The following is a 54740-nucleotide window of genomic DNA, read 5'->3' on the forward strand; positions in this document are numbered from 1 at the left end:
TAAATTTGCAGCCAAATTTAGATGAGATAAAAGCAAATTTCCAAAGCCAAATTTACCCTAAAAACACCAAAATCCGCCTAGCTAGAAAAGTTTTGCTAAACTTCAAAACCTCATTTAACTGGAAAAATGGGGACGCAAACAGCTCACAAAAACGCTGCCACGCACTCACTCATCAACTAGCCATTTTGAGCGACGGGACAGTCGTGCCGTGCTGTATCGACTGCTTTGGCGTGATAAATTTAGGTGATATAAAAAGCTCAAATTTAAACGAAATCCTAAACTCAAAACGAGCCTTAGACATAAAAAATGGCTTCCAAAACGGCGTCGCCAACGAGCCACACTGCCACAAATGCACCTATCCAATCGGCGTAAGTTAATATTATAAATTCCGTGCTACAATCAGCTAAATTTTATAAGGATAATCTATGGAAAACAAAAATAACTTTGCGTTTTTAAGCATTTCGATTGTCACTGCTTCTATCATTTTAGCAGTTGGTCTTAGCGGAATAGTGCAAAAAGACAGTAGCATAAGCGTGCGTGGACTAGCGCAACGTGAGGTGCCAGCAGATTTAGCCGTATGGCAAATGAGCTTTTCTTTGGGAGATAATGACCTAAAAATATTGCAAAAAACCATACTAGAAAAAACCAAAATCGCTGAAAATTTCTTGAAAAAATATGGCTTAAATGCTGAGGATTACATCGTCCAAGCCCCATCTATCACAGATAATTCCATAAATCCATATATGGACTCCGAGAGAGTTCGCTACACTTACATAGCCAAGGTAAATTTGCTAGTGCGAACTAATAAAATCCAAGATATCAAAAAAGCTCAGGCAAACTCGCTCGACCTTGCAAGTGATGGTATCGCAATAAGTCAAGAGTATGAAAACAGGATTTCGTATGAGTTTACTGGGCTTAATGATATAAAACCAGCGATGATAGCCGAAGCGACTAAAAATGCAAGAGCAGCAGCCGCTCAGTTTGCAAAGGATTCAGGAAGCCAGGTCGGTAAGATCAAAAAAGCAACCCAAGGGCTATTTAGTATCGAAAACGCAGCCGTCGGACTAGAAGATACAAAAAGCATAAGAGTCGTCACACAAGTCGAATATCTGCTAAAATAAAAGCCAAATAAGCCACTTCGTAAATTTACGCTTGTGGCTGTTTCCGCCTTATATTTTGCTCGTATTACCATTTATTTTTGTGGATTTTGTCTGCTATTTTAATCTCTTTTTGTTTTAAATTTGGTGCTTTGTCTGATTTGTATCCGATAGCTAAAAAACAAGCCAATTCATAATCAGCTGGAGCGCCAACTACTTGTTTGACATGCTCGCTCTCATCCATGATCGGTATATGCAACGCGCAAGCCAAACCCTCTGCAGTAGCCCCAAGCATTATATTTTCTATCGACGCCCAAGCCGACGCGAAATAATTCAAAGAGCTTAGATTTTTTGGTTTTAGCAAAGGACTGCCAATCTGCCTAAAAAACGGCAAAACCAAGCAGTTGCTCTGCATTAGCATACGTTGTTGTTTTGGCATAGCATCGACAAACATCGCATACTCATCTTTATCCATAACTTCAGCTAGATCACTTACATTGCTTTTCGTAAAAGAAGCGATATTACCCTCAATGGGCGCTAAAATTTTGATTATATTTTCATATCCACGCACGACTACAAACTCTAATTGTCTCAAATGGTCATTTGACGGTGCTTTTAAGCCAGCACCAAGTATCTTACTCAAAACCTCATCAGGCACTTCTTTATCGCTAAAATCCCTAACCGTTCTTCTGTTTTCTAAAACCTCATAAAACTCCATAATTTTTTCCTTTTAGTTGATTTTTTCTTCAAGATTTTTTAGTATTCTTTGCAAATTTTGCTCAAATATCTTTATCTCAGGCTCGCTAAATCCAGCGTAAAATATATCGCTCATCTCTTTTGACATTTTTTCATACTCATTTTCTAGCGCCTTTGCCTCATCACTCAAAACGATAAGCACCTTACGCCTATCTTTAGCATCAAAAGTCCTTGAAATAAGTCCTAGCTTTTCCATATTATCTAGCATATTTGTCATCGTTGTTTTGGCAAGTCCAGTTTTTGCAGCTATTTCTTGGATAGGCATATTGTCTTGCTTCCAAAGCACTGAAAGGATCCGTCCTTGAGCACCAGTAAAGGCTGTGATGTTGTTTTTAGCTAAAATTTGAGCGACGATTCTGCCGTTAAGCTGTTTGATTTGTGAAATTAAAAATCCACCTTTGTATTTCATAATATACAACCTAAATTAATTTTGTTTAGTATATTACTATTTAGGACTATTTGTCAAGGGATTTTAGTGGTTTTAAAATTTAAAGTACAAATTTACTGTTTTACTTCCGTCTAGCTAGTATGCCAGATACAATGACTAAAGCAAGAGAGATAAGGTGGGCTTTTAGTATCTCTTCATCAAAAAACAAAACAAGCAAAAACGCCGATAAAACAGGTATCACGAAGATAAACAAAGCTGCAAAAGACGCATCCAATTCGCGCAAAGCTTTTATCCAAAACAGATATGAAATGCCGTTTAAAAATATACCATTTATAAGTATAAATCCCCATTCGCTCGCACTTGGAAGCCTAAACTCACTAAAAAATAAAACGCTAAAAAATGAATAGATAATCGCACTAAAAAAGTAAATAGCAACTGCATTTTGCGGATTTATGGCGACTCTTTTGCTAAGCACTGAAAAAAGCGCAAAGCTAAAAGCCCCCAAACAAACTATCAGCAAAGCACTCACGTTACTAAAGCTAAAGCCAAGCAAATCCCCCTTACTAAGCACCACAAAAGTACCTAAAAATCCAAGCCCTAAGGCAAAAATTTTGCCTGAATTTAGCCTTTCATTTAGCAAGATTACTGACAAAATCACGATAAAAATCGGCCAAGTGTATTGCACGGCTAGGACTTCTAAGCCACCAGCTTTTTGATAGCCAAAGTACAAAAGCAAATAGTAAAAAAAGTCTAAAAATCCAAGAAAAAATAGCAAAGCATAAGTCTTAGGCTTATACCGCGCAAGCCCATTTATATCGCCACTTATCAAAGCAAAGAAAAGCACAGACAAAGAAGAAATAATGCTCGAATAAAAAAGGTATTGATGATGATCCAAGCTCACACCAGCAAATTTAGTAAAAACTGGTATAAACGACCACAAAACAATACATAAAATCAGGTAAAAAACAGCTCTCATGAAATGCTTCTAAATGGTAGTAAATTTGGTGCCAAATTAGCACCAAATTTTTAGATAAAGAGTGAAAATACCACGCCACACACGATTAACGGGATATTGAAAAATATAAAAGTAGGCACACAAGTATCATAAATGTGGTTGTGTTTGCCGTCCGCATTTAGACCAGAAGTAGGCCCAAGAGTGCTATCACTAGCCGGACTTCCAGCGTCCCCCACAGCAGCTGCTATACCCACAAGCAAGATGATAGCTGGCACGCTAAATCCAAGACTCACGCAAAGTGGCACATAAATCGCTGCGATGATAGGAATAGTCCCAAAGCTTGTCCCAATACCCATAGTCACTAAAAGCCCGATCACTAGCATGATGATCGCCCCGCCAAGCTTGCCACCGCTCACTGCACTTGCGAAGCTTATTAGCTCAGCTATGCCGCCAGTTTCGCGGATGACATTACCAAATCCGGCAGCCACAAGCATCACAAAAGCGATAAACGCCATCATAGCTAGACCTCTTTCCATGACTTTATCCATTTTTTTGTACTCAATACCACCGAAAATAATCATAAAAATAAGCCCAGCCAAAGCTCCAAGCGGAAGCGAACTACTCCAAATTTGAATACCAAAAGCAAGCACCGCGCCACCTAGCACAGACCACTCTTTCGCACTCATTTTTAGATCTTTTGTCGCTTCAAAAAGATCTTTTGATTCTTCTTTCGTTTCACCGTAAATTCGTGGTTTTCTGTAGTAAAACACAGCCAAAAGCAAGCCCACAAGCATAGCCGCCCCACCAAGCCACATAACTGAGCCAATATCGCTTATTTCTACGTTTATGCCGTTATTACCAAGCTCTTTTTTGAGTATGTTGTGAAAAAGCAGACCAAAACCCACAGAGATACTCACATACGGAGCTTGAAGCCCAAAAGTAAGAGCGCACGCCACAGCTCTTCTATCAATGCCGATTTTATTCATCAAAGCAAGAAGTGGAGGGATAAGAATAGGTATAAAAGCGATATGCACAGGGATTAAATTTTGTGAAAAACAAGCAAAAAACGCGACACTTAGCACAAACCAAGTTGATTTTTTGCTGATAAACTTACCGACATAGTGTATCAAAATCGGCGTTAGATTACTCATACCAATGGCAGCTGCCAAAGCCCCAAGAAGTATGTAGCTAAGGGCAGTTTCAAGGTTGCCTTGCATACCGCTGATGAGTAAATTTGTAGTCTCTACCAAGCCCTTGCCACTGATCAGCCCAGCACTAATAGCCGAAATCAAAATCGCCAGCAAGACATTAAAACGCATCAAACACAAAACACACATAAGCAAAACGCTTATCAAAACTGGATTTGTTAGAAGCATAAATTTCCTTTTTGTAAGTGATTATAAAGGTCTTATTATACATTGATTTGCTTAAATTTAGAAAATATTTACTATAAAAACTAGCTTAAAAAGTCTGTTTTTTTATTTTTAAACTTAAATTTGCTAAAATGCACCAAATTTAAATTTAAAGGTAACTTATGAGAAGTGATAACATAAAAAAGGGCTACACCAAGACACCTCATCGCTCGCTTTTACGTGCGACAGGACTTCAAGACAGCGATTTTGACAAGCCATTTATCGGCGTTGCAAATAGCTTTATAGAGATTATTCCGGGGCATTTTTTCTTAAATAAATACTCTGAAATTTTAAAAGACGAAATCCGCAAAAACGGCTGCGTGCCTTTTGAGTTTAACACAATCGGCGTGGATGACGGCATCGCTATGGGGCATGAGGGTATGCTCTACTCACTCCCAAGCCGTGAAATCATCGCTAATTCAGTAGAAACTGTGATGAACGCTCACTGCTTAGACGCTCTAGTATGTATGCCAAACTGCGATAAAATCGTGCCTGGAATGCTAATGGGAGCTTTGAGAGTAAATGTGCCAACCATCTTCATAAGTGGTGGACCAATGGCTGCAGGCGTGGGACAAAACGGCGAAGCACTAGATCTAAACTCGGCTTTTGAAGCTGTTGGCGCGTATGAAACTAAGCAGATAGATGACGCAAAGCTTAAATTTATCGAGTGCAATGCTTGTCCAGGTGGGGGAAGCTGCTCTGGAATGTTTACGGCTAATTCTATGAATACACTTTGCGAAGCTATGGGCGTCGCACTTCCTGGAAATGGCACGATTCTAGCTCTAACCCCTGAGCGTGAAGAGCTTATCCGCAAGGCAGCGCGTAGAATCTGTGAAATCGCCCTTGATGATCGCTATAAAATCCGCAATATTGTCAATGAAAAAACTATCAAAAACGCAATGGTAGTCGATATGGCTATGGGCGGTAGCTCAAATACCATTCTCCACATGCTAGCAATTAGCCGTGAAGCTGGAGCCCCACTAGACATAGCTAAGCTAAACGACATAAGTCGCAGCGTCCCACACATCGCCAAGATCGCTCCAAGTCTTCCAAGCGTACATATGCAAGACGTCGCCAGAGCTGGCGGGCTAAGTGCTGTGATAAACGAAATAGCTAAATTTGATGCGAATTTACTAAATCTTGACGCGCTTACTATCAGCGGCGAAAGTCTTGGGGAACGTGTAGGAAATGCCAAGATCTTAGATGAGAACGTGATTCATACAGTAGCAAATGCTTACTCAAAAGTCGGCGGTCTGGCTATTTTGTTTGGTAATCTAGCCGAGCAAGGATGTGTGATCAAGGCTGCTGGAATCATCGGCGAGCGTAAATTTAGCGGTAAGGCAGTTTGCTTTAATTCCCAAGATGAGGCAATCGCTGGAATCTCAAGTGGAAAAGTAGTAAAAGGTGACGTCGTCGTCCTAAGATACGAAGGCCCAAAAGGCGGTCCTGGCATGCAAGAAATGCTAAGCCCAACAAGCCTAATAGTCGGTCGTGGTCTTGGAGCCGACGTAGCGCTCATCACTGATGGCAGATTTAGTGGTGCGACTCGTGGGCTAAGTATCGGTCACGTAAGCCCTGAAGCTGCTGAGGGCGGTATGATAGGACTACTAAAAGACGGCGATATCATCGATATAAACGTAGATGAGTTTAGCATAAATGTGCGTTTGAGTGACGAAGAGATCGCTAAACGCGCTAAAGAGTGGAAATACGCTGGAAAAGTTGTAAATAGCAGGTGGCTAAGACAATACCAAAAACTAGTCACAAACGCAAGCAACGGCGCAATTTTAGAAGCTTAAGATTTAGATGTATAAAAATTTAGGGCAATTTTAGCCCTAAATTTTGTGTTGTATTTTTTATTAAGGAAAGTAGATGAGAGAAGTAAAATTGATAGAGAATGAAATTTTAGATTTAAAAGATTTTTTAAACAAAATTGACAGACTAGAAGATATTTTAAACGAAGATAACTTAAATGAAGGTAATGTAAATTTTATTTTTCAAGACAATAATTATAAAACATCTAAGGTTTTAAAAAAACTAAACTCTCATAAACTAAATAAAAAAATAGATGAAACTACAAAAATTTTAGATATTTTACTTAAATTTAAGGCCAGAAAATCTTAAAAAAGCAAAAGAAAACATAAACAAACAGATAAAACTCTTAAATACTCAAATAGACTTATTAGCCAAAAAAGAAGAAGCTAGTAGCATAAATGATCTAAAAAAGATAGGAAATAGCTTTTTGGAAAATGAGGTTTTTTTATATGAAAAAGGCTATTACTACACAAAAGAAAGTATAGGGTTTCATTTAGGAAAAATATTTAATTACCACTTGACTAAATTTGGGCGTTGTATATTAAAGAATATATTATCATTAACACCTATTTTTATTTTCATTGGATTTGCGAGTGTATTGCCGTATTTTTTAGCTGAAAATTTACCCATTCCTTCCATTGATAACGTTTATTTTGCATATGCTGGAATTTGGGGTGCGCTTATATTTAGCTATACATTTTTACTCTTGATACTTTATATGTATTCAAATTTTTGCATATATAGAATGCGAAACAAATTCATTATTTATGCCAAACTAACATTGTGGATACTAATACTTTGTGTAATGATCTATTTTTTGGCACTGAATTACCACACACATTTTCCAGAATTTTTTCAACAATTTTTAGAAGAAAATGAAAAAAAATTAAATTTATTATTTGAAAATATTATCTATATAATTTACACATATATGGCTGGATATGCAGTCATTGCCATCATATTCTTATTGAAAAAAGAAATTTCATATATGCTTTCCACTTATGCAATTTTTTCATTTGAGCTTATTTGTTTAATGATTTTTCTAAAAAATCCAACTTTTTTAGTATTTTCAAGTATTATGGCTCTCATGTTTTTTAATTATGTTCTTAGCCGAGAGAAAAAATTTGATTATAAAATTTCTGTTGGTTTGACTGTAATATTCATACTTTTATCTTTTATTATTACTGCTCCGAATATTGCACGCATGTCACATATTGCAAATCATTATGGTGATTTTTGGATAGATAACAAAGAAATCAAAGATTTAAACATAACTGACGATAGTTTTATTTGCGATAAAAATAAAGATAAAAACAACACAGAAAATGTCTTAAACACTATAAAATACACTTGTATTTTATATAAAGACCAAAATAGAACCAAATTTTCAAATTTACTTGTTCGCACAGAAAAAAATGGAGAATATTTTTTTAGAGCAACTTTTAAAGGAGATATTATAGACAAAAAAGAGGATTTTAAAGCTCCTATAAAATAACAAGCCTAAATATAAGCAAATATTGGTATAAAGAATTATTGCAAATTATTTATCTATTTTATATTGTCTTTGATTTCATCTGTTTAGATATAAATCCCAAATTCATCATACCATAAAAAAACTTTTGATATAATCCTGAAATTAAAAATTAATAGGATAAAATAATGTCTAAATTTAAAGAAACTAAGTATATTTTTGTCACTGGTGGTGTGCTTTCTAGCCTTGGCAAGGGCATAGCAGCCGCTAGCATCGCAACTTTGCTAAAAAACGTAGGTTTAAAGGTTAGCATACTTAAAGCCGATCCATACATAAACGTAGATCCTGGCACAATGAGTCCGCTTGAGCATGGCGAAGTTTTCGTCACTGATGACGGCGCTGAGACAGACCTTGATTTGGGGCATTATGAGAGATTTTTGGACGAGAGCCTAAGCCAAAGAAACAACTTCACGACAGGTAGAGTCTATAGCTCAGTCATAGAAAAAGAACGCCGTGGCGACTACCTTGGCAAAACAATCCAAGTCATTCCGCACATCGTCGGCGAGATAGTGGGACGCATCAAAAAAGCCGGAGAGGGCAAAGATATCCTTATAGTCGAGATCGGCGGGACAGTCGGAGATATCGAAGGACTTCCATTTTTGGAGGCGATTCGCGCTCTAAGAAGTGAAGTTGGCAAGAAAAACGGTATGTTTATCCACCTAACTCTTGTGCCATATATCAAAGTCGCTGGTGAGCTAAAAACCAAACCAACCCAACACAGTGTCGGCGAGCTAAGACGCATCGGTATTAGCCCAGATATGATAATCTGCCGCTCAGAAATGCCACTAAACCGTGAACTAAAAGACAAAATCGCAGCGAGCTGTGGCGTAGAGAGAAACTGTGTCATCGAAAGCCCAGACCTTCAAAGCATATATCAAGTCCCACTAAGCTTCTTAAAACAAGATATTTTGACCCCAATAGCTGATGCTTTAGAGCTTGGCGAGCTTAAACCAGATATGCAAAACTGGGATAATCTAGTAAAAAGAGTTATCGCTCCAAGCGATAGCGTGACAATCGCATTTGTCGGCAAATACGTCGATCTAAAAGAGAGCTATAAGAGCTTAACTGAAAGCATTATCCACGCAGGGGCAAATTTAGACGCTAGAGTAAATTTAAAATGGTGCGATAGTGAAAAAATCGACGAAAACAACGTCGAAGAAACCCTAAAAGACGTCGATGCCATACTTGTAGCTGGTGGATTTGGAAGTAGAGGCGTCGAGGGCAAAATGCAAGCCATAAAATACGCTAGAATTAATAAAATCCCATACCTTGGTATCTGCCTTGGAATGCAGTTAAGCTTAATTGAATTTGCTAGAAATGTATTAAATTTAGAAGATGCAAATTCAGTTGAGTTCAAAGAAGATTGCAAAAATCCTATAATCTATCTAATCGACAGCTTCATCGATGCAAGCGGCAAAAAACAACTCCGCACCCACAAAAGCCCACTTGGTGGCACAATGCGTCTTGGAAGCTACAAATGCAACATTCTTGATGGCTCACTTCTTAGCAAAGTCTATGGTGGCGCAAAAACCATAAAAGAACGCCACCGCCACAGATATGAAGCCAATCCAGCTTATAGAGAGCAGTTTGAGACAAACGGGCTAATCGTATGTGGCGAGAGCGATGGGCTGATCGAAGCAGTAGAGCTAAAAGGACATCCATTTTTCCTTGGAGTGCAATTCCACCCAGAATTCACATCTCGTCTAACCAAACCAAATCCAGCGATTTTAGGCTTTATAAAAGCTGGAATAGACAACAAAAATGTTAGATAAGAATGAAATAAAGGAAATTCTGAGCCAAAGATTTAGCAATGACTTACATAAAAAACTCTCAGAAATTCCTCTTCCATGCGAATTAAAAGACACTTATAAAGCTGCTAACCGTATAAAAACCGCTATCCAAAACAACGAACTCATAGCGGTCGTAGGCGACTATGACGTCGATGGCGTGGTAAGTACTGCTATTATGGCGGAGTTTTTTACTGATATTAGTGCTGATTTTATCATCCGTATCCCAAACCGCTTTAAAGACGGTTATGGGCTAAATGCAGACATCATAAGTGAGCTTGAAAATGTAAGTCTAATCATAACAGTCGATAATGGCATAAGCGCGAATGACGCAGCTGAAATTTGCCTACAAAAAGGCATCGATCTCATCATCACAGATCACCATATGCCACCACCCGTACTACCAAAAGCCTACGCTATAATCAATCCAAAACAACCAGAATGCACCTTTCCAAATATCGAAATTTGTGGCGCTCAAGTGGCTTGGTATTTAGTAGGAGCCCTAAAAGAAGTTTGCAATCTCAAAAACTACGATATGGGTAAATTTTTAGACCTTTTAGCGCTTGCTATCATAGCCGATATGATGGAATTAAGGGATTTGAACCGTATTTTAGTAAGGCTTGGGATCACAAAGCTAAACTCAAGCAAAAGAGCCTGTTTTGAAGCGATAAAAGATTATTACGCAAAAGATAAATTTGAGTTTGATGATATAAGCTTTCTTATAGCTCCACTTATCAACTCAGCTGGCAGAATGGACGACGCAACTATATCTTATAAATTTTTAAGAAGCAAATCTGTAGATGAGGCAAAAGACTGCCTTGATATGATAACTGGGTTCAACAACTCCAGAAAAGAAGAGGAAAAAGCACTCTTTGAAAGCTCCATAAAAGACGTCAGCGACAACGACGAAATCATAATCGCATGGGGCAATGAGTGGCATGAGGGCGTCATAGGCATAGTAGCAAGTCGCCTTGCCAAACGCTACAAAAAACCAGCCATTGTCTTTAGCATAGATGGTTGCAGAGCCAAAGGAAGCGCTAGAAGCGTGGGTAAATTTGACATTTTAGCTCTTATTGCCAGTCAAGAAAATCTGCTTTGTGGATTTGGCGGACACAAGGGAGCAGCTGGGCTTGTCATAGAAACTAGCAAGCTTGAAGAGTTCAAACACGCCGTCAATAACTCTTGCTTTTTGCAAGATTTATATGATTTTAGCGGCAATGACGAAATACTTGGCGAGATCGATCACAACGCCATAGATTACGAGCTTTTGGAGATTTTGGAGTATTTCGAGCCTTATGGTCAAAAAAACCCAAGACCACTTTTTGAGCTAAAAAACGCCAGAGTGAAAAACCTTAAATTTATAGGCAAAGAAGAGAGCCATTTAAAACTCATACTTCAAAAAGATAATAAATCTTATGAAGCCATATTTTTCAACTACGATCACGCTCCAAAAGTCGGAGATAGCATAGATATGCTCTTATCTGTAGCCAAAAACTCATTTCGTGGGCTTATCACACCGCAACTTTTAGTAAAAGAAATTTATAATTAGATTAGGAGAAACATAGATGCACTTGATTTTGAACTTCGTAAAACACGAATCATTCGCAGGAGTTTTGCTTATCATCGCAACGATTTTAGCACTCATTGCTCAAAATGGCGGTATGAGTAGCTTTTATACAGAGATTTTAAGAGCTGAGTTTACAATCGGCTTTCAAGACGGATATGCTCTGTCAAAACCACTTATTTTGTGGGTAAATGATGGACTTATGGCAATATTTTTCTTTGTCGTTGGACTTGAGCTAAAAAGAGAAATCGTCCAAGGCGAACTATCAAAACCATCTCAAGTCGCACTTCCTATCATCGGCGCTCTTGGTGGAGTTATCGCTCCAGCGGTAATTTTTTGGTTTTTTAATCACGCTGATGACTTTGCCATACGTGGCTGGGCGATCCCGACTGCGACTGATATAGCCTTCGCGCTTGGCGTTTTGCTGCTTCTTGGCAAAAAGGTTCCATCAAGCCTAAAGATATTTTTGCTAACCCTTGCTATCATTGATGACCTTTGTGCTATCGTAATCATCGCGATTTTTTACACCACCCAGCTCTCTATGATCTCTTTTGCGATAGCTGGAGCTTGTATCGCTGTGCTAGCAGTTTTCAACCACTACGGCGTATCTAAAAAATCATTTTACATACTAGTTACCATAATACTTTGGGTAAGCGTGCTAAAAAGCGGCGTCCATGCGACTATTGCTGGGGTCGTGGCGGCGTTTTTCATCCCTATGAAAGACAAAAGCGGCAAAAACCTGCTTGAAGAGCTAGAACACGACTGGCACGGCATCACAAGCTATTTTATACTTCCTGTTTTTGCCTTTGTCAATGCTGGGGTTCCACTTCACGGGGTGTATTTCGAGCAGCTTCTAAACTCAGTCGGACTTGGCATTTTCTTTGGATTATTTATAGGCAAGCAAGTTGGCGTATTTATATTTAGCTATTTGTTTATCAAATTTGGCTTTGCCAAACTACCTGAAGGATCAAGCTGGACGCAGTTTTATGGAGTTTGTATCTTGACTGGCATAGGATTTACCATGAGCTTATTTGTGGATTCTCTAGCCTATCATGATAGCAACGCATTTTATCACGCTGACAAACTAGCTATACTTTTAGCTTCATTTACTGCTGGAGTGCTTGGCTTTATCTATCTTTTTGTCTTTGCTAAAATCAAAAATCGCAAAGAGACACAAATACAAGGATAACCTTGAAAAATAACGAACTTACAGAGTTTATAGATGGTTTTGCAAGCCTAGTAATATCAAGTTTTGATGGCAAAACCACGCATTCTAGCTACGCTCCTTGTCTTAGAAATGAGGAGTGCTTTTATATCTGTGTTTCAAAGCTTGCGAGCCACTACGCAAATTTAACCAACTATCCAAACCAAATTTCAATAATATTTTTAGAAGATGAGTGCAAAGCTAGTAGTGTATTTGATAGAAAAAGAGCTAGTTTTAGCTGCGATTGTGAGCAAATTTTTGATGAAAGAGACGCTATATTTGATAAATTTATAGCCAAATTTAGCTCCGATGAAACTCCTAAAATACTCAAAAATCTCAGTGATTTTTGCATTTTTAAACTCATATTAAAAAACGGTAGATATGTAAAAGGCTTTGGAAGTGCGTATGAAACAAGTGGATTGAATATCGTAAATCACATAATGAAAAAATAATTAAATTTAGCACATAAAACTAAGGTTGCAAATATAGATATAAAAGATTTTAAATCTGGAATTCTCAAACAAGAGTATCAGTATAAAAGTTTTTTACCAGAAAAAATTAATCATACATTTACTTGGAGTGACCCACAAATCAACACTATGTTAGAAAATGCTACTAAAGCATTAGGCGAATTAAATGCCTTTACAATGATAGTACCAAATATTGATATTTTTATACAAATGCATATTACAAAAGAAGCAAACACTTCTAGTAAAATAGAAGGAACTAAAACCGAAATAGATGAAATACTCACACCAAAAGAGCAGATAAATCCCGAAAAAAGAGATGACTGGCAAGAGGTTAGAAACTATATAGAGGCTATGAACCACGCTATTAAAGAGCTAGAAAAACTACCAATCTCGACAAGACTTATCAAAAATATTCACAAAATTCTTCTTAGTAGCGTAAGGGTAGAAGCCAAACAACCAGGCGAGTTTAGACAATCCCAAAACTGGATAGGGGGATCTAGCTTAACTACTGCATATTTTATTCCTCCTCATTATAATGAGGTTAATCCATTGATGAATGATTGGGAAATGTTCTTACATAATGAAGATATTTTTGTTCCACACCTTATAAAAATAGCTATAGCACACTATCAGTTTGAAACAATCCATCCATTTTTAGACGGAAATGGTCGCATAGGAAGACTTCTTATCACATTATATTTAGTAAGCAATGGTTTATTAAAAAAACCTTCTTTGTATCTTTCTAGTTTTATAGAACAAAATAAATCTGTTTACTATGAAGCCCTCACAAAAGTAAGAACAAATAATGATTTAAATCATTGGATTAAGTTTTTTCTAGAAGCAGTCACAATGACAGCAAATAATGGTGTGAAGACCTTTGAAAGTATCTTAAGCTTAAAGCAAGAGATGAATCAACTCACAATAAATTTTGGTAAAAAAAACACAAAACGCCAGCAAACTAATGGAGCTTTTATATCAAAAACCAATTATTTCTATAAATGATATTCTTGAGCCATTGTCGATTAGCAAACCTACTGCCAATTCATTGGTTGGTAATTTTGAAAAGCTTGGTATTTTGAAAGAATTAACCGGATATAATAGAAATAAATTATTCGCATTTGAAAAATATCTAAGCATATATTCTCAAAATTAATATTTAACTATAAAATTCTTTAGTTAAATTTGAACTGCTAAATTCAAACCAATTTAGTCAAAATTTACTTATAAAATCTAGTTATAAGATATTGCTTTTAAGAATTGATTATTTGATTAAATATAGAAGAAATGGTGCCTAGGGGGAGACTCGAACTCCCGACCTCCGGCTTATGAGACCAGCGCTCTAGCCAGCTGAGCTACCGAGGCGCACCAAAATAAAAGCGAATTATATCTCAAAAAACCTTATATATAAATTAATCCTTATTTAAATTTACATTCATTTTATTAGAGTAAAATACGCTAAATTTAACCAAAAGGATTACAATGAAAAGCTTTTTTACAAGTCTTGGGACTGGAATAGCGTTTTTGCTTTTGTTCGTTGCTGGTGCGTTTTTCAACGAATTTATCACAGCTCAAAAGGTATTTGACCAAAACAACGAAATGACCTTTTCAAGGCAATTTGACGCTAGTAGCAAAATGATGCCAAATCTCTTTGTCGCTGAGCCTAAATTTAGTGCTAAAGAGGCTCTAAGCACTCAAATCAATCTCGATACAAAAACCAAGCAAGAAATAGCAAATAGCTTTGCTACAATCACTCAAAAAGCCCAAAATAGTGGCATTTGCACAGGCGGAAGCTACTCAATAGAGCCAAATTATTCTTACGAAAATGGCAAACAAAGCTTAAGCGGTCAAAGACTAGATGCAAAGCTTATTTGTAGCTTCAAAAATGATGAGTTAAAAATCTACGATGAGCTAATCAAAGAGATTGAAAATATAGCAGCAAATAGTGAATTTATTGCGGTTTCTACCGCAGTGATCCGTCCGAGCTTCGCTCCTGAATCACTTCAAAGCTCAAAAGAAAATCTATACGATGAGATTATCAAAAACGCTATAAAATACGAAAAGCACTACTCAGAAGTTAGCCAAAAAATTTGCAAGATAAAAGATATAAATTTCTTCGCTCCAAGCATTTCAAATTTGCTCAAACACAACTTTGCTTATAGCTCTGATAGCGTTGCAAACATAGCTCTTAGCGTCGCTCCAGCACTAAAAGAAGAAGATATACAGTTAAATGCAAATGTGATTTATAGTTGTAGATAAATAAAATATTTGCAAATTTAGATTTTAAATTTAGCTATTGTGTCTCTTGCGGGCCACATTCCCAAATTTGCACCACTAAATGACCATTTAGGTCATTTAGCTATTGTGTCTCTTGTGGGCCACATTCCCAAATTTGCACCACTAAATGACCATTTAGGTCATTTAGCTATTGTGCAAATTTTATTGTTTCAATTGAAGCAATGTATTTAGCATTTGGTCACTTGTGGTTATTGTTTTTGAGTTTGCTTGATAGCCACGTTGGACGATGATGAGCTGAGTAAGCGAGCGTGAGAGATCCACATTACTCATCTCAAGGCTACTTGCACTCACGCTTCCCCTACCAGCAGTTCCAGCTCTTCCGATGACTGGAGCGCCTGAGTTTGCTGTTTGTAAGAAGTGGTTTCCGCCATCACTCTCTAAGCCTTCGTTATTAGTAAATTTCGCCACAGAAACTTGAGCTAGACCAAAGCTTCTACCATTTGAAAACGAGCCTATTATCGTTCCACTTTCATCGACTTTGATACCATTTAGCGTTCCACCAGTGTAGCCATCTTGACTTATATCGCTTGTGGTGCTTGCACTATCGTAGCTTGTAAGTCCGTCGAAATTCGCATTTTTACCGAAGTTAAACTCGATGTTTTGTCCAGCGGTGCTACCGTTATTTGCGGTAAAATTTAGAGTTGAAGGGTTAAAACCTATCAAGCTACCATCAGGTCCAAATCTAATGGTTCCAGTAAGTACGTTTGTCGGCTCACCTTCGGTTGTGTTGATTTTAGCTGGTTCTGGGACTTGTATCACCATAGACCAGTCAGTTCCGTTTTCAGCACTGAAGCCAGTCTTTGCGAAGTCTATTTTAAGCTCGTGTTTTGAGCCAAGACTATCAAAAATCTCGATTGTAGAGCTGTGAGTTGCCATATTTATACCAGCTGAAGTCCTCTCGCCAGTACCAGTGCTAAGCCCACCAGCTAACGCACCAAATGTGCTTGCTAGTTTTGTGTTTTCGTTTATGTTTGCAGCTGCGTCGCTAAATGCCGTAATAGCTAAAGTAATGTTGTAATCATTTGTATATGTATCATTATTTACTGGAGTGTTTGCTACGCCAGCTGCGTTTGTTGTAGCATCTGGGCTATCTACAGCAGAAGTCGTGCCATCTCCTGTTAAATGCTTATCATTTTCTCCATAAGCAGCATCTCCAGCTGGGTTTTTGATGACAAACTGACCTTTGTCATTTACAGATACTTCTACGCCGTCATTTAGATTTCTTTCTTGAATGCTACCATTACCATGCTCTGTGCCAGTAGCTGGAAGTACATTGCCATCAGCACCAAGTATCGCAGCAGTCCAATCAATTGGATCATTTCCTACTACTTCGCCAGTATAGTTTACAAACTCTCTAGCATCTGTTTGCATAGCAGCTCTTAGATCTTCTGTGCTATGTACTACCCTTGCTACGGCATCGTCATAGCTATGGTTTGCTGCACCAGCGACAGCACTATATGTATATTTATAAGCAGTGATTACATTTGTTTCCAAACCATTAATATCATTATCCGCAAGTGCTTCTATCTTGATATTTTTCATACTATCGGTTGTGCCGGTGTTGTTTTGATTGATTAGTTGGACTTGATTGCCATTTATGATACTTGCAGTTACTCCAGTTTTGTCTGATAGTGTATTTATCTTTGCTACCATATCGCTCAAAGTGCTTACTGTAGTAGCTGGTATCTCAATGCCATTTATTGATATGTTTAAAACAGATCCAGCAGCTAGTCCAGCTGGTGTCAAAGTCGCTTTAGCATCGCTATAGCTGACCCACATACCTTGACCCTCTCTTAATCCTATGGCTTCGCCACTATCGTTAAACAAAACCCCAAGATCTACGCCACGCTCATAAAGCTTGTTTTGTTTATTTTTATCTACATAAAATTCATTATCGCCAGTATCGTCTTCATTATGGACTTCATTGTCTTCTTTGATATTATTTCCATTTAGATCTGTCCAGCCAGCGTGAGTATCAAGAGAGTAGATAGGGGATTTTTGCTCTCCTATGTCATCTCCTGAGTTTAGGTTTCCTTTGATATTTACTTCTGTTGTAGCGTTTGCTGGAGTGCTTAGTCCTGGCTCTATTTTGATATTTTTGATAGGTCCAGTAGCGTCTATCAGCCCAGTATTTTCATCTCTCATCCAGCCTTGGACTATATAGCCGTTTTGGTCTACAAAGTTACCTTGTGAATCACGCAAGAAATCGCCGTTTCTTGTATAAGTGTAGGTCTTGCCGCCGTCAGGAGAAACGATAAAAAATCCATCGCCTTGTAAGGCTAAGTCGGTGTTTTTTTCTGTGGTTTGGATAGAACCTTGTTTAAATATTTTTGTTACTGCGTTTATCTCTGTTCCAAGTCCGATTTGCATTGAGTTTGTACCACCAAGATTGCCTTGTGGAGCAGTAGCGACCTTTGATGTTTGACTAAATAGGTCAGCGAAACTCACTCTTGAGTATTTATAACCTATAGTATTTACATTTGCTACGTTATCGCCCTCAACGTCCATTGCGATTTGGTGTGCCTGAAGTCCACTTACTCCAGACCAAAGTGCTCTCATCATGTCTTATCCTTTTTGATAGCTTTAATAGTTTTATTGATTAAAAACTAAATTTGCAAGGATATAAGCAAGTATTATTCCAAATTCGCGTTACTAATCTTCATCAAATTTGGTTAAGTCGTATAGATTTATGGTTTTTTCGAGTTGTTTGACGTAAATTCTACCCATTTGAGAGTATTTTTCCATAGTTTGAGCCGCTTCTAAGCCACCATATTTTAAGCCATTTTTAGCATTTTCTAGCCTTGCATCTCTGAAGCTTGCGTAAGCTGGATGTGAGTTTAGATTTAAGACGTAGGCATCGACTGAGTCTTGCAAGGAGTTAAAAATGCGGATTTTATGCGTTTTGTTCTCATCTCTGTTTAGCGGGACAAGTCCTTTTTGACCCCAAGTCCAGTGACCAAAGATATTGTTGGCTTCTTTGGCAAATCTGCTTTTTCCCCAGCCACTCTCTACTGCCCCTTGAGCGATAGCAAGCGAGATTGGTACGTTTGAGAGCTTTTTGATGTATTCGTTTTCGTCAAACAAATTTACTATCTTATACTCTTTTGCGATTTGTAAAAGTCTGGATAAATTTTGCGAATCTAAATCTCTAAAAGATTGTTTGTATATGAAATTTAGGTAGGTTAGAGCAAACTGCCTTTTTTGGCTTGTGCTTTGGTTTGCATTTTGCGTTAAGCGAGCGATCGTGGTTGCAAACTGTGCTTTTTGCTCTTTTATATCTAGCCTGTAATAACTCTGCGGAAAGCCACCAAATGCAAGGCTTACCACAAATATAAAGCTAATAAATAGTCGTATCAAAACAGTGTTTTACCATTCCTTTAAAATATATAACTTCGTCTTCAAACCTCATCCAAAGCTCTTCGCCACTTTTTGGATTTACCTTTAAATTTGGAGCAAATTTAAGGCTTTTATATCCAGCATAAAATGACGCTGCCATACCTGTGCCACAAGCGTTTGTTTCGTTTTCTACTCCACGCTCGAAGGTTCTGACTTTCAAAATTCCATTTTCAAGTTTAGCAAAATTTACATTTGCGTTATATTTTTTTCTCATTGTAGCTGATGTTTGTAAATCAAATTTAGACAAATCATTTACAAAAGTCACAAGATGAGGCACGCCAGTATCGTAAAAATGCCAGTCAAATCCAAGCTCACTAAACTCATCGCTTAGTTTTTTGGGTGTTGTGAGAGCCACTTCGACAAGGTTTTGCTCTATTTTAGCCTTTATCACTCCAGCTCCCGTGACAAACTCACACTCATCTTTGCACAGTCCGTTTTTAAAAGCATAAAGTGCCGCCGCTCTTGAGCCATTGCCACACATGGCCGCGTGACTTCCGTCGCTGTTGTAAAACTCCCATTTAAAATCACTATTGCTATCTGGCACCAAAACGATAAGTCCATCAGCGCCAACCCCGTTAAATCTATCACATAAGCTCACGGCAAGCTGGCTTCTATCTTCGCTTTTGAAAGTGTGAAATATGACAAAATCATTGCCGCTTGCATTATATTTTGAGAGTTGCATTGTTTTCCTTTATTGTTTTTATGAGACTTTCTATTTGGGTGTTTAGGTTTTTGAGATCGCCGCTATTATCGATGATGAAATCAGCTTTTTGGCGTTTTAGCTCTATATCCATTTGTTTATCTAGCCTTGATTTGGCTGAGTTTAGGCTGAGTTCATCACGCTTCATCACCCGCTCCAAAAGAATATCATTTGGCGCGTAAACTAAAACTACTTTTGTAAGCTCATCATAGCTATTTTTTTCGTAAAAAAGTGGAATATCTATAAAATACGGGAAATTTAGCTCTTCAAATTTAGCTGCTTTTGCCAAAATCTCAGCTTTGATTTGTGGATGAAGCAAGCTTTCAAGCTCTCTTAGCTTGGCAGTGTCGTTAAAAACGAGTTCGCCAAGCCTCTTTCTATCGACTAAACCACCTATGATAAACTCTTTGCCAAATAGATTTTGGATATTTGTGGCGTTTTGGTTTAGGATTTCGTGAGCGATCTTATCAGCGTCAATCACGCTAAAACCGTGAAGCATAAGCAAATTTGATACTGTACTTTTGCCACAGCCGATATTTCCAGTGATTACATAAGCGTTTTTGTAGTTCAAATTTATCCTTATTTGCTAGCTATGACTTCGACTTCGATTTTCACGCCTTTTGGTAGGTCTTTTACCGCTACTGCGCTTCTTGCAGGATATGGCTCTTTGAAATATTCGCCGTAAATCTCATTTACTGCATTAAAATCAGCAATGTCGGCTAAAAATACAGTTGTTTTGACTACATTTTCATAGCTAAGCCCTACTTCTTTTAGAAGTCCGCCGACGTTTTTTAAAGCTTGATGAGCTTGAGCGTTTATGTCTTTTGCGATTTTGCCTGTGTTTGGCTCTAATGGAATTTGACCGCTACAAAATACTAAATTTCCAGCAACTCTATAAGCGCTATATGGTCCGATTGCCTTTGGATAATCCATAGTTTCTCCTTAAATTTAATAATGTATTATATCATCAAATTTGGATTTTATTTAACATAAAAAGACAAAACTAAGCCCAAATTTGGTAAAATCAGCCAAATTTATATCAAGGTAGAAAAATGATAAGTTATAAAGAAGCAGGTGTGGATATAGACGCTGGAAATAGCTTTGTTGAGGGGATTAAGCCGTTTGTCAAATCGACTCTAACTCCCAATGTCATCGGCGGTATTGGCTCATTTAGCGGGGCTTTTCGCTTGCCAAGTGGATACAAAAAGCCAACTCTTCTAGCTGCGACTGATGGCGTGGGAACCAAACTTCGCTTAGCTATTGATGCAAACAAACTTGACAGCGTAGGTCAAGACCTTGTGGCAATGTGCGTCAATGACCTGATTTGTAACTTTGCTACTCCGATGTTTTTCTTGGATTATTACGCTACTGCTAAACTAGATGTGGATAGTGCCAAAAAGGTCGTAAAGGGCATAAGCGATGGCTGTAAAATCGCAAAATGCGCTCTAATAGGCGGCGAAACTGCAGAGATGCCAAGCATGTATGAGGCTGGGGATTTTGATCTAGCTGGATTTGCTGTAGGAATTGGCGAAGAAGATGAGATCGATAGGACTAAATTTGTAAAAGCTGGCGATGTTTTGGTCGCTTTGCCAAGCTCTGGTCTGCACTCAAATGGCTACTCACTAGCTCGCGCTGTCATCAAAAAACAAGGTTTAGACCTTGATAGCGACTTTGGTGGAAAACCTCTCATAGACGTGCTTTTGACCCCGACTAGAATATATGTAGAAGAATTTTTGAAGCTAAAAGGTGAGATTAGCGCACTTGCTCACATCACTGGCGGTGGAATAGTAGAAAACTTGCCAAGAGTATTCCCTGCTGGACTTGGTGCAAAAGTAAAAAGAGGCGCTATCAAAACTCCTGAGATATTTAAACTCATCGCAAAAAGCGTTGAGCAAAGCGAAATGGATAGGACATTTAACTGTGGCGTTGGAATGATACTAGTCGTTCCTGAGCAAAACGTTAGTAGTGTGTTATCAAAATGCGATGGATATGTTATCGGAGAAGTTTGCTCTGGTAGCGGTGTAGAAATGATCTAATGAGATTTGCTAACTAACTTTTTGTTAGTTAGCTTTTTATTTTTGTTATCCATTCATCTAAAGTTTTTTCAAATCCAATCTTCTTACTTTCATAAAATTTCAAATCCTTGCTTATATAATCTTGCTTTACCCAGCCACCAAAATCATGTGGATATAGATAGTTTTTCTTAGCTGGATCTGTGTTTATAAGGTATTTTGGCACGTTTAGTGGAGTTTGGTTTCTCACAAAATCTAAGGCTAAATTTATAGCATTATAGCTTGAGTTTGACTTGGGTGAGCTAGCTAGATATACAGCGCACTGAGCAAGTATAATCCTAGCTTCTGGATAACCTATTTTACTAACAGCTTGCATTGTGTTAGTAGCTAAATTTAGCGCATTTGGGTTAGCATTGCCTATATCTTCACTGGCTAGTATCACCATTCTTCTAGCCAAAAATCCAGGCTCTTCTCCAGCGTCAATAAGCCTTGCTAAATAATACAAACTCGCGTCTATATCGCTTCCTCTTAGGCTTTTTATCATTGCGCTGATTAGCTCATAGTGAGTGTCGCTGCTACTAGCTCCCTCGCTTTGCCTTTGGCTTCTTAGGATTTGGAGCGTTTTTAAGCTAACACTTTTATCAACCGTTAGTGCGAAATCAAGCAAATTTAACATACTTCTAGCATCGCCACTACTGCTGCTTATGAGATAGTTTTTAGCATTTTCATCTATCTCAAATTTAAGCTTCCCACGAACTCTTTGAAGCAAATTTAACAAATCATCATCGCTCAAAGGCATAAACTCAAAAATCATCATTCTTGATCTTATGCCACTGCTAACTACAAATTTAGGATTTTCGGTCGTCGCACCCATGATGATACACTGATTTGTCTCCATTGGGATGAGTAAGATTTCTTGCTGAGTTTTGCTAAGTCTGTGAAACTCATCGATAAAAATAAGCGGTTTATACAAGCTTCCTTCAAATTTGGCTATGATTTTTCTTATATCATCGCTTTTGAGATTTGCGCCATCAAGCTCGTAAAACTCATAATTCATCTCACTAGCAACGACTTTTGCCATGGTCGTTTTACCGCACCCTGCACTCCCAAAAAACAAGCTATGTGGGATTTTTTTGGCCTCTATAAATTTAGCAAAGATCTGCTTTACGTCTTTTTGCCCAGCAATGTCATCAAGGCTTTTTGGTCTAAATTTGGTAGATAAATCCATATTAATCCTTTTTTGATAGCAAAAACACACAAAGCATAATCAGCCCAAAACCAAAATAATCAAAAAACGCAAACTCAGTTCCAAGCCAGAAATAACTAAAAAATCCAGCGCTCGCTGGCTCAATAGCAGCGATAAGACTAGCCCTTGTTGGTCCAATAACGCCAACTCCAGTCATATAAAAGCTAAAAGCCAAAATCGTCCCAAAGACTATTATCCCACCAAGTGCTAGGTAACCACCAAAATCGCTCACGCCCTCCAAACTCCAAACTCTCATATACAAGCTAAGTACCACGCCACCTATCACAAGCCCCCAACCAAGCACGAGAGATATGGGGAATTCTTTGTTTAGTCTTTTTGGTGCGAAGTTATAAACCACAATGCTAAGCGCGCTTATAAGACAAAACAAAAGCGCTGTTTTGGAGATGACAAGAGTACCAAACTCGCCATGCGTCGCTAAGAAAAACACGCCCACAATGGCTAAAAATAGAGCAATTAGTTCTTTGATATATGGAAGTCTCTTTTCGAGCAAACAAGCAACAATGAGTATAAAAACTGGTGCAGTGTATTGAATGACAGTGGCAACTGCAGCGTTTGATAGCTCAATAGAATAAAAATAACTATACTGTGTAAGCATAAGTCCAATCAAAGAATATAAAAGTATAGTTGGCAAATTTCGCGGATTTTTGAGAGGCAAAAACAGTATTTTTGGATTTTTGAAGATATAAACTAAGAGCAGAATTATGCCAGAAAGCAAAAGACGATATGGCACAAGCCAGTCAGCACTAACGCCTTTTTGCGTAAATAGATACTGACCGCACGCACCACTAAATCCCCATAAAATCCCGCCAAGAAGCGTGATAGCCACGCCAAAGATATAATTGCTATTTTTCATCTCGCAATTATATCAGAATTTTATGTTTTATTTAGTTATTTTAATGCATTCCACATCCGCAACCACATCCACCATGACTTTGGACTGCAGCGCTGATAGCATCATAATTTGGCTCAGTTTTGATCTCGCTTACTATCTCTTTATAGATTACGATTCCATCGCCATTTACTATGAAAACAGCTCTTGCAAGCAGGCCCTCTAAAGCGCTATCTTTTAGTAAAACGCCATAAGCTTTACCAAATTTAGCTGCCCTGAAGTCGCTTCCTGTTTGAACGTTTTCTATGCCTTCAGTAGCACAGAATCTTCCCATAGCAAATGGCAAATCCATAGAGATAACGCTAACACTAACGCCATTTTTGCCAGCCATTTTTTCGTTGAATTTCCTTGTTTCAGTAGCACAAACTCCAGTATCTAGTGACGGAACTGTTAGTAAAATTTGAAACTTGCCGTTAGCTCCACCAACCTTGAAAGTAGATAGATCTTTGCCTACTACTTCTACTTCTGGAGCTACTTGACCCACATTTATTTCGTTACCTTCTAAGGTTACTGGATTTCCACCTAAAGTTACATTTGCCATTGCTTATCCTTTAAAAATTTTATTTGATTATAACCTAAATAGGATAAACAAACTCTTAATAATAAATTTTAATTGTTTTAAATTTGGAGCAAGTTATTTAAGTGAGTGATTTTAGTGGATTATTTTTTGGATACGCTTATAGTTCCACTTAGCAGATCGTGCAGGTTTCGCCTGTCTTTGCGAAAAAAGCAGAAAAACGAACCGCCAAAAATAAATGTAGTAATAAAGAAAAAATATCTAAGAAAATATAGCAAAAAACTTGCCTTTTTGCCATTCAAAGTAATGACGTAAATCTCTTGGGAGCGATAGCCTGGACTTTGAGCAAGGCGAGTGAAAAATGCAGTTTGGATAAGTCCGAAAACTATCCAAACGCATAAAATTGCAAGCTGATTATGCAAAAAATCGTCCTTGCCACCCAGTATCAAATATGTAGTCACGTACAAAAGCGGAGCAGCTATCAAAAACATATCAACTATAAAAGCCTTAACCCTTGAGATGATAGATGATGGCACCGCCTTTTGCTTTTGCATTAGTTGCCGCGGCTTCCTGGTTTTATGGCTTTGCTTCCTGTTTTGCAAAGCGGACACTCATCAGGAGTGTAAATCTCAAACTCAAAGTTTCCAAGTGCGAAAAGTGGCTTATCTAGTGGGAGTTTACAGCTATCTTTTCTAGCATTATCAAATCCATAAAGTGAGCAAAATCCACGGTTTGCAAGTGCTGCAAATGCTACAACTTCGCCGCCAAGCTCTTCTATGATTTTTGCGCTCTCTAGTGCTGAGCCGCCAGTTGTAATGATGTCTTCACAAACGATAAATTTCTCGCCTTTACTTACGCTAAATCCACGTCTTAAGCTCATCACTTTTTCAACTCTTTCAGTGAAAATAAAGCGTTTTTTGCCAGCGCGCGCTAGCTCATAACCAGCCAAAATACCGCCAAGTGCAGGAGAGCAAACGCTATCAAACTCTACGCCAGATTTTTGTATCACGCTGTAGAGCTCATCAGCTAGTTTACCCGCTAAAATCGGATCTTCAAGCACTTTTGCACTTTGCAAATAATACTCTGAGTGATTTCCGCTACTAAGTAAAAAATGCCCCTTTAAATACGCTCCAGCGTCTTTGTAAATTTCTTCTAAATTCATATCAAACCTTTAAAAGTTCTGCTTCTTTTTCTTTGACTGCTTGGTCAATTTTAACTATATACGCATCAGTGATTTTTTGGACTTCATCATAGCCCTTTTTGATCTCATCTTCGCTAGCTAGTTTGTCTTTTTCTATCTTTTTAACTTCGTCATTAGCGTCTTTTCTGATGTTTCTGATAGCGACTTTTGCTTTTTCGCCCATTGATTTGGCTTCTTTAGCATTTTTTTGTCTATCTTCAGTTGTCATAGGAGGGAAAAATAGCTTCACACTCTCGCCATCGTTGTTTGGGTTTACACCGATATTTGCAGCTTGGATAGCAGCTGTGATTGTTTTTAGCATCGGTTTTTCCCAAGGAGTGATAGAAATCGTACTCGCGTCAGTTGCAAGCACGGTGGCTACTTGGTTTAGTGGGGTTTGACTTCCATAGTAATCGACATAAATGTGATCTACTATGTTTATATTGACTTTGCCTGTTCTAAGTGTGCCAAAATCACGTTTTAAAGCTTCTAGAGCCTTATCGCCCAAAGCTTTTTGGTTATTATAAATTTCATTTAGCATTTTTGTCCTTTGTGATGATTTGTGTTGCGGTTTTTAACTTATCGTTTATTATTATTCGTACTCTATCTTTTGTTATTTTTTGGTCTATATCTACTTCTATAATGCCGTTTTTTACTTCTACTTCTTTGCTTCCAAGCCCAGATATATACAAGCTTACTTTACTTGAGTTTGTATCAATCCTAGCTATAATTTTAGCCAAATTTCCATCTTTTGGATAGACTTTTGGCTCTATAAACTCAGCTTTTAGATATTTGCTGGCTAAATTTGACTTCAAATTTGTATCACTAAATAGAGCAATTCTATCTAAACTGCTAAGATTGCTATCTTTAGAAACTGCGCCCAAGTTTTGGTTGAAGATAGCTTTGAAGCCGTAACTCTCAGCTATCTTAGCTACATTTTCATCAAATTCCCCATACGGATAGCTGAAATACTTTGGTTTGAAGCCCAAATTTGCCTCAAAGACTTCCAAGCCTAGCGTAAAATCTCTACGCAGCTCCTCACGCTCAAGATGAGTCATATGAGGATGAGAATAGCTATGATATGCGATGTCGCCGTATTCTGCGCTACGTTTTATCTGCTCAAAACTCATAAAGTCGCCATAGCCTTTTTGTGACGCTTCTACATATATAAAAAGCGTAAATGGATAGCCAAATTCTCTAAATATAGGCAAACCATTTTCATAAAAACTCTTATAGCTATCATCTACACTTAAAGCTACCCAGTTATCTGGAACTTCTTCTTTTGCTTCTACTTTTTTGATGATTTCATCAAGCTTTACTACTTTGTATCCATTTTGTTTGAAATAATTAAATTGATTTCTTAAAGCCTGCGATAAGATACTTGTACTTGGGTGCCTCGCATCATCAAATCTATGATAGATGAAGATGTGCGCGTCAGCAAAAACCCAAGTAAAAAATGCACAAAGTAGAAGCAGTGTCCGCATTATTTAGCTGGAGACGCTGGGACAACAGGTGCCGCTGGAGCTTCGCTTGGAGCTGGAGCTACTGACATTTGTTTGAATTCATCTGTATTTACGACAGAGTTTCTTAGGCTTTGGTTATATGTATATCCAAGTGCTAATGTGTTTAGTATGAAAAGTAAGCCTACAATAAATGTAAATTTAGCCAAAAATCCAGCTGGACCTTTCGCACCAAATAGGCTTTCATTGCTTCCGCTATAAGCGCCAAGACCCATTGAAGAGCTTTTTTGAAGTAAGATAGCTATAGTTATGATAACAGCTAAGATAAATTGTAAAACTAAAAAGAGTGAACTCACGAATATCCTTTTTTTATTATTAACTCGTGATTATAGCAGTAAAATTATAAAAATTTAGTTAAATTTAATTTGACGCCAAAAATGACGTCAAATTTAAGCTACTCGTTTTTACTAAAAATTCCAAGTAGTTGAAGAAGTGAAATAAATAGATTTAAGATATCAAGATACAAGGCAACAGCAGCCAAAACTGGACTATCATATCCCCCGCGTAAAATCATTTGAGTATCATAAAGTATATATGCACTAAAAAGTATCGCTCCAACAGCTGCGATAACTGTCGCTAAAAGTGCGCTGTGGAAGAATAAATTTAGCAAGCTAGCTACAACTACCACGATTAAAGTGATAAATAGCATTTTTCCCATTGCTGAGAAGTCTTTTTTGGTGTTAAATGCAAATACAGTCAAGCCGCCAAATGCTACAGTTGTCATCAAAAACGCTTGAGTGATGATGTGTCCCATTCCTGCGCCGATATATGTGTTTAGTACCGGACCAAGAGTAAGTCCACTTACAAAAGTAAATCCAAATAGCATAACAAGCGCTAAACTAGGATTTTTGCGTGAAAACATCAAGCCAAAAAGCAAAGCAAACTCTAAAATAAGCAGCATCCAGCTAAAAGATTTGACATAATCGACGCCGATATAAGCTCCCGCGGTCGCAGCTAGAAGTGACGCGCTTAGTAGTTTGTAAGTTTGTTTGACGAACGAAGCTCTAGCGCCTTGGCTGATTTCTTCACGTTCATAGCTTCTTTCTTGAGCATAATTTCTGTCGTATAAACTCATTGTTTCTCCTTTTAAATTTGTGCGAGTGTATCAAAAAATGATAAATATATGATAAATTTTGTTTTTGCAGAGCAAATGCAAGTCTTAAATTTAAAAAATTTACAGATACCCTTGACATACACCTACTGTTATGCTTTATAATTTTACAAAATCTCAAAGGAGAAAAAATAAATCATCGCAGAAACTTTATGAAAAAAACAGCAGCTTTAGGTGCTTTGATAAGCTTTGGAGGTATAAATTCACTTTTTGCAAATCAAAAGGACGTGTCAATGCAAGACAAAATTTTAATCATCTCAGGCCATACAAATTTACAAAACGATTCAGTAGCAAACAAAAATATCATAGCAAATTTAAAGGAGCTTTTGCCCTCATCTACCGTGCTAGATTTAGGAAGTATGGATTATAAATTTGATGTCAAAAGAGACCAACAACTACTCTTAGATCACGATATTATCGTTATGCAGTTTCCGCTTTTTTGGTATTCGTGGCCATCAAGTATGCAAAAATGGGTAGAAGATGTCTTTACTCATGGTTTTTCTCACGGAAGCAGTGGAAACAAGCTAAAAGGCAAGAAGATTTTGTTTTCTCTCACGACTGGAGCAGGAGAAGAAGCGTATAACAAAAACGGCTTTATGAAACATGAAATAAGCGAGTTTTTGTATCCGATGGACGCCGTGGCAAATCTAGCTCAAATGCAAAATTTAGGCTTTATTTGCACTTATGGAGTTAGTTATTCTATGCGTTCATCTAAAAAAAGTGAGATCCAAAACAAAGCAAAAGAACACGCTAAGCGAGTAGCAGAAGCCTTGCAAGGATCTAAATTTAGACAAAATTCTAGCCAAATTTAACAAGGAAAACATATGCAAAGTCGCAGAAACTTTATCAAACAAACAGCCCTCATCACAGCTGGAAGCATTACTCTTGGCGCAAGCACTTTAAACGCCAATTCAAATTCAGGAGCAAAAATGAAAACAGAACCTATCGCAAATTTAACCCCAAAAGCTAAAGAAAACTTCATGGCATTTTTAAAAACCACAGATCTGCCAGTAGGATACAGCGATCCTGAGTTTATAAGTAATTATATTAATTTCGCCTTTGATGAAAGCCTGGAAAAATCAGGCATAGATCACCAAAGTGCGGTTTTGCTTATCATGGTTAGCTTGGTGGCAAGTGGCGGGGAAAATGAATTTGAGCATATGGTAAATGCTGGGCTAAATTTGCAAATAGATCCTAGCGTTCTCAAAGAGACTTTATACCACACAACTCCTTATGTGGGTGTCGGAAAAATGGCGCAATTTATTAGGGTATTAAACTTGGTCTTTGCTAAAAGAGGCGTGGAGCTAAAGCAAAGTGGGAGTCAAACCACAACTAGGCAAAACCGCCATGAAAAAGGCCTGCAAGCTCAAATAGATATTTTTGGTGAAGGCATGAAAAAGTATAAATCTACATTTGCGCCAGATATGGCACATTTTGCGGATTTTTTGAGTGCGAATTGCTTTGGGGATTATTACACCAGAACTGGGCTAAATTTGAGCTTTAGAGAGCTTCTCACATTTGCTATTTTAGCCAGTCTTGGCGGAGTAGAAAGCCAGCTCAAAGGTCACATAACAGGAAATTTAAATATGCAAAATGACAGAGCCAAACTAATAGCAGTCATCACGCTTTTAGTGCCTTACATCGGCTATCCACGCTCACTAAACGCATTGAATGCGATAAATGAAATCACACCGTACAAGGAAGAAAAATGAAAAAAACAATTTTAGCAGTTTTAGTGGCTGCAACTTTAGGAGAAATAACAATGGCAAAAGAGATCAAAGCTACAAATTTAAATGAGAAAAATGAGTTTGTTCAACCATTTGAGCTTGGCGAACTAAATCCATATGGCAAGTTCTTTACTGGCACGACGTATTTAAACACTTTAGATGACGGCTCAAGTGGCAGAAAAGTAAATATCGCAAATGTGACTTTTGAGCCTTGTAGCCGCACAGATTGGCATACTCACTCAAAAGGACAAGCCCTTGTCATTACCGCTGGAAGTGGGATTTATAAAAGCTGGGGCAAACGCGCAAGGATAATCGAGCCTGGAGATATCGTAAAAATAAATCCAGATGAGAAGCATTTTCACGCTGGTGGGGCGACCACGTGGATGGCACATCTCTCAATCATGGATGCAAATGATAATAAAACTGTATGGCTAGAAAAGGTAAGTGACGAAGAGTTTAAAAATGCCGTAGCTGAAGCGATCAAACAACCAAATAAATAGGAGTAAAAATGATAAGATTAATTTTGGCAATTTTGCTTGCTTGTGGCGTGGCTTTTGGAGTTGAGGCTCCGGTTAAAACGCTAATCATCGCTTCTCATCCGTATAAAGAAACTAGCACGTTTTTTAAAGGATTAAAAGAAGCAGCAAAAACGGTCTCAAACGTGACTATTCGCGACTTAGAAGAAATTTACGGCTTTGACACTAGAGCAATTGACGGCGATAAAGAGTATAAAATCATGCAAGAACACGAACGAGTTGTGTTCTTGTTTCCAACGCATTGGTTTAATATCACGCCAATGATGAAAGCCTATCTTAACGAAACTTGGGGAAGCGTGGGGCCAGGACTGTGGCAAGGAAAGCAGATGCTTGTGGTCTCAACAGCAGCTGGTGGCAGCTCTACTTATGGCAAAAATGGTCGCATAGGAATGGAGCTAGCTGATGTATTTGTGCCGATGAAAGCAAGCGCTTTGCATTGTGGAATGGTGTATTTAGAGCCATTAGTTTTTCAAGGCGTGAGCCGCTCTAAACTACCACAGTATCAAAAGGAATTTATAAATAGACTAAGTAGATAAATGAAAGTAAAAAGGCTTGTGTGGATAAGCGATTTATGGCAAAGCATACTCCACACCGCCAAAAAGATACATAAAATCTTTATACTTCTTAAAAGAGGTACTGTTTTGGGTACTGTTTTTATTTAATTACCGATAACAAATGAAAACTTAATTTTTACTAGATGATGATTTTTAGGGGTTTTTTGAAGTTTAAGAAATGATTGGAATATGGTACTTGGTGGAGTTAAGCGGGATCGAACCGCCGACCTCTTGAATGCCATTCAAGCGCTCTCCCAGCTGAGCTATAACCCCAACAATGATAATTGTATTTGGAATATTACCAGCTTTTTACTTAGATTTTTTTGAAATTTGACTAAATTTAAAAACATTTTAAATAAATCTTTAAGCTTTGTTTTGATATTATTTCATTTCCAAAAAATAACGCGGGAATAGCTCAGGGGTAGAGCACAACCTTGCCAAGGTTGGGGTCGCGAGTTCGAATCTCGTTTCCCGCTCCATTTTTTGCCCAGGTGGTGGAATGGTAGACACAAGGGACTTAAAATCCCTCGGATATTTTTTCCGTGCCGGTTCAAGTCCGGCTCTGGGCACCACCCAATTATTTGTTTGCATGGCGACATGGCCAAGTGGTAAGGCAGAAGCCTGCAAAGCTTTTACCCCCAGTTCGAATCTGGGTGTCGCCTCCAAAAGTTTATAGGAGTTCTTATGCGTTACTTTATTATGGCGCTTATGATTACTGCATTTTTTGGTTGTTCAAATACTTGGCATGGAGTTAAAGAAGACTCAAATAGTGCATATCAATGGTCAAAGAAAAAGGTCAATGACGGCGCTGAATGGGTTGGAGAGAAAACTTCAAACTAACACAAACCGGGAGATGGCTGAGTGGTCGAAAGCGGCGGTCTTGAAAACCGTTGAGGTGAAAGCCTCCAGGGGTTCGAATCCCTTTCTCCCGGCCACTAAATTTAATCAATTTAACTTTATTTTGTTGCCCTACTAATTTAGTAAGACAATTACTTTTAATCAACTTTTTTGAAAATCAAAGATGTATTCACCCCACCAAAAGCAAAGTTATTACTCATTACAAAATCTGTGTTGATAGACGCCAAATCTTTAAGATAATTTAGCTTAGCGCATCTTTCATCGATATCATTTAAATTTATCGTAGGGTAAAATTTGCCCTGTTTCATCATCTCGATACAAAATATAGCCTCCTGTCCCCCGCAAGCCCCAAGAGTATGACCTAAATAACTTTTCGTACTTGAAATAGCTATGTCGCTACCAAAAACTTGATTTGTCGCTATGCTTTCTGCGATATCTCCAAGAACTGTCGCAGTGGCGTGAGCGTTGACGTAGCCTATATCTGCTGGTTTTAAGCTTGCGTCTTTCAAAGCCAGCTCCATAGCCACAGTCATTGTTTGGCTATTTGGCTGGGTTATGTGTGTGCCATCGCTTGTACTACCAAATCCAACTACCTCAGCAATAGGCTTAACGCCTCTTCTCATCACACTTTCTTCACTCTCAAGTATCAGATATCCAGCCCCTTCACCAAGCACCAGCCCATCACGGTTTGCGTCAAAAGGCGACGGAGTAAGTTTTGGAGTCTTATTTTTAGAACTTGTCGCATAAAGCGTATCAAAAACATAAGCCTCACTAGCGCAAAGCTCCTCAGCCCCGCCCGCTATCATCATATCTATTTTGCCAAATTTGATCGATTCGTAAGCATATCCTATGGCGTGACTTGCTGAAGTGCAAGCCGAACTAGTCGGTATGATCCTACCTTTAAGACCATAAAAAAGTGCTATATTTGCAGCTGTAGTGTGTGGCATCATTTTTATATAGGTGTTTGCGTTGCAGTCGCTTTGTCCATCTAACAAAAGCTTAGCCATAGAAGCTATTGCGTCTGTGCTTCCAGTACTTGATCCTGCGACGACGCCCATTGAGCCATTTTTTATACTCTCATCGCCAAGTAAATTTGCCATTTCAAGCGCCCTGCTAGTCGCATCGACGCTAAAGCAACTCACCCTACCCATGCTTCTAGTTTGTTTTCTACTCCAAGAGCTTGGCATACTATATCCATCCACAGGAGCAGCAAGCCTAGTAACCAAATCTTTATATTTTTCCCATTCATCCATATATCGCACTGCATTTTGCTTTTTTTCAAAAGCCACTTTTATGCTTTCCCAAGTATTTCCAAATGAGCTAATTATCCCATATCCGGTTACAAAAACTCTCATATCATGCCTCCATTTACACCTATTACTTGTTTTGTTATATACGCTGCTTCATCTGTGAGTAAGAAATTAACGATACCAGCGACCTCTTTTGCCTCACCAAAACGCTTAGCTGGTATGAGCTTTTTTATCTCATCTAAGGGCAAGTTTTCGTCTATCATATCTGTCATTATGAGCCCTGGAGCGACCACATTTACAGTGATATTTCTACTTGCAAGCTCTATGGCAAGGCTTTTGCTAGCCCCTATTAGCCCAGCTTTGCTAGCTGAGTAGTTGCTCTGACCTCTGTTTCCAGCTATGCCACTTACTGAGCTAATGACGACTATTCTACCAATCTTAGCTCTTATCATAGGCATTATAAGTGGATTTAAAACATTATAAAAGCTATTTAAATTTGTATTAATGACGCCTTTCCAATCATCTTCGCTTATAGCTGGAAATGCAGCGTCTCTAGCTATCCCAGCATTTAAAACCACTGCGTAAAATGGCTCACTAAATTTAGATAAAGCCTCTTTAGCTTCTAAAGTATCGCCGACATCGAAGCAGACAAACTCGCTTCCAAGCTCCTTGCTTAAGCTTAAAAGCCCGTCGCTCTTGCTTCTTCCGTGGATCACCACTTCATAGCCACTTTCTTTTAGCCTTCTAGCTATTGCCTTGCCGATGCCCCTACTTGAACCAGTTACTAATACTTTTTTATTCATTTTTCAACCTTATCATCATTTTATCGCTTGGATTAAGCACGCTAAGCTTTGCACGAGCAACTAGCCCATCGCTTACAAAAGCCTCACAGTCATAAACCCCAAATCCGCTCTCATCTTGAATCGAAATAGAAGCGTTGATATCCACCACGTCGCCTATTTCTAAATTTGGTCTAAATAGTTCGCATTTTCTACTACCAATCAAAAAGGCTAGCTTTTGTGCACTATTTTTGTCCAAAAAGCTCTTATAAAGCCCCAAAGTTTGAGCCATTATCTCTATAAGCACGTAGCTCGGGAATTTGCCATTTTTGATAAACTCGCTATTTTTGATAGTCGTTCTTGTCTTTATGCTCTGGGTATTGACAAAAATAATTTCATCAACCAAAACCATATCGCCACTATGAGGCAGCAAACTCTCAATCATCATCCACTCCTAAAATTATACAAGCGTTATCTCCGCCAAATGCAAACGACAAACTCATGGTGTTTTTCACAAGCTTTTTTTGTAAATTTGTGACTAAATTTATCTTCTGCAAGGCATCATCATAGCCACTTTTTATACTTTGCAAAGGCAAAAAGCTATCACCCAAAACCAAAGCACAAAGCCCACTTTCTATAGCTCCAGCAGCCCCAAGCGTGTGTCCTATGAGCTGCTTTATCCCACTACTTGGTGATTTTATCCCGCTACTAAACACAGCGTTTGACTCCATTAAATCATTTGCTACCGTGCCTGTTGCGTGCAAGCTCAGATAATCCACATCGCTTAAATTCGCCGCGTTCAGGGCTGATTTTATCAAATTTGCTTGATAAAAACCGTCGCTTCTGGGACTCGTCATATGAAATGCGTCGCAGTTTGCCATAGCACTTTTTATGCGTATCTCTCCAACCTCGTTACTTCCAACTATCATAAAAGCAGCGCCTTCGCCTAAATTTGTCCCATCTCTAAGCTTACCAAATGGATCGCATTTATGACGTGAAAGTATCCCAAGAGAATCAAACCCAAACAAAGTAAGAGTATTTAAACTATCCACACCGCCAGCTATCACGGCTTTACAAATCCCACTCTCCACTAAATTTTTTGCCTCACTTATAGCTTTGATCCCAGACGTGCAAGCAGTAGAAATGCTATAAGCAACTCCGCTAAGCCCCAAAAAATCACGAATAAATTTAGCCGGATTTGACAAAGAATGCTTTTGCAGATCAAATTTCGCCATATCAAATTTGCCATTTTCAAAAACCCTGTAGTTTTCTTCCACGCCTGAAGTCGTCGTACCTACGACCACTCCGATATTTTGCCTACCGTATTTTGCTGTAAGCTTTGCGATTTGCTCACAAAGTGGCAAAATAGCGCTCAATGCGATTTGGTTGGTTCTTGTTTGATAAATGCTTTCTTTGATAAATTTAAAGTCCAAAAGCTTATCAGCGACCTTTGCGACCATAAAACTTTTATTTTGAACTTCGGCGATTTGCAACGCACTTTTGCCTAAAAAAGCGTTTTGTAAAAGCTCTTTTTCATCTCCAGCAGATGAGAGAATGCTTGGTTTTGAGATAAAAACTTTCATAGTTCTTTTGCCTTGCAAGTTAGTTTTTTGGCTTTTATCAAAGATATTTTTTCTTCATTTTTTATCATATTTAAAATTCCTATAAATATTTCATCAAATTTAGCATTTGGTGGCAAAAATTTTGTATTTTGAAACGCTCCATTTTCTAGCTTTTTACTCACAACTGGAGTTAAAAACGCGTCTAAAAGGACGAAATTTAGCTCATCAGAGACATAAAGCATATAACGCTCTTTATCGCAAACCAGCTCAAAACTTTTTTGACCAAATTTAGGCGTCGCAGGAGCTTCCCATTTGGTCGCACAACCAGCCAAAATCAAAACTAAAACCCCCGCCAAGCCAGCTTTTAGCACACAATCTCCTTTAGCATAAATCTCTTTTTGCAAACGATAGTTATCAAAAAATCTTTGTAAATTTGATGAGTTTTAAAGATATTTTTATCGCAAAAATTCACATTTTTTAAACTGCCAAAATCCAAATTTTTTAGCTTTATAAGAGCTTCTTTTGTGGTGAATATCTTATAAAACTGGAGCAATTTATCACTGCTATTTTGCCAAATCCTCATCTCATCATCGTCAAAACAAAACTCACAAACGCTGGCAATTTCTCTATCTTTTAGCTTTTCAGCATCTATCCCAAATCTCACATTTCCACTCACTAAAAAGCAAATTCCATCTTTATGCGACAAACAAACTCGCCTTTTTTGGGTGCGATTTTTTAGCACTCTTGAAACCACAAAATCCCTATTTTGAAGTAAATTTGGCGATTTTTTAACTCTATTTTTATCGCTTCTATTTAGGCTTTTATAAGAAAGCTTTAGAGTGCTTTTATCGGCCAAAATATGCAATTTAGCCACTCTCATTTTGCGCTCCTTAAAGTAAGCAAACAAGCACAAAGTGAGGCTAAAAATACGCTCAAAAATACGCTCAAACCAAAGCTAAAAACAGCGCTCGTAGGACTAAGAGCCAAAACGCCAAATGAAAAAATAGACGTCACGCTTGCTGAGATTATACCTAAAATTCGATTTTTAAAATGCATCTTTAAGTCACAAGCAAAAAGCATATAATCAATCCCCACAGCGCTTCCTAAAATCAAACCAAATATCGTAAAAATATTTATCTCAAATCCAAAAATAGCAAAAAAAGATAGACAAAACAAGCTAACCCAAATGACTATAAAATTTATTTTCACACTGGTTTTAAGCCCAAGCAAAGCCCACAAAGCCAAAAAGCAAAACACAAAACCACAAATTTTTAGAATTACAGCATTAAGCTTAATGTCTATAAATGAGCTATTTATATTTTTAACATAATCGCTATAATTAGCACCAAATTTATCTAAAATAGCGTCAAACTCAGCGTTTTGCGTCGCTTTAGCGATATAAATAATCTCTTTATTATCTGCAAAAAAATTATCACATTTAACGCCCAAAAGCTCCAAACAAACCTCTTGTGGACTAAGGCTTTTTTGTGAAATTATTTTGTGAAATTCGCTTTGTAAATCACTTTGCAAAATGCCGATATTTTCGTATTTTTGGACTATTTTTTTATCATTTTGAGCTTTAGCTAGCTCATCTTTTATCTCATTTTGCAACCAAATTTCGTTAAAAAATTTAGATACAAAAAACGGCTTTTCTATCAGATTTCCAAGACTTTCTACTAAATCTTTGCTCTGATTTTGGCTCACTATGATAAATTTGCTTCCCACCAAGTCCATCTCTTTAGCAAAAACCATTGAATGCTCCAGCATCCAAGTGGGGGCTACTGAGTAGTTTTTGATATCATCACTCAAATTTGAAGTGGCGATTTTATAAATCCCAATCATGGTAAAAATAGCCGCAAAAGCAGCGATAAATTTAATATTTTTAAGCACTGTTTTGCAAGCTAAAATCCAAAAATCAAGCAATTTATCAAAGCGTTTGTGACTATAAAAAATTTCATCTTTTATCAAATTTGGAAATAAAAAATAGGTGCCCAGCAAAGCTCCAATCAGTGAAAATAGTGAAAAAATAGCTATTTCGTGTAAAAATCCCATTGGCGAAAATAAAAATATTCCGTACCCAAAAGCAGTCACAAAAAATGCTATAAAAAGAGTTTTTCTCACACATTTTATATCAGAAATTTGGATTTTTTTGCCCGTGTTTGAGCTCAAAAAATGAAGCGGATAATCAAGTATGAGACCTATCAAACTAGTAGAAATCACAAGGGTAAGCACATGCAAACTATCAAGTACTAAAAGCGTGCCAAAAAGCCCACAAACTAGCGAAAACGCCACTATAAAAATCATATAAAAGGCTCTAAAATTGCCAAAAGCAAACCAAATAAATAAAATACTCAAAACCAGCGAAATAGCCCCAAGATACGAGCTTTGCTCTATTGCAGTTTTTTTAGAATATGCTTGAAATAAAAATGGTGAGCTTAGATAAATCTCATCTTTTTGTTTAAGCTCGCTAGCTAAATTTAAGAGTTTTTCATAAGAATAATTTGACTTTACTTGGTAGCTCATCAAATAAAAATTTTCAGTTTTTAAAAGCTTTGTTTTTGGATCAAATTTCGCTCCAAAGCTAAGATCCAAACCCCTAACAAATCCGAAAAAATCGCTACTCAAAGGTAAAATTCTAAAAGGCGAAAATATATTTTTAATACTATCATCAAAAAATAAATTTGGATCGCTCTTAAGTGTATTTATCAAATTTATATCAGCCAAAGCTAAAATATGGCTTGATAAATTTGCTATATTTGGCTCATTCTTGTAAAGCAAATTTGAGTTATCAACTAGATTTTCTATAAAATATTTATCTTTGATATCCTTAAAAAGTATAAAAAAATCATTTTTGGAGTTGAAATTTGCTATGATTTTTTCTTCGCCATTATCAAATTTAAGCTCTAAAAGCGAAAAAATATCCGTATTTATCTTGGCTAAGTTTTGCCAGATAAACAGTGAAAAAATAGCAAAAATAACGCCAAAAATTACTCTCATATATCACCAACTTTGAAGCTATAGATCGTCACGTCACCGCCCGCTTCATCTAGCTTTATTGTTTTTACAAATTTATCGCCACTTATTGTGATTTGCTTAAAAATCTTAGCGATGATATTTTTAGGATTAAGCTCTATTTGCCAGCTAGGTTCATCGCCACTTATGATAAAATCAAAATCGCTTTTTAAGGCGGTCAAATTTACATTTAGCATATTTAGAAATAGCTCTTCATCAAAAATTAGCTCTATTTTACGGTAATTTTCGCCGTCAAACTCAAAAATCCCTTCCTTGCTAACCCTTATGCTAAACTTAGTTGGCTTAGTTGTGTTTTGCTCAAAAGTCCCATTGATTATGCTAAAAGTACCACTAGAAATTATGCTATTTTTAAAACCTTGTATTGTTTTAGTCTGGGTGAAATTACCCTCTACCTGGTCAGTTTTGATTAGGTTTTTGATACCCTTTTCATTAAAGCCAAAAAGGCTACTAACACTAACGCTAACACCAACTAACAAACAAAAAATAAACTTCATATTATCCCTTTTACCAGCTCTTTTAGCTTGTTTGGAGCACTAAATTGTGTTTGTAAATTCGACATTTTTACGCAAGCTTGCGATGTCGTCGCGACGCAAACTTTTTGCCCGTTTTGGTTGTAAATTTCATATTTAAACTTTAAAAAACTCTCCACTTCTATAAGTTTTACCTTTATTTCTATCTCGTCTTTGAAAAATAGCGGAGCGATAAATTTAAAATCCATTTTCGCCACAGGATAGGCGTAGCCGTCGTTTTTCATATCTTCATAATCATACCCAAGCTCGCTTAAAAACGCGCACCTTGCTTGCTCGATAAACTTAACGTAATTGCCATGCCAAACCACGTTCATACTATCCACGTCATAAAACTCGACTTTACTCTTATAGCTTTTCATTTTTACCCCAATAATCAAAAAAATTAAACCACATTTGCGGATAAGATTTGCAATTTTGCGCTAGTAAATCAGCGTAAATTTGGATGTAGGAGCCGATTTTTCGCCTATTTACATCGTTGGCTAAGAAATCAGCTTTTAGATGATATTTGCCTTTGATTTTTATGCACCAAAGCGCCCAAATATCGCATTTTAATATACTAGCTATTGCAAATCCACCTTGTGGGAAATCAGCCATTTTGCCTAAGAATTTTACTTGCGTGGTTTTGTTGCCATTTAGTGGTGTTCTATCGCCCATCACGCAGATAAATCCGCCGCCATCTATGAAATTTGATATTTCAAGCATTGAGCTGATGTCTAGCTCATCGACCTTAAAGGTTTTGATATTTGTTTTGCTAAGTGAGTTTATGATATTTGTGAAATTTGCACTATTTTTATCATAAACCAAAATCGCCATTTTCAAGCCTTTTGCGTGGCTGCTAAGCGCCCTTGCGATCTCGATATTTCCAAAATGACTAACGATGACTACCTTCCCTGACCCACCAGAAAAAAATAGCTTATTTAGCTCTCGCTCGTTGTCTAAAATCAGATCATCGAATTTAATCTTTCCTAGCCAAACGGCGATTTTATCAGTTAAGCTATTTGAGAACTCATAAAAATTCAAAAACCTATTTTTATGTTTTGTTGCAAATTTAGCATTTAAATTCGCGTAAAACTTTTTCAAATTTTGTCGCTCATTTTTAGAAATGATAAAATAGACAAAAGATACAAGAAAAATAATCGGTGTCAAGACAAATTTGGGTAGAAAATATACAAGATAAAAGGTAATTTTCAGCAAAATAAATGAGCCTTTTTCCTTTTGTTCAAACCAATTATTTGCCACTTTTTAGCCTTTTGTAAATGAAAAATGGCAGAGTAAAAAACGCTTTCGCTTGCATTTTTGATATTAGAAAATTATCCCTAAATGACCTAAAATACGAAATCTCACCATATCTTACTGGCACTTCAATCCAACAAATCTCAACTCCATTTTTGTAGTAATTCATAAGTATTTCGATATCAAACTCCATTCTGTTTGAAGTCGTATCTTTGATAGCCTTAAGATCCAAAGGATAGATTCTCATGCCAGTCATCGCGTCTTTAAATTTGCCACCAAAAGTGTTTATATATACCCAAAAATCGGTAATTTTTCTACCATAAAGCCTACTTTTTGGTATGTCTTGCCCGTATTTTCCATATCCACAGATTAAATTCGAAGGATTTGTGGCTGATAATTCAAGCATTTTTGGTATGACTCTTAGGTCGTGTTGCATATCGGCATCTACTTGAAATGCGTGGGTAAATCCATGCTCTAAAGCCCAAGCAAAACCAGTTTTAACCGCAGCCCCTTTGCCAAGATTTTTTTCGTTACTTAGCTTAATAACGTCCAAATCCTTGATAGCTTTTTTGGAGGCTTCATCGCTTCCATCATCTATGATGACTATTGTTTTATCGTAAGCCTTCAAGATTTCGCAGATTTTGACTATGTTTCGCGGGTGGTTAAAATACGGTATCAAAAAGCAAATTTTATACAATTCTTATCCTCCCACTTGCGCTTATTTTTTCATTTGCGTAGACTTTGAAGTTGATCAGATTTGCCTCTTTTGAGATTGTGATTTTGCAGATGTCAAAAGGTCTTAGAAACGCTGTAAATTTCAAGTTTTCCACATTATAAGGCTTATCAATCACGGTGCCAAGCTCACTCAAAGCGTCCATAACAAATCCAACTTGCATAAATCCAGGAACAAGTGGAAAATCCCTAAAATGCCCCTCAAAAAAGAAGCACTCTTCGCTAATATTTGCTTGCATTTCTAAAGGATTTATCAGCTCAAATTTAGGCGTAAGCTTTCTTTGCCAAACTCTTTTAAAATCATCAACGCTAAATTTGCCATAACTATTTTTTTCGATTTTTTCTACAATTTTAAAGTGGCGAATATTTGTCTTAAATTTATCAAACAAATGCCCCTTTAAAGCTTTGATAATCCCGTTTTTACCACTATTTCTAAACTCATCCTTGCCTTCTTTGCTAAGGCAAATCAGAGCCTTTATACGCGTGTCGCCTGCGAGTAAGGCGCATTTAGAATCGCTAATAAATTTATGATTTTTAAGCTCACATTCAGCCTCATCGAGACTAAATCTAAACTCATTTAGCTTTATAATGCGGTCAAATCTACCAAGAAGCTTCAAGCTTTTGCCACTGATCTCAGCCATATCTGAGCTTAGATATTCCTTGCACCATTTTGAGTTTATAATCAGCCTTTCTTGGTCGTTTAGGCTCAAATTTACACCGCCCAAAATCTCAAATCCAGACCCGAAATTTGCTGCTACGATACCTGTTTCTGTGCTGCCATATATCTCCATGATTTTCGCGTCAAATTTATTTCTCAGCTCATTTTCTAGCTTCGATCCAGCCGTAACTATCAAATCAGCCTTATTAATATTTGTTCCTCCGTATTTGCTAATAGCACTCAAAACCACTGGAGAGCTGATAAAAATGGTATTTGTAAAATCATAGCTAAGCACGATTTCAGGATAATCAAGCTTTTTGCTAAGCACTTTTAGTCCCGCAATAAGAGGCAAAAACACCTTAAAAGTAAGTCCAAACATATGTTGGTGAGTGACGCTTGTATAGAGATTTTGAGCGTTCAAGCTTAGAAAATCGCGCAAGAAAATAGCCTCTTCAAACATATCTTTGAGCGACTTTTTTATAGCCTTTGAGCTACCGCTACTTCCTGAAGTGTATAAGAAAAACTCATAGTCCAAATTTAGCTCAAATTCGCTATCCAAATCGCCACTAAAATGTGCGAAATTATCATCATTAATATCGGCAAATTTAGCATCAGAGACGACGTGAGCAAGTGCATTTGCACTCATCGCTCCAAAAAGTGCAACGCAAAAATCAAAAGTAGAGCTCAAATAAATTTTGATCTCTTTTATATTTTTTGACCTCAAATATGAACCAAATTTTAAGCTTTGGTCTGCAAGCTCGCTAAAGCCAGATTTTTCTTCAAGAAAATAGACATTTTCATTTATCATCGCACAAAAATCTTTCTATAAATAATTTCTCCCACTAACAAAACACCAACTAACAAGTAACTAACAAACCCGCAATAAATCATCCAAATATGTTCATTTATAAAGGCTAAAGCAAGGCAAATTCCAGCATTCAAAGCAAAAAATACAATCCAAATTTTAGTTAAATTTCTAGTGTAATTTATAGCTTTTATCGGCAAATCTTTTTGCTTCAATCTTGCAAACTTAGTTATGATAGCTTCGTCTTTTAAGCTATATAAAAATATCCCTAAAAATGCTAAATTTACGGCAACTGGATACAAAAACTTCAAATCATTTAGAAAATAAACCACCACAAAAAATAGGCTAAATAGATAAAAAATCCTGTTTTCCAGCCAAGCTCTCACACCCCACAAAATAGCAAGCAAAAGCAAAACGCCACTCAAAAAGCCTAAATTTAAAACCACAAAAAACGGATAAGCCAGTGTCGCTAAAAAAATTAAAGTTTTAACTAACACTAACATTTGTTAGAATTTTTTAGCAACTGCTTCTACGATATCGCCTAGGGTTCGGACGTTTTTGAAGTCGTTTGGCTCTAGTCTGTGGCCAGTTTGTCTTTTGATATAATCAATCAAATCAATCGCATCAATGCTATCTATGTCTAAATCTTCGTAAATTTTAGCTTCAAGCTTTATCTTTTCTGGCTCCATTTCAAAAAGCTCAACCAAAGCATTTCTTAAAATCTCAAATATCTCATCTTTATTCATAATTATTTCCTATTTTTTTCTACAAAATCAGCTAGCGACTTTACGCTGTGATAAATCTCTTTTAGATTATCGGTTTTAGCGTCTACGGCTATTCCATATTTTTTTTGCATAGAAAGTCCGAGCTCCAAAGCATCCACACTATCAAGTCCAAGCCCATCACCACTGAAAAGCGGGGCGTTTTCATCTATGTCAGATATTTTCATATCTTCTAAATTTAGATCTTTTATGATTAATTCTTTGATCTCATCTATCATTTTTAAACTCCTCATTGTAAATTTCTTTTAAGCAATTATGCAAGGCTCTGGCTCTTATGGGATCAGGCTTTTGCGTGCTAAAATCATCTATTTGAATGCTAGGTAATACTTTAAATTTATAGTTTATAGTATTTGCTGGTGTTTTATACCACGCCTCGCCCTTTTTTAGGCTTCTTGGCTTCATATCAAGATAAATAGGCGTCAGATATTTCGCCGATTTTATAGCGATATAAGCAGCAGCTTTATGAAAAACAATCTCATCTTTTGTCCTGCTGCCCTCAGGGAACATAACCAAAATCTCCCCATTTTTCAAAGCTTCACAAGCTTTGTTTAAAAACTCTTCGTTGTTTGTGTTTGGTATGTAACCACAAGCCTTTATGGCTGCAAACAAAAAAATATTTTTTTCTAGTTCGCCTTTTACTATGCAATTTGCGTTTTTGATTTTTGATAAGAAAAATACAATATCAAGCAAACTTGGGTGATTTGAAATGATTATTTCTCCTGGTCTGCCTACTGTTTTTAAAATAGAAGCATTTGAGTGCTGATAGCCTAAAAACTCTGTAAAAAATATGAAAAATCCCCAAGCATTTCTTACTAAAAATCTAGAAAATCGCCTTACAAATTTATACTTTTGTAATCCTAGCAAAATTATAGGGCAAAAAAGTAGATTGCCAAAAATACAGATAATCCCAAACCAAATGAACAAAAAGCCAGTTATGCAAATTTTGATAAATTTCACTGCCCAAAGCTCCATTTGTAGATCAGTTTATCGCCTGTAAAGCTAAAATTATTTGGATAATTCTTCACAAAAACTTCCGTGCTTTTTGGGTTTTCTTTTTGGATTTGGGCGTTTTTATCAAACTCTTCAAAGCAAAGCTCGCAGCTATCGCCATTTTTAATGATAAAGGCAACACATTGTTTAAACTCGCTTAACGCATCTTCTTCGTAAGCAATAACGCAAATTTGCTGAAACTCATTAAGCTTTGAAATAGCGCAAATCATAGCATCTTCAACTGGCGCGGAACTACTTATAGCGTATATCGGACTATGTATTTGGCGCAAAATCCCAATACTTGCAACCGGAGCATTTAGCACTGAAGCTGAAAAAGAGTTTGGAGAAACCAGCGATGAGCCACTTAGCTCAGATAACAAATCTATACAACGGTTTATCTCGCCGAAATTTGACGCAAATACTATAGGCATATCAAATTGCCCAAAATCCAAGATACTAGAATAGATAAATTTAGCCGTATTGCTTAGTTTTCTGCGATTTAGTGGAGATATTTGGCTCAAATCCACCCCAGCGATATCTCCACAAGCGCCAAATTTAACTATATCAAATTTCATAATGGCAAAATCGCAAACGCAAAACATAGTAAAAAAATATGAATTTATTCACATTTATTCCTTTTAAATATATTATCATAATAATATCATTTTATTTTTTATTCTACATAATATTTGGCAAATAGAATTTAATTTTTGATTATAAATCCAAAATATTTTTATCATTTTAGCTAAATTTACCACTGATATAGTAAAATAATAATTCAACGACGAAATCAAAGGATACAAATGAATACTATTTTACTAATAAACGGCGCAAAAGACTTTGGCAGCTCAAAAGGTATTTTAAACCAAACCCTACAAAACCAAGCAAAGCAAACCCTAAAATCGCTTGGAAAAGATATCTTAGAAACCGTGATAGATGACGGATATGACGTAGCTGGCGAGCTTGAAAAGTGGCAAAAAGCAGACGCTATCATCTGGCAAATGCCTGGCTGGTGGATGGGCGAGCCTTGGATAGTCAAAAAATATATCGATGATGTACTTACCGCTGGATATGGCGTGCTATACCAAAACGACGGCAGAAGTAGGAAAGACGAAAGTGCGAAATACGGCTCAGGAGGACTAGCAAAAGACAAAAAATATATGTTTAGCCTCACTTGGAATGCGCCACTTGAAGCATTTACAAATAAAGAGCATTTTTTTGGTGGAGTTGGCGTAGATGGCGTGTATTTGCACTTGCATAAAGCTCATGAGTTTTTAGGAATGAGTGCTTTAGCCACTTTCATCTGCAATGACGTAGTCAAAAATCCGCAAGTAGAGCAGTATCTCAAAGACTATGATAAACATTTAAAAGAAATTTTCGCTTAAGAGTTTTGAAGCCATTTTTTTATGGCTTCTTTTTCTAAATTTAAAAATGCTTCGTCATTTGCTATCAAATTTGTATTAAATTCAGCTAAATCTCTTTTGGTTTTTTCTTTAAATTTAGCTACAAACGAATAAGCATCAAGTACGTTTGCATCGCAAAGATTTTTTATACTTTTTACCGCCATATCTATGCTCCAACCAGCATTTGATATAAAAGGAATAATAGTTTTATCATTCAAATCACTGTTTACCAAAAAGCTTTTTACAGGAGCGCAAATATCCAAAGACCAAAGTGGCACTCCCAAGAATATAGTATCGAATTGGCTCAAATCAAACTTAGTTTCAAGTTTTGGAAATATAGAATTTTGCTTTTGCAAATAAGCTAATTTAACCATTTCATCATAGTCTTTTGGATAGCTATCTTTAGTTTGTATCCTAAAAAGCTTAGCACCTGTTTGCATAGATATAAAGCTAGCAAATATATGCGTATTTAGCGTTCTAGAATAATACACTATAGCACTCTTACTGGTATTTGCAAATAAATTTGAACCAAATAAAAATATACTAAATTTAATAAAATCTCTACGATTGAGCATACAAAATCCTAATTAAGCTTTTTAATCAAATTTAAAACATCATTTTTACTAGCATAACTACTCATCACGCCGGTACTTTTAAAATTAGCCTTGCAAATTTGAGCTAAGATATTTTGAGTTTGCCCCATACCACTTCCGCCACTTGTAGCAAACAGCACCACGGATTTAGCGCTAAAATCATAACTTTGTAAAAATGTCTGAATGATACGCGGCGCCTCATACCACCATATCGGAAAGCCCACGTAAACAGTATCGTAAGCGTCTAAATTTGGCTTCAAATTTGCTATGGCTGGGCGTGAGTGGGCGTCTTTCATCTCTAGGCTTGAGCGAGAGTTTGAATCGTGCCAGTTTAGATCATTTGGGGTGTAAATTTGAGCTGGAACTATCTCAAAAAGCTCGCCTCCGGCTGCGTCGGCGATTGTTTTTGCTAGTCTTGCAGTTTGCCCGCTTGCTGAAAAATAAGCTACTAATATCTTGTTCATTTTTTCTCCTTATCTAGCGCTAAATGCGCTTCCTGCTGAGTTTTCAAAGTCTGCTGCGCTTCCTGCGTAAGCCTCAGTATTTTTCATATCTTCTTCAAGCCAGGCTATTTTATTTTTAGCAGAGCTAAATGCTGCCGCGCCCAAAAATAGGCTAAAAGGAGGTTCTTTCATTCTTGAAACGTTATATAAAATCTCTGCGAATTTAGCTGGATTGCCAGCTTGTTTGCCACTATAATTTTTCGCATGAGTCTCAAAAGCTTCTCTTTTTAGCTCATAATCACTAATTCTATCTTTTTTACTTAGCTCCATGCTAGTGCCTAAAAACTGCGTTCTAAAGCCAGCTGGCATGATATTTACGCTGTGAATCCCAAAGTCTTTGAGATCTAGCAAAAGCCCTTCACTAAGCGCGCTAAGAGCAAATTTACTCATGCAATACGGCGTTGAATTGTTTGAGGCTCTAAATCCAGCTATCGAGCTAAGATTAAATATCCTTGCTCTGATATTTTGTGCGTTTCCACCCTCTTTAATGGCTTGTGGACGCATAAGCTTTAATGCGTGTTTTGCTACAAGAAATGGCGCGAAAACATTTACTTCAAACTGCGCCCTAAGATCAGCTTCGCTAGTTTCTTCGACAAAGCCAAGAAGCCCATATCCAGCGTTGTTTACCACGTTATCAAGTCTGCCAAATTTAGCCTTGATTGCGGCGATATTTGCCTCTATATTTTGGCTCATTTTCTCATCAAATTTAAGCTCCAAAGGCAAGAAATTATCACTCTCATTTCCGAGCTTGTCTATGATATTAGCAAGATTTCTACTAGTTCCTGCGACCTTGTCTCCTTTGCTTAGAAGGTATTTTGCAAGAGCTAGCCCTAGCCCACCGCTTGCTGCTGTGATATACCAAACTTGAGTATTCATCTTATTTTCCTTATTACTGGTTTTTGCATTTAAAATAGTCGCCCCAGCCAAACTTACAGCGCCTAAAATCATACTATTTTTTATAAATTTACGCCTAGAATCTTTCATTTTGTCTCCTCGCTTTTAAATTTAAAATCCTCTTTTTCATACCTTTTGCCAAGATACACGCCCAAAATCCCCCATGCAAAGCTAATGAAAGCCCCCACAAACAAAACAGCACTTATGCTAATCTTGGCTATAGCGCCTTCTACTGCCGCGCTCATGGAATCCCCAGCTCTATAAACCACGGTATCTAGGAAATTTTTGACCTTGTATTTACTCTCGCTATCAAGTGGCACAAAAAGCATCTCACGACCAGGTTTTACAAGTGAGTATTCGCCTATGCGTCTTATACTCATCACAAGCACCAAAACCCCAAAAGTAGGATAAAATGCCAGTAAAACAAACCCCAAAGCTACCACAAATCCAAGCACGCCCAAAAGCCATTTGACACCGAAAAACTCTGCTATCTTTGAAGTGATGAAAATCTGGATCAAAAAGCTGGAGAGTTGCACGATAAAATCGATATTTGCAAATGCTGCTGCTCTTGCTTCTCTGCTCTCAAACATACCAGAGATTATTCTTGCTTGCTCCATATATAAAAACGTCGAAACGCTAGTAAGCAAGAGTATAAATCCTAGTAAAGCTAGCAAATAATGCGATTTGATAATCAAGAAAAAGCCCACAAATGGATTTTTGGAGCCGATTGGTCGCTCAAATCTCTCTTTTATAGAGGCCACGCCAGTTTGAGGTATTTCTAAACTCAAAGCTTCTTTGATTAGCAAATTTTTTAATACTAAAGAGACGACAAGGCAGGTTACAGAGATAAAAATAAAGCTTGGAACGTCTATAAATTTACTCAAAAACGACACAAAAAACGCTCCAACAATCCCACCTAAACTAGCTCCAGCCGAGATAATGCCAAATAATCTAGCGCTTCTTTCTTTGCTAAAAAGGTCAGCCAACAAACTCCAAGCAGTGCTAATCACAAAAATATTAAAAACGCTCACCCAAATATAAAAGCTTCTAGCTACGATTAAGTATGCCTCGCTGCTTTGTGGAATTTGGCGAATAAGGACAAAAAATCCTACTAAATTTAGAGCAAAAAAGCCATAAATAAAGTCTGTATAAAGCTTGCGTTTGATCGCTCCGCTTAAAATCATAGCCAAAATTGAGCCGATTATTGTAGCTATAAAAGTCCCTAAAAATAGCCATTTTAGCTCACTTGCCCCACCGCTTATGCCAAGGGCTTCTCTAATTGGTCTAAGCAAAGAATAACTAGCAAACAGACTAAATATAAAAAACGCAGCGATAAGCAAAAACTTGCCCTCGCCCTTTTTTAGGCTTAGAATTTGATTTATATTCATTTAAAGAGCCCGTTTAAAAACTTAACCGTTTCTGGCTCGCGGTGATCTAAAAATAGGGTTTTTCCACTCTCAAGTCCAGCTATCAAGCTCATATCGTTTTCATCTAAGCTAAAGTCAAATACGCTGATATTTTCTATCATTATTTCTTTGCGAACTGTTTTTGGGATCACCACGACACCTCTTTGGATGAGCCATCTTAGTATCACTTGTGCGTTTGTTTTGCCATATTTTTTGCCAATATTTGCTATGGTTTGGTTATCAAACATCCCACTTTTGCCCTCGCCAAAAGGCGCCCAAGCCTCCATCACGATGCCAAATTCACTCATCACATTTTTTGCATACTCTTGGTTTAGCAACGGGTGGCATTCGATTTGGTTGATAGCTGGTTTGATTTCGTTATGCAAACAAAAATCCACAAGCCTATCTGGATAAAAATTACTCACGCCTATGGCTCTTATTTTGCCTTCTTTGTGTAGTTTGCTAAGCGCTCTCCAAGCTCCATAAACATCACCAAAAGGCTGATGTAAAAGATATAAATCAAGATAATCAAGACCAAGTTTTTTAAGCGAAATATCAAAAGCCTTTAATGCAGCCTCTTCGCTCATATCGCTTATCCAAAGCTTTGTAGTGATGAAAAGCTCTTCTCTTTTGATACCACTTGTCTTGATAGCTGTGCCGACTGCTTCTTCGTTGAAATACGCCTGAGCTGTATCGATCGACTTGTAGCCTACGCTAAGAGCGTCTTCTACACATCTTTGGCACTCTTTTAAATCGCTTATTTGATACACTCCATAACCCAAAATAGGCATCTTCACGCCATTATTTAACTCAACTACTTGCATAATCTCTCCTAATGATCTAAATTTAAACGACATTATAAAACCTTACACTAAGTGTTTGTCAAGGGTAAATTTGAAAAATTATATAAATTTAAGAAGAAAGTGGAATTTGGCTTATCCAAATTCCAAAGTTTATTTAGCAGATTTTATCTTTTTTTTGAGAGTCATTATGCCCTCATAATCCTTGCTTGCTGGATTGATCGTATCTTCATGACTGGCTATCATATTTTTATAATAACTGACCTTATAATCAAGTTTTTTATCTATCTCTTCTAGCTTTTTTATCTCAGATTTGATGAGCGCTTTTTGATCTTCTATCATTTTTAGCCTAAGAGGGGCACTACTTTTGCCCTTTGCGGCTAAGTTTATATAGTCTTTTACTTTTTCTATACTCATGCCAATTTTGCGGAAACAATCCACCCACATGACCCACTCTATATCTCTATCGCTGAAATAATTCACACCGTTTTTGTCACGCTCGACGAAAGGAAAAAGCCCTTTTGATAGCCAAAATCTGATAGTTCTTGATGAAATACCAGTTTGCTTTTCTACTTCGATGATAGTTTTTGCCATTTTAGTCCTTTAAATTTGACCATATTTTTGCATATTATAATCAAAAATTTAAAAAATTTGTAAAATATTTACTTTTATTTGTAAATTTTATTACAAATTTAATCTTATAGCTATATCATACAGATTTTAAAACTATTTAGGATATATTTATGAAACTCAAACTAGGCTTTCATCCAGAGCTTTTTGCGACCTTAAAAACGTATTCAAAAGATAAATTTATAGCTGATTTGATGGCTGGAGTCATCGTAGGCATCGTGGCATTGCCACTAGCAATTGCATTTGGCATAGCAAGTGGAGTAAGCCCAGAAAAAGGGCTGATAACTGCGATAATTGGCGGATTTATAGTCTCTTTTCTTGGCGGTACAAAAGTCCAAATCGGCGGGCCGACTGGTGCTTTTATTGTTATTGTTTATGGTATCGTGGCAAATCCACAGTTTGGGATTGGTGGGCTTGCAGTGGCTACCATAATGGCTGGAATCATGCTTATGCTAATGGGCTTTTTGAAGCTTGGAGGTATCATCAAATTTATCCCATATCCTATAATCGTGGGCTTTACGAGTGGTATTGCTGTGACTATATTTACCACGCAAGTTAATGATCTTTTGGGGCTAAATTTGACGAATTTGCCTGGCGATTTTTTCTCAAAATGGGTGGTTTATTTTTCGAATTTAAGCAGCATTACGCCTGTGGCTGTGTTTTTGAGTCTGCTTAGCGTGATTCTTATCCTTATCACACCTAAATTTTCTAAAAAAATCCCAGGAAGTCTGATAGCTATCATTATCGTGACTATTATTTCAGTTGCTTTGACTAAATATTTTGGAATTACTGGCATTACGACCATCGGCGATAGCTTCCCAGATTTGAGTGCCGATATTAAGCTTCAAGGCTTTGATTTGCCAAATTTAGACCAAATCCAGCTTCTAATTCCACTTGCTTTAACAATTGCGATTTTGGGCGCGATAGAAAGCTTGCTTTCTGCGACTGTGGCTGATGGCATCACAGGAGACAAGCATAACTCAAACACCGAGCTAGTCGCACAAGGCGCTGCAAACGTAGTCGTGCCGTTTTTTGGTGGTATTCCAGTCACTGGAGCAATCGCTAGAACCATGACAAACGTAAATAACGGAGCAAAAAGCCCAATTGCAGGCATTATCCACGCTGTGATGCTGCTGCTTATCATGCTATTTTTACTCCCACTAGCTAAGCACATTCCGCTAGCTTGTTTGGCTGGAGTTTTGGCTGTGATTTCATATAATATGAGTGAGTGGAGAACGTTTTTATCACTCATCAAAAACTCAAGATCTGATGCAAGCGTGCTTATCATCACGTTTTTGCTAACAGTGATTTTCAACCTAACTGTAGCTATAGAAGTCGGACTTTTGTTTGCTGTGCTTTTGTTTATGAAGCGAGTTTCAGAAAATACCAAAATCTCAGTGGCTACTGGTGGGCTTGATCTTAGCGATGAGGGCGAGTTTCACCATGAAGAAGCTAAGCTTGAGCTAAGAGATGGAATAGAAGTTTATGAGATAGATGGGCCGTTTTTCTTCGGAGTGGCAAACAAAATAGATGAGCTGATGAATATCGTCGCAGAGCATAAAGCAAAAGTAAGAATAATCCGCATGAGAAAGGTTCCGTTTATGGATACGACTGGGCTTCACAACCTAGAAAGCCTATATAGACTCTCTCACGATCACGGCATACACGTCGTCTTATCTGGCGTAAATAGAGATGTCAGAAAAGTCTTAAGAAACTCACCACTATATAATCAAATAGGCAAAAAGAACGTTTGTGCCAACATCAGTGTAGCACTAAAAGTGGCAAATGAATATCTTGATAGCTTGCCAGAGCAAGAAGATTAAAGCAGCTTGCTTTAATCAATTTTAATTGGCTCTTGAGTTGTTTTTAGCCTTAATCAATTTTAGCCAAATGATCTTCGTAGATAAATTTATGCTCTTCGGGCAAATTTTGGTAGATTAAATTTGCTAATTCTCTTATCTCCCAAAGCGCTGATTTAGAGCTTCTAAGAGCGATGAAGTTTTGCAAGCTTCTAGCATTGATACTCCAGCTTAGCTCAGTTTTATAGCTCTCAGGTAAGCAGTATTTAGCTATGTCAAGGCTTGTATTTTTAGCTAGAATTTGACGTAAGTTTTCAAGTGCGTTTATGCTAGCATTATCGACAAACTCATTGCCAGTTAGCACTAAATATCTACTTGCATTTTCAAAATCCCCAGCTTTAAATTCACTTTCGTTTTTTAGCTCTTTTAGGGTGTAGCGAGTGCTTTTCACGCTTAGACTTGCGATACGGTGACGGACTAATTCTTGAAGCAACGCTCTACTCACGCCTTTTATATAAAAATTATAATAAAGATGTTCAAGTGTGCTTGCGTGTTTAAATTTGTTTCCCACACGGTCGATCAGTTCTATATCTTTTTCTCCACCATTATCGCTTTTATCAAAGCTTTGCCAGCAAGTGCGAATGGCGTTTGAGCAGACCCAAAGCGGCGTGTGATTTAGCAATTTGACTTCCATAAATTTCCTTTTTTGGCGTAATTTTACCAAATTTATACTAAATTTAAGAGCCTTTTTTTGATGATATCTGCCACCCTAAATGAATTTGCATATATGCTCCAAGTATAAGGCACGCTTCCACCAGTAGGCATAAATGAAGCGTCGCTAACATAAAGATTTGTTAGTTCGTGAGCTTTGCAGTTTTTATCTAAAACGCTAGTGCTAGGATCATCACCAAATCTAGCCCCGCCAGCTACTAAATTTGGTGGCGGATCATAACTAGCATTATAGCTAACATCTTTTGCACCCATTTTTTCTAGGATTTTTACAGCTTGTTTAGACAAAAACTCACCGACTTTGAGATCGTGTTTGTGAGCTTCTAGGTTTATCAGGGCTACTGGTACGCCGTATTTGTCTTTGTAAGTATCACTAACACTAACAAAAGTTGTGTTAGTAGGTAACCAGTCATTAAAGACCTCAAATGTCAGCTTTCTACTAGCATAAATATTGGCTTTTATCTTTGCCATAAGTTTATCCCCATAGAGCAAATTTCCGTCATCGTCGTAAAACTGCTCTATGATATTTGGAATAATATTTGGGTGCTCAAATAAAAAATCGATCGTTCCGCCTTTGTACTTTTTGCCATTTTGGCTAAATTCATACCAATTTTGGATAAATCTATTAAAAAACAGTCCCCTACTCATCAAGGCATCACCATCAAATTTACTAAGATCTTTTAGATAAAATGTCCCGCTTCCAGCCCCACCAGCTGAAAAAATCAAATTTTTGCCGACTTGATTTGAGTTGTTTGCTAGTCCGTTTGGAAAGTGCTTGTTTTTTGAGTTTAGAAGTAGCCTTGAAGTCTCGATCGCTTGAGCTGCGACTACGAAAATTTTGGCTTTTATGCTGTGAGATTTTTTAAATTCATCATAATACAAAGCCTCTTTTACACTAAATTTATCACTCACTAGCTTGTAAACAAAGGCCTTTGGGATGATTTTGGCAGGGCACTGCTGGAGCAAAACACGCCCACTGCCCTTAGCCCTACTCGCACAAGGAAATCCCCCGCAAAAATGCGAATAATAACACGCATTTCTATCAAGCAAATTTCGTGAAATAATAGCTCTTGGGGTTGGAAGCGGGGTAAGTCCAAGATCCAAAGCTGCTTTATCAAACCACTTTGTAGCTTCGTTTTCTTCTAGTTTTTCATACGGAAAATGCATCTTGCTTCTAGGCTCACTAAATTTATGCTTTACGACTTTTCCAGATACGCCGACAACCTCTTCAACCTTCGTATAATATGGCTCCAAATCATCATAGCTTATTGGCCAATCAATAACATTTGCACCATCAATTTCGCCATAAACGCTTTTTAGCCTAAAATCATTTGGCTTAAGCCTATGAAAAAACCCACTCATCAAATTTGAGCTTCCGCCCACAAGTGAGCCATTCCAAAAGCTCCAAGTGCCTTTATATTCTTTAGTTTCGCCGTTTGGTTCTTTTTGGATTACGATATGATACTCATCTTTTAGCTCTGGGACGAACATTTTGCGTCTTGAAACGGCTAGTTCATCTTTGCTAAAATCATCTTCTTTGTAGAACTCGCCCTTTTCTAAAACAACCACGCTAAAGCCTGCTTTGCTTAGTTCATAAGCTACAGGGCTTGCACCTGCACCACTACCGATTATGCAAACATCATAAACCATTTATCGCCTTATTTAATCTGAATTTCTACAGAAATGGTACTTTTGGCTGAGGCAAACCAGTCTCATGAGCGACCCATTTCCAGCCATTTGCATCTATGTTTGCTCCATAAATCGGATCACCAAAAGTAGCCTCTGAACAAAAAATAAGCAGATCATAAACCCAATTTTCGCCCCAATCTTGCTCTTTTATAACCAAATTTAAAAGCCTGTTTTGTTCGTTTTGGCTTAAATTTACAAACGAAATTTGATAGTTTTGTCTTGCGATTTCATCAAGCCACAAGCAACCATTTATAAGAAAATTTTTATCTTTTTTTGAAATTTTTGAGTGAGATAAAACTAGTTTGAAATACGACAAAGCATCTATATTTAGAGCTTTTATCTGTGGAAATACGAGCTTTGAAACCCTGTCTAAAATAGAAAACACCTCATCAGTGCTTGGAG

At 37.3% G+C, this 54740-nt stretch carries 65 protein-coding genes and 6 tRNA genes (2 of these 71 running past the window's edge); 25 read left to right on the top strand and 46 right to left on the bottom strand.

Annotation, left to right across the window (positions count from 1 at the left end; genetic code table 11):
- A protein-coding gene (locus CIG1485E_RS08165; protein ID WP_038455325.1) for a radical SAM/SPASM domain-containing protein crosses the window boundary here: on the top strand, positions 1 to 377 show its 3' end. Its footprint begins 514 nt before the window's first position; 377 of the gene's 891 nt are visible here — the last part of the coding sequence; its start codon lies off the left edge, out of view; it ends in the stop codon at positions 375 to 377.
- Between the two features lie 48 nt (positions 378 to 425).
- Positions 426 to 1121 carry an SIMPL domain-containing protein gene (locus CIG1485E_RS08170; protein ID WP_038455327.1) on the top strand — a complete coding sequence of 232 codons (696 nt, stop codon included), beginning with the start codon at positions 426 to 428 and terminating at the stop codon, positions 1119 to 1121.
- A gap of 64 nt (positions 1122 to 1185) precedes the next feature.
- Here CIG1485E_RS08170 and CIG1485E_RS08175 read toward each other — a convergent pair whose 3' ends face one another.
- The 4 genes from CIG1485E_RS08175 to CIG1485E_RS08190 form a co-directional block, all read right to left on the bottom strand.
- The gene (locus CIG1485E_RS08175; protein ID WP_038455329.1) at positions 1186 to 1815 is read right to left on the bottom strand and encodes a nitroreductase family protein; all 630 of its coding nucleotides are present in this window, start codon (positions 1813 to 1815) and stop codon (positions 1186 to 1188) included.
- 12 nt (positions 1816 to 1827) lie between these two features.
- Positions 1828 to 2262 (bottom strand): MarR family winged helix-turn-helix transcriptional regulator, encoded by a 435-nt coding sequence (locus CIG1485E_RS08180; protein WP_038455331.1) that lies wholly within the window; start codon positions 2260 to 2262, stop codon positions 1828 to 1830.
- Positions 2263 to 2362: 100 nt separating this feature from the next.
- Complete coding sequence (locus CIG1485E_RS08185) at positions 2363 to 3217, bottom strand: DMT family transporter (protein ID WP_038455333.1); 855 nt, start codon at positions 3215 to 3217, stop codon at positions 2363 to 2365.
- A gap of 50 nt (positions 3218 to 3267) precedes the next feature.
- Positions 3268 to 4572, bottom strand: coding sequence for a Na+/H+ antiporter family protein (locus CIG1485E_RS08190; RefSeq protein ID WP_038455334.1), 1305 nt, complete (start codon positions 4570 to 4572; stop codon positions 3268 to 3270).
- A 158-nt stretch (positions 4573 to 4730) separates the two neighbouring features.
- Between CIG1485E_RS08190 and ilvD the strand changes: the two genes are divergently transcribed.
- From ilvD to CIG1485E_RS09740, 9 genes are all read left to right on the top strand, one after another.
- Positions 4731 to 6404, top strand: coding sequence for a dihydroxy-acid dehydratase (gene ilvD, locus CIG1485E_RS08195; protein WP_038455335.1), 1674 nt, complete (start codon positions 4731 to 4733; stop codon positions 6402 to 6404).
- Between the two features lie 73 nt (positions 6405 to 6477).
- Positions 6478 to 6729: a hypothetical protein gene (locus CIG1485E_RS08200; protein WP_038455337.1), complete on the top strand. Its 252-nt coding sequence runs from the start codon at positions 6478 to 6480 to the stop codon at positions 6727 to 6729.
- Between the two features lie 118 nt (positions 6730 to 6847).
- The gene (locus CIG1485E_RS08205; RefSeq protein WP_038455339.1) at positions 6848 to 7915 is read left to right on the top strand and encodes a hypothetical protein; all 1068 of its coding nucleotides are present in this window, start codon (positions 6848 to 6850) and stop codon (positions 7913 to 7915) included.
- A gap of 164 nt (positions 7916 to 8079) precedes the next feature.
- Entirely contained in the window at positions 8080 to 9723 is a 1644-nt protein-coding gene (locus tag CIG1485E_RS08210) for a CTP synthase (protein WP_038455341.1), read from the top strand.
- Entirely contained in the window at positions 9713 to 11287 is a 1575-nt protein-coding gene (recJ, locus tag CIG1485E_RS08215) for a single-stranded-DNA-specific exonuclease RecJ (RefSeq protein ID WP_038455730.1), read from the top strand. The genes CIG1485E_RS08210 and recJ overlap by 11 nt, the downstream gene beginning before the upstream one ends.
- A 16-nt stretch (positions 11288 to 11303) precedes the next feature.
- Entirely contained in the window at positions 11304 to 12491 is a 1188-nt protein-coding gene (gene nhaA / locus CIG1485E_RS08220) for a Na+/H+ antiporter NhaA (RefSeq protein ID WP_038455343.1), read from the top strand.
- A 2-nt stretch (positions 12492 to 12493) separates the two neighbouring features.
- Positions 12494 to 12958, top strand: a complete 465-nt coding sequence (locus CIG1485E_RS08225; protein ID WP_081867156.1) for a hypothetical protein — start codon at positions 12494 to 12496, stop codon at positions 12956 to 12958.
- A 147-nt stretch (positions 12959 to 13105) separates the two neighbouring features.
- Entirely contained in the window at positions 13106 to 13978 is an 873-nt protein-coding gene (locus tag CIG1485E_RS08230; RefSeq protein WP_200876035.1) for a Fic family protein, read from the top strand.
- The gene (locus CIG1485E_RS09740) at positions 13938 to 14129 is read left to right on the top strand and encodes a hypothetical protein (protein WP_200876036.1); all 192 of its coding nucleotides are present in this window, start codon (positions 13938 to 13940) and stop codon (positions 14127 to 14129) included. Before CIG1485E_RS08230 ends, CIG1485E_RS09740 begins: the two co-directional genes overlap by 41 nt.
- Before the next feature lie 132 nt (positions 14130 to 14261).
- On the opposite strand, the gene CIG1485E_RS08235 is transcribed toward CIG1485E_RS09740, so the two are convergent.
- Positions 14262 to 14338 (bottom strand) — tRNA-Met (locus CIG1485E_RS08235).
- A gap of 117 nt (positions 14339 to 14455) precedes the next feature.
- Between CIG1485E_RS08235 and CIG1485E_RS08240 the strand changes: the two genes are divergently transcribed.
- Positions 14456 to 15232 (top strand): hypothetical protein, encoded by a 777-nt coding sequence (locus CIG1485E_RS08240; protein WP_038455348.1) that lies wholly within the window; start codon positions 14456 to 14458, stop codon positions 15230 to 15232.
- Between the two features lie 180 nt (positions 15233 to 15412).
- Here the strand turns inward: CIG1485E_RS08240 and CIG1485E_RS08245 are convergent, their stop codons facing one another.
- The 5 genes from CIG1485E_RS08245 to CIG1485E_RS08265 form a co-directional block, all read right to left on the bottom strand.
- Entirely contained in the window at positions 15413 to 17833 is a 2421-nt protein-coding gene (locus tag CIG1485E_RS08245; RefSeq protein ID WP_038455350.1) for a flagellar hook-basal body complex protein, read from the bottom strand.
- 90 nt (positions 17834 to 17923) lie between these two features.
- A complete protein-coding gene (locus CIG1485E_RS08250; RefSeq protein WP_235183851.1) occupies positions 17924 to 18628 on the bottom strand; it encodes a glucosaminidase domain-containing protein in 705 nt (234 codons plus the stop codon).
- Complete coding sequence (gene dapF, locus CIG1485E_RS08255; protein WP_038455352.1) at positions 18609 to 19349, bottom strand: diaminopimelate epimerase; 741 nt, start codon at positions 19347 to 19349, stop codon at positions 18609 to 18611. The genes CIG1485E_RS08250 and dapF overlap by 20 nt, the downstream gene beginning before the upstream one ends.
- Positions 19330 to 19938, bottom strand: a complete 609-nt coding sequence (gene coaE / locus CIG1485E_RS08260) for a dephospho-CoA kinase (protein WP_038455354.1) — start codon at positions 19936 to 19938, stop codon at positions 19330 to 19332. The genes dapF and coaE overlap by 20 nt, the downstream gene beginning before the upstream one ends.
- A gap of 8 nt (positions 19939 to 19946) precedes the next feature.
- Positions 19947 to 20300 carry a RidA family protein gene (locus CIG1485E_RS08265; RefSeq protein ID WP_038455356.1) on the bottom strand — a complete coding sequence of 118 codons (354 nt, stop codon included), beginning with the start codon at positions 20298 to 20300 and terminating at the stop codon, positions 19947 to 19949.
- 119 nt (positions 20301 to 20419) lie between these two features.
- Between CIG1485E_RS08265 and purM the strand changes: the two genes are divergently transcribed.
- On the top strand, positions 20420 to 21403 hold the full coding sequence (gene purM, locus CIG1485E_RS08270; protein ID WP_038455358.1) for a phosphoribosylformylglycinamidine cyclo-ligase: 984 nt from the start codon (positions 20420 to 20422) through the stop codon (positions 21401 to 21403).
- 28 nt (positions 21404 to 21431) lie between these two features.
- Here the strand turns inward: purM and CIG1485E_RS08275 are convergent, their stop codons facing one another.
- From CIG1485E_RS08275 to CIG1485E_RS08315, 9 genes are all read right to left on the bottom strand, one after another.
- The gene (locus CIG1485E_RS08275) at positions 21432 to 22607 is read right to left on the bottom strand and encodes a replication-associated recombination protein A (RefSeq protein ID WP_038455360.1); all 1176 of its coding nucleotides are present in this window, start codon (positions 22605 to 22607) and stop codon (positions 21432 to 21434) included.
- A gap of 1 nt (position 22608) precedes the next feature.
- Complete coding sequence (locus tag CIG1485E_RS08280; protein ID WP_038455362.1) at positions 22609 to 23499, bottom strand: DMT family transporter; 891 nt, start codon at positions 23497 to 23499, stop codon at positions 22609 to 22611.
- Between the two features lie 40 nt (positions 23500 to 23539).
- Positions 23540 to 24076, bottom strand: coding sequence for a thiol peroxidase (gene tpx, locus CIG1485E_RS08285; protein ID WP_038455364.1), 537 nt, complete (start codon positions 24074 to 24076; stop codon positions 23540 to 23542).
- Between the two features lie 119 nt (positions 24077 to 24195).
- Entirely contained in the window at positions 24196 to 24606 is a 411-nt protein-coding gene (locus CIG1485E_RS08290; protein ID WP_038455366.1) for an RDD family protein, read from the bottom strand.
- On the bottom strand, positions 24606 to 25214 hold the full coding sequence (gene pyrE, locus CIG1485E_RS08295; RefSeq protein ID WP_038455368.1) for an orotate phosphoribosyltransferase: 609 nt from the start codon (positions 25212 to 25214) through the stop codon (positions 24606 to 24608). The genes CIG1485E_RS08290 and pyrE overlap by 1 nt, the downstream gene beginning before the upstream one ends.
- Position 25215: 1 nt before the next feature.
- Complete coding sequence (frr, locus tag CIG1485E_RS08300; protein ID WP_038455370.1) at positions 25216 to 25773, bottom strand: ribosome recycling factor; 558 nt, start codon at positions 25771 to 25773, stop codon at positions 25216 to 25218.
- Positions 25763 to 26716: a polysaccharide deacetylase family protein gene (locus CIG1485E_RS08305; RefSeq protein ID WP_038455372.1), complete on the bottom strand. Its 954-nt coding sequence runs from the start codon at positions 26714 to 26716 to the stop codon at positions 25763 to 25765. Before CIG1485E_RS08305 ends, frr begins: the two co-directional genes overlap by 11 nt.
- Positions 26716 to 27048: a preprotein translocase subunit SecG gene (gene secG / locus CIG1485E_RS08310; protein WP_038455374.1), complete on the bottom strand. Its 333-nt coding sequence runs from the start codon at positions 27046 to 27048 to the stop codon at positions 26716 to 26718. Before secG ends, CIG1485E_RS08305 begins: the two co-directional genes overlap by 1 nt.
- A gap of 98 nt (positions 27049 to 27146) precedes the next feature.
- Positions 27147 to 27827 carry a Bax inhibitor-1/YccA family protein gene (locus CIG1485E_RS08315; protein ID WP_038455376.1) on the bottom strand — a complete coding sequence of 227 codons (681 nt, stop codon included), beginning with the start codon at positions 27825 to 27827 and terminating at the stop codon, positions 27147 to 27149.
- A 188-nt stretch (positions 27828 to 28015) separates the two neighbouring features.
- Here CIG1485E_RS08315 and CIG1485E_RS08320 point away from each other — a divergent pair, with 188 nt between their 5' ends.
- The 5 genes from CIG1485E_RS08320 to CIG1485E_RS09660 are packed head-to-tail and all read left to right on the top strand — an operon-like array spanning position 28016 to position 30788.
- Positions 28016 to 28675, top strand: a complete 660-nt coding sequence (locus tag CIG1485E_RS08320) for an NAD(P)H-dependent oxidoreductase (RefSeq protein ID WP_197408317.1) — start codon at positions 28016 to 28018, stop codon at positions 28673 to 28675.
- Positions 28676 to 28687: 12 nt separating this feature from the next.
- Positions 28688 to 29575 (top strand): carboxymuconolactone decarboxylase family protein, encoded by an 888-nt coding sequence (locus CIG1485E_RS08325; protein WP_235183852.1) that lies wholly within the window; start codon positions 28688 to 28690, stop codon positions 29573 to 29575.
- Positions 29572 to 30090 carry a cupin domain-containing protein gene (locus CIG1485E_RS08330; RefSeq protein WP_051870963.1) on the top strand — a complete coding sequence of 173 codons (519 nt, stop codon included), beginning with the start codon at positions 29572 to 29574 and terminating at the stop codon, positions 30088 to 30090. Before CIG1485E_RS08325 ends, CIG1485E_RS08330 begins: the two co-directional genes overlap by 4 nt.
- Positions 30091 to 30098: 8 nt before the next feature.
- Positions 30099 to 30662: an NAD(P)H-dependent oxidoreductase gene (locus CIG1485E_RS08335; protein WP_081867157.1), complete on the top strand. Its 564-nt coding sequence runs from the start codon at positions 30099 to 30101 to the stop codon at positions 30660 to 30662.
- Positions 30663 to 30788, top strand: a complete 126-nt coding sequence (locus CIG1485E_RS09660) for a hypothetical protein (RefSeq protein WP_265182798.1) — start codon at positions 30663 to 30665, stop codon at positions 30786 to 30788.
- Positions 30789 to 30877: 89 nt separating this feature from the next.
- Here CIG1485E_RS09660 and CIG1485E_RS08340 read toward each other — a convergent pair.
- Positions 30878 to 30953: transfer RNA gene (locus tag CIG1485E_RS08340), tRNA-Ala, on the bottom strand.
- Between the two features lie 131 nt (positions 30954 to 31084).
- Here CIG1485E_RS08340 and CIG1485E_RS08345 point away from each other — a divergent pair.
- The 5 genes from CIG1485E_RS08345 (at position 31085) to CIG1485E_RS08360 (ending at position 31615) form a co-directional block, all read left to right on the top strand.
- Positions 31085 to 31159, top strand: a tRNA-Gly gene (locus CIG1485E_RS08345).
- A 6-nt stretch (positions 31160 to 31165) separates the two neighbouring features.
- A tRNA-Leu gene (locus tag CIG1485E_RS08350) sits at positions 31166 to 31252 on the top strand.
- Between the two features lie 19 nt (positions 31253 to 31271).
- Positions 31272 to 31345, top strand: a tRNA-Cys gene (locus CIG1485E_RS08355).
- A gap of 19 nt (positions 31346 to 31364) precedes the next feature.
- Positions 31365 to 31520 carry a hypothetical protein gene (locus CIG1485E_RS09550; RefSeq protein WP_197408319.1) on the top strand — a complete coding sequence of 52 codons (156 nt, stop codon included), beginning with the start codon at positions 31365 to 31367 and terminating at the stop codon, positions 31518 to 31520.
- Positions 31521 to 31527: 7 nt separating this feature from the next.
- Positions 31528 to 31615, top strand: a tRNA-Ser gene (locus CIG1485E_RS08360).
- Positions 31616 to 31675: 60 nt separating this feature from the next.
- On the opposite strand, the gene CIG1485E_RS08365 is transcribed toward CIG1485E_RS08360, so the two are convergent.
- The 17 genes from CIG1485E_RS08365 to CIG1485E_RS09240 form a co-directional block, all read right to left on the bottom strand.
- The gene (locus CIG1485E_RS08365) at positions 31676 to 32893 is read right to left on the bottom strand and encodes a beta-ketoacyl-ACP synthase (protein ID WP_038455378.1); all 1218 of its coding nucleotides are present in this window, start codon (positions 32891 to 32893) and stop codon (positions 31676 to 31678) included.
- Positions 32890 to 33591 (bottom strand): 3-oxoacyl-ACP reductase FabG, encoded by a 702-nt coding sequence (gene fabG, locus CIG1485E_RS08370; RefSeq protein ID WP_038455380.1) that lies wholly within the window; start codon positions 33589 to 33591, stop codon positions 32890 to 32892. The genes CIG1485E_RS08365 and fabG overlap by 4 nt, the downstream gene beginning before the upstream one ends.
- Positions 33584 to 34012, bottom strand: coding sequence for an ApeP family dehydratase (locus CIG1485E_RS08375; RefSeq protein WP_051870964.1), 429 nt, complete (start codon positions 34010 to 34012; stop codon positions 33584 to 33586). Before CIG1485E_RS08375 ends, fabG begins: the two co-directional genes overlap by 8 nt.
- Positions 34005 to 35150: a beta-ketoacyl synthase N-terminal-like domain-containing protein gene (locus CIG1485E_RS08380; RefSeq protein ID WP_038455384.1), complete on the bottom strand. Its 1146-nt coding sequence runs from the start codon at positions 35148 to 35150 to the stop codon at positions 34005 to 34007. The genes CIG1485E_RS08375 and CIG1485E_RS08380 overlap by 8 nt, the downstream gene beginning before the upstream one ends.
- On the bottom strand, positions 35147 to 35500 hold the full coding sequence (locus CIG1485E_RS08385) for a hypothetical protein (protein ID WP_038455386.1): 354 nt from the start codon (positions 35498 to 35500) through the stop codon (positions 35147 to 35149). Before CIG1485E_RS08385 ends, CIG1485E_RS08380 begins: the two co-directional genes overlap by 4 nt.
- Positions 35494 to 36009, bottom strand: coding sequence for a 4'-phosphopantetheinyl transferase family protein (locus tag CIG1485E_RS08390; RefSeq protein ID WP_038455388.1), 516 nt, complete (start codon positions 36007 to 36009; stop codon positions 35494 to 35496). The genes CIG1485E_RS08385 and CIG1485E_RS08390 overlap by 7 nt, the downstream gene beginning before the upstream one ends.
- Positions 36006 to 38126 carry an MMPL family transporter gene (locus tag CIG1485E_RS08395; protein ID WP_038455390.1) on the bottom strand — a complete coding sequence of 707 codons (2121 nt, stop codon included), beginning with the start codon at positions 38124 to 38126 and terminating at the stop codon, positions 36006 to 36008. The genes CIG1485E_RS08390 and CIG1485E_RS08395 overlap by 4 nt, the downstream gene beginning before the upstream one ends.
- A complete protein-coding gene (locus tag CIG1485E_RS08400; RefSeq protein WP_038455392.1) occupies positions 38123 to 38656 on the bottom strand; it encodes a LolA family protein in 534 nt (177 codons plus the stop codon). Before CIG1485E_RS08400 ends, CIG1485E_RS08395 begins: the two co-directional genes overlap by 4 nt.
- Positions 38653 to 39051 (bottom strand): acyl-CoA thioesterase, encoded by a 399-nt coding sequence (locus CIG1485E_RS08405; protein WP_038455394.1) that lies wholly within the window; start codon positions 39049 to 39051, stop codon positions 38653 to 38655. The genes CIG1485E_RS08400 and CIG1485E_RS08405 overlap by 4 nt, the downstream gene beginning before the upstream one ends.
- Positions 39038 to 39772 carry a hypothetical protein gene (locus CIG1485E_RS09375; protein WP_158336119.1) on the bottom strand — a complete coding sequence of 245 codons (735 nt, stop codon included), beginning with the start codon at positions 39770 to 39772 and terminating at the stop codon, positions 39038 to 39040. The genes CIG1485E_RS08405 and CIG1485E_RS09375 overlap by 14 nt, the downstream gene beginning before the upstream one ends.
- 148 nt (positions 39773 to 39920) lie before the next feature.
- On the bottom strand, positions 39921 to 40622 hold the full coding sequence (locus CIG1485E_RS09380; RefSeq protein WP_051870967.1) for a glycosyltransferase family 2 protein: 702 nt from the start codon (positions 40620 to 40622) through the stop codon (positions 39921 to 39923).
- Entirely contained in the window at positions 40615 to 42123 is a 1509-nt protein-coding gene (locus tag CIG1485E_RS08415) for an AMP-binding protein (RefSeq protein WP_051870968.1), read from the bottom strand. Before CIG1485E_RS08415 ends, CIG1485E_RS09380 begins: the two co-directional genes overlap by 8 nt.
- Positions 42120 to 42623, bottom strand: a complete 504-nt coding sequence (locus CIG1485E_RS08420) for a COG4648 family protein (protein WP_038455396.1) — start codon at positions 42621 to 42623, stop codon at positions 42120 to 42122. Before CIG1485E_RS08420 ends, CIG1485E_RS08415 begins: the two co-directional genes overlap by 4 nt.
- 3 nt (positions 42624 to 42626) lie before the next feature.
- Positions 42627 to 42866, bottom strand: coding sequence for an acyl carrier protein (locus CIG1485E_RS08425; RefSeq protein ID WP_038455398.1), 240 nt, complete (start codon positions 42864 to 42866; stop codon positions 42627 to 42629).
- Between the two features lie 2 nt (positions 42867 to 42868).
- Positions 42869 to 43120, bottom strand: a complete 252-nt coding sequence (locus CIG1485E_RS08430) for a phosphopantetheine-binding protein (protein WP_144242194.1) — start codon at positions 43118 to 43120, stop codon at positions 42869 to 42871.
- On the bottom strand, positions 43110 to 43859 hold the full coding sequence (locus CIG1485E_RS08435; RefSeq protein WP_235183853.1) for a lysophospholipid acyltransferase family protein: 750 nt from the start codon (positions 43857 to 43859) through the stop codon (positions 43110 to 43112). Before CIG1485E_RS08435 ends, CIG1485E_RS08430 begins: the two co-directional genes overlap by 11 nt.
- Positions 43856 to 44467, bottom strand: coding sequence for a beta-ketoacyl synthase chain length factor (locus tag CIG1485E_RS09240; protein WP_158336121.1), 612 nt, complete (start codon positions 44465 to 44467; stop codon positions 43856 to 43858). Before CIG1485E_RS09240 ends, CIG1485E_RS08435 begins: the two co-directional genes overlap by 4 nt.
- Before the next feature lie 228 nt (positions 44468 to 44695).
- Between CIG1485E_RS09240 and CIG1485E_RS08445 the strand changes: the two genes are divergently transcribed.
- On the top strand, positions 44696 to 45277 hold the full coding sequence (locus CIG1485E_RS08445; protein WP_038455404.1) for an NAD(P)H-dependent oxidoreductase: 582 nt from the start codon (positions 44696 to 44698) through the stop codon (positions 45275 to 45277).
- Here the strand turns inward: CIG1485E_RS08445 and CIG1485E_RS08450 are convergent.
- The 6 genes from CIG1485E_RS08450 to CIG1485E_RS08475 form a co-directional block, all read right to left on the bottom strand.
- On the bottom strand, positions 45274 to 45870 hold the full coding sequence (locus CIG1485E_RS08450) for a flavodoxin (protein ID WP_051870970.1): 597 nt from the start codon (positions 45868 to 45870) through the stop codon (positions 45274 to 45276). The two genes, CIG1485E_RS08445 and CIG1485E_RS08450, sit on opposite strands and share 4 nt — an antisense overlap.
- A gap of 8 nt (positions 45871 to 45878) precedes the next feature.
- Positions 45879 to 46352, bottom strand: a complete 474-nt coding sequence (locus CIG1485E_RS08455) for a flavodoxin (RefSeq protein WP_038455406.1) — start codon at positions 46350 to 46352, stop codon at positions 45879 to 45881.
- Between the two features lie 9 nt (positions 46353 to 46361).
- Complete coding sequence (locus CIG1485E_RS08460; protein ID WP_051870971.1) at positions 46362 to 47375, bottom strand: SDR family oxidoreductase; 1014 nt, start codon at positions 47373 to 47375, stop codon at positions 46362 to 46364.
- Positions 47372 to 48673, bottom strand: a complete 1302-nt coding sequence (locus tag CIG1485E_RS08465) for an NTP/NDP exchange transporter (RefSeq protein WP_038455408.1) — start codon at positions 48671 to 48673, stop codon at positions 47372 to 47374. The genes CIG1485E_RS08460 and CIG1485E_RS08465 overlap by 4 nt, the downstream gene beginning before the upstream one ends.
- A complete protein-coding gene (locus tag CIG1485E_RS08470) occupies positions 48670 to 49515 on the bottom strand; it encodes an aldo/keto reductase (RefSeq protein WP_038455410.1) in 846 nt (281 codons plus the stop codon). Before CIG1485E_RS08470 ends, CIG1485E_RS08465 begins: the two co-directional genes overlap by 4 nt.
- Before the next feature lie 129 nt (positions 49516 to 49644).
- Positions 49645 to 50085, bottom strand: a complete 441-nt coding sequence (locus CIG1485E_RS08475) for a MerR family transcriptional regulator (protein ID WP_038455412.1) — start codon at positions 50083 to 50085, stop codon at positions 49645 to 49647.
- Between the two features lie 149 nt (positions 50086 to 50234).
- Between CIG1485E_RS08475 and CIG1485E_RS08480 the strand changes: the two genes are divergently transcribed.
- Positions 50235 to 51944: a SulP family inorganic anion transporter gene (locus CIG1485E_RS08480; RefSeq protein ID WP_038455414.1), complete on the top strand. Its 1710-nt coding sequence runs from the start codon at positions 50235 to 50237 to the stop codon at positions 51942 to 51944.
- 49 nt (positions 51945 to 51993) lie between these two features.
- Here CIG1485E_RS08480 and thyX read toward each other — a convergent pair whose 3' ends face one another.
- The 3 genes in view from thyX to CIG1485E_RS08495 are tightly spaced (at most 32 nt apart) and all read right to left on the bottom strand, a layout consistent with a single transcriptional unit that may run on beyond the window.
- Positions 51994 to 52614: an FAD-dependent thymidylate synthase gene (gene thyX / locus CIG1485E_RS08485; protein WP_038455415.1), complete on the bottom strand. Its 621-nt coding sequence runs from the start codon at positions 52612 to 52614 to the stop codon at positions 51994 to 51996.
- A 32-nt stretch (positions 52615 to 52646) separates the two neighbouring features.
- Positions 52647 to 54299, bottom strand: a complete 1653-nt coding sequence (locus CIG1485E_RS08490; RefSeq protein ID WP_038455417.1) for a GMC oxidoreductase — start codon at positions 54297 to 54299, stop codon at positions 52647 to 52649.
- 25 nt (positions 54300 to 54324) lie between these two features.
- Positions 54325 to 54740, bottom strand: the 3' portion of a protein-coding gene (locus CIG1485E_RS08495) for a gluconate 2-dehydrogenase subunit 3 family protein (RefSeq protein ID WP_051870972.1). It continues 82 nt past the right edge of the window; the window shows 416 of its 498 coding nt (coding positions 83-498); the start codon falls outside the window, past its right edge; it ends in the stop codon at positions 54325 to 54327.

This window comes from Campylobacter iguaniorum, from assembly GCF_000736415.1.
Taxonomy (GTDB): Bacteria; Campylobacterota; Campylobacteria; order Campylobacterales; family Campylobacteraceae; genus Campylobacter; species Campylobacter iguaniorum.

What these genes read in the sequence shown, in the direction of transcription:
- CIG1485E_RS08405 (WP_038455394.1), bottom strand. Translation starts at nt 39,051, where the DNA reads ATGAAAAGCTATAAGAGTAAAGTCGAGTTTTATGACGTGGATAGTATG.
- CIG1485E_RS08325 (WP_235183852.1), top strand. Translation starts at nt 28,688, where the DNA reads ATGCAAAGTCGCAGAAACTTTATCAAACAAACAGCCCTCATCACAGCT.
- CIG1485E_RS08175 (WP_038455329.1), bottom strand. Translation starts at nt 1,815, where the DNA reads ATGGAGTTTTATGAGGTTTTAGAAAACAGAAGAACGGTTAGGGATTTT.
- CIG1485E_RS08365 (WP_038455378.1), bottom strand. Translation starts at nt 32,893, where the DNA reads ATGAGAGTTTTTGTAACCGGATATGGGATAATTAGCTCATTTGGAAAT.
- CIG1485E_RS08305 (WP_038455372.1), bottom strand. Translation starts at nt 26,716, where the DNA reads ATGCGGACACTGCTTCTACTTTGTGCATTTTTTACTTGGGTTTTTGCT.
- CIG1485E_RS08400 (WP_038455392.1), bottom strand. Translation starts at nt 38,656, where the DNA reads ATGAAGTTTATTTTTTGTTTGTTAGTTGGTGTTAGCGTTAGTGTTAGT.
- CIG1485E_RS09550 (WP_197408319.1), top strand. Translation starts at nt 31,365, where the DNA reads ATGCGTTACTTTATTATGGCGCTTATGATTACTGCATTTTTTGGTTGT.
- CIG1485E_RS08470 (WP_038455410.1), bottom strand. Translation starts at nt 49,515, where the DNA reads ATGCAAGTAGTTGAGTTAAATAATGGCGTGAAGATGCCTATTTTGGGT.
- CIG1485E_RS08475 (WP_038455412.1), bottom strand. Translation starts at nt 50,085, where the DNA reads ATGGCAAAAACTATCATCGAAGTAGAAAAGCAAACTGGTATTTCATCA.
- CIG1485E_RS08330 (WP_051870963.1), top strand. Translation starts at nt 29,572, where the DNA reads ATGAAAAAAACAATTTTAGCAGTTTTAGTGGCTGCAACTTTAGGAGAA.
- CIG1485E_RS08425 (WP_038455398.1), bottom strand. Translation starts at nt 42,866, where the DNA reads ATGAATAAAGATGAGATATTTGAGATTTTAAGAAATGCTTTGGTTGAG.
- CIG1485E_RS08280 (WP_038455362.1), bottom strand. Translation starts at nt 23,499, where the DNA reads ATGAAAAATAGCAATTATATCTTTGGCGTGGCTATCACGCTTCTTGGC.
- CIG1485E_RS09240 (WP_158336121.1), bottom strand. Translation starts at nt 44,467, where the DNA reads ATGAAATTTGATATAGTTAAATTTGGCGCTTGTGGAGATATCGCTGGG.
- CIG1485E_RS08375 (WP_051870964.1), bottom strand. Translation starts at nt 34,012, where the DNA reads ATGATTGAGAGTTTGCTGCCTCATAGTGGCGATATGGTTTTGGTTGAT.
- CIG1485E_RS08200 (WP_038455337.1), top strand. Translation starts at nt 6,478, where the DNA reads ATGAGAGAAGTAAAATTGATAGAGAATGAAATTTTAGATTTAAAAGAT.
- CIG1485E_RS08230 (WP_200876035.1), top strand. Translation starts at nt 13,106, where the DNA reads ATGTTAGAAAATGCTACTAAAGCATTAGGCGAATTAAATGCCTTTACA.
- CIG1485E_RS08480 (WP_038455414.1), top strand. Translation starts at nt 50,235, where the DNA reads ATGAAACTCAAACTAGGCTTTCATCCAGAGCTTTTTGCGACCTTAAAA.
- CIG1485E_RS08190 (WP_038455334.1), bottom strand. Translation starts at nt 4,572, where the DNA reads ATGCTTCTAACAAATCCAGTTTTGATAAGCGTTTTGCTTATGTGTGTT.
- CIG1485E_RS08265 (WP_038455356.1), bottom strand. Translation starts at nt 20,300, where the DNA reads ATGGATTATCCAAAGGCAATCGGACCATATAGCGCTTATAGAGTTGCT.
- CIG1485E_RS08210 (WP_038455341.1), top strand. Translation starts at nt 8,080, where the DNA reads ATGTCTAAATTTAAAGAAACTAAGTATATTTTTGTCACTGGTGGTGTG.
- recJ (WP_038455730.1), top strand. Translation starts at nt 9,713, where the DNA reads ATGTTAGATAAGAATGAAATAAAGGAAATTCTGAGCCAAAGATTTAGC.
- CIG1485E_RS08380 (WP_038455384.1), bottom strand. Translation starts at nt 35,150, where the DNA reads ATGAAAGTTTTTATCTCAAAACCAAGCATTCTCTCATCTGCTGGAGAT.
- CIG1485E_RS08320 (WP_197408317.1), top strand. Translation starts at nt 28,016, where the DNA reads ATGAAAAAAACAGCAGCTTTAGGTGCTTTGATAAGCTTTGGAGGTATA.
- ilvD (WP_038455335.1), top strand. Translation starts at nt 4,731, where the DNA reads ATGAGAAGTGATAACATAAAAAAGGGCTACACCAAGACACCTCATCGC.
- dapF (WP_038455352.1), bottom strand. Translation starts at nt 19,349, where the DNA reads ATGCAACTCTCAAAATATAATGCAAGCGGCAATGATTTTGTCATATTT.
- CIG1485E_RS08390 (WP_038455388.1), bottom strand. Translation starts at nt 36,009, where the DNA reads ATGAGAGTGGCTAAATTGCATATTTTGGCCGATAAAAGCACTCTAAAG.
- CIG1485E_RS08240 (WP_038455348.1), top strand. Translation starts at nt 14,456, where the DNA reads ATGAAAAGCTTTTTTACAAGTCTTGGGACTGGAATAGCGTTTTTGCTT.
- CIG1485E_RS09740 (WP_200876036.1), top strand. Translation starts at nt 13,938, where the DNA reads ATGGAGCTTTTATATCAAAAACCAATTATTTCTATAAATGATATTCTT.
- CIG1485E_RS08180 (WP_038455331.1), bottom strand. Translation starts at nt 2,262, where the DNA reads ATGAAATACAAAGGTGGATTTTTAATTTCACAAATCAAACAGCTTAAC.
- thyX (WP_038455415.1), bottom strand. Translation starts at nt 52,614, where the DNA reads ATGGAAGTCAAATTGCTAAATCACACGCCGCTTTGGGTCTGCTCAAAC.
- purM (WP_038455358.1), top strand. Translation starts at nt 20,420, where the DNA reads ATGATAAGTTATAAAGAAGCAGGTGTGGATATAGACGCTGGAAATAGC.
- CIG1485E_RS08445 (WP_038455404.1), top strand. Translation starts at nt 44,696, where the DNA reads ATGAATACTATTTTACTAATAAACGGCGCAAAAGACTTTGGCAGCTCA.
- CIG1485E_RS08315 (WP_038455376.1), bottom strand. Translation starts at nt 27,827, where the DNA reads ATGAGTTTATACGACAGAAATTATGCTCAAGAAAGAAGCTATGAACGT.
- CIG1485E_RS08170 (WP_038455327.1), top strand. Translation starts at nt 426, where the DNA reads ATGGAAAACAAAAATAACTTTGCGTTTTTAAGCATTTCGATTGTCACT.
- CIG1485E_RS08420 (WP_038455396.1), bottom strand. Translation starts at nt 42,623, where the DNA reads ATGTTAGTGTTAGTTAAAACTTTAATTTTTTTAGCGACACTGGCTTAT.
- CIG1485E_RS08430 (WP_144242194.1), bottom strand. Translation starts at nt 43,120, where the DNA reads ATGATAGATGAGATCAAAGAATTAATCATAAAAGATCTAAATTTAGAA.
- CIG1485E_RS08490 (WP_038455417.1), bottom strand. Translation starts at nt 54,299, where the DNA reads ATGGTTTATGATGTTTGCATAATCGGTAGTGGTGCAGGTGCAAGCCCT.
- nhaA (WP_038455343.1), top strand. Translation starts at nt 11,304, where the DNA reads ATGCACTTGATTTTGAACTTCGTAAAACACGAATCATTCGCAGGAGTT.
- CIG1485E_RS08415 (WP_051870968.1), bottom strand. Translation starts at nt 42,123, where the DNA reads ATGATAAATGAAAATGTCTATTTTCTTGAAGAAAAATCTGGCTTTAGC.
- pyrE (WP_038455368.1), bottom strand. Translation starts at nt 25,214, where the DNA reads ATGAATTTAGAAGAAATTTACAAAGACGCTGGAGCGTATTTAAAGGGG.
- tpx (WP_038455364.1), bottom strand. Translation starts at nt 24,076, where the DNA reads ATGGCAAATGTAACTTTAGGTGGAAATCCAGTAACCTTAGAAGGTAAC.
- CIG1485E_RS08335 (WP_081867157.1), top strand. Translation starts at nt 30,099, where the DNA reads ATGATAAGATTAATTTTGGCAATTTTGCTTGCTTGTGGCGTGGCTTTT.
- frr (WP_038455370.1), bottom strand. Translation starts at nt 25,773, where the DNA reads ATGCTAAATGAAATTTATAATAACCAAAAAGCTTTGGGCGATAAGGCT.
- CIG1485E_RS09660 (WP_265182798.1), top strand. Translation starts at nt 30,663, where the DNA reads ATGAAAGTAAAAAGGCTTGTGTGGATAAGCGATTTATGGCAAAGCATA.
- CIG1485E_RS08245 (WP_038455350.1), bottom strand. Translation starts at nt 17,833, where the DNA reads ATGATGAGAGCACTTTGGTCTGGAGTAAGTGGACTTCAGGCACACCAA.
- CIG1485E_RS08275 (WP_038455360.1), bottom strand. Translation starts at nt 22,607, where the DNA reads ATGGATTTATCTACCAAATTTAGACCAAAAAGCCTTGATGACATTGCT.
- CIG1485E_RS08290 (WP_038455366.1), bottom strand. Translation starts at nt 24,606, where the DNA reads ATGCAAAAGCAAAAGGCGGTGCCATCATCTATCATCTCAAGGGTTAAG.
- CIG1485E_RS08395 (WP_038455390.1), bottom strand. Translation starts at nt 38,126, where the DNA reads ATGAGAGTAATTTTTGGCGTTATTTTTGCTATTTTTTCACTGTTTATC.
- CIG1485E_RS08450 (WP_051870970.1), bottom strand. Translation starts at nt 45,870, where the DNA reads ATGCTCAATCGTAGAGATTTTATTAAATTTAGTATATTTTTATTTGGT.
- CIG1485E_RS08185 (WP_038455333.1), bottom strand. Translation starts at nt 3,217, where the DNA reads ATGAGAGCTGTTTTTTACCTGATTTTATGTATTGTTTTGTGGTCGTTT.
- CIG1485E_RS08465 (WP_038455408.1), bottom strand. Translation starts at nt 48,673, where the DNA reads ATGAATATAAATCAAATTCTAAGCCTAAAAAAGGGCGAGGGCAAGTTT.
- CIG1485E_RS08460 (WP_051870971.1), bottom strand. Translation starts at nt 47,375, where the DNA reads ATGAAAGATTCTAGGCGTAAATTTATAAAAAATAGTATGATTTTAGGC.
- CIG1485E_RS08455 (WP_038455406.1), bottom strand. Translation starts at nt 46,352, where the DNA reads ATGAACAAGATATTAGTAGCTTATTTTTCAGCAAGCGGGCAAACTGCA.
- fabG (WP_038455380.1), bottom strand. Translation starts at nt 33,591, where the DNA reads ATGAATAAAAAAGTATTAGTAACTGGTTCAAGTAGGGGCATCGGCAAG.